The sequence below is a fragment of the Leclercia sp. W6 genome (genome assembly GCF_003336345.1).
Classification (GTDB): domain Bacteria; phylum Pseudomonadota; class Gammaproteobacteria; order Enterobacterales; family Enterobacteriaceae; genus Enterobacter.
The window spans coordinates 2,738,625-2,796,295 of the sequence record NZ_CP031104.1 but is presented as its reverse complement, the minus strand read 5'-3'; the positions used below and the strand labels follow the sequence as shown (position 1 = coordinate 2,796,295).

Here is a 57,671-nt window from a genome sequence, read left to right as displayed (position 1 = left end):
TTCAGCGTCTCACCGGTAACCCGATGGCGAGTCCGGAAGTGCTGGGGATCAGCTCCGGTGCGGCGTTCGGCGTGGTGCTGATGCTCTTCTTTGTGCCGGGTAATGCCTTCGGCTGGCTGATGCCTGCGGGTAGCCTTGGTGCCGCAGCGACGCTGTTGATTATCCTGGTCTCCGCCGGGCGCGGCGGCTTCTCGCCGCACCGGATGCTGCTGGCGGGGATGGCGCTGAGTACCGCCTTCACCATGCTGCTGATGATGCTGCAGGCCAGCGGCGATCCGCGTATGGCGCAGATCCTGACCTGGATTTCCGGCTCAACCTATAATGCGACGACCGAACAGGTCATGAGCACCGGGATGGCAATGATCGTCCTGCTGGCGCTGGTGCCGCTCTGCCGTCGCTGGCTGACGGTGCTGCCGCTGGGGGGCGACACGGCGCGTTCGGTGGGCATGGCGTTGAACCGCTCGCGAATCGGCCTGCTGCTGCTGGCGGCAGCGCTGACGGCGACGGCGACCCTGACGATTGGCCCGCTGAGTTTTATCGGGCTGATGGCGCCGCACATCGCGCGGATGATGGGCTTCCGCCGGACGATGCCGCACATTGTGATGTCGGCGTTAATCGGAGGGATAGTGCTGGTGTTCGCCGACTGGTGCGGCCGGATGGTGCTGTTCCCGTATCAGATCCCGGCGGGGCTGCTCTCCACCTTTATCGGCGCGCCGTACTTTATCTATCTGCTGAGGAAGCAGAGCAGGTAAAAAAATGCCGGGTGGCGGCTTCGCCTTACCCGGCCTACGGTTCGAGGGTTTTGTAGGCCGGGTAAGCGTTAGCGCCACCCGGCAAACAACATCATCAGAGCTTCGCAAACACCCGGCGCGCCGCCTCGATGGTTTTGTTGATGTCCTCTTCGCTGTGCGCAACCGACATAAAGCCCGCCTCAAACGCCGACGGCGCCAGATAAACGCCCTCGTCCAGCATCAGATGGAAGAAGCGCTTGAAGCGCTCAACATCGCACTGCACCACATCCTGATAGCAGGAGACGGTTTTAGCCGTGGTGAAGAAGAGGCCGAACATGCCGCCCACGTGGTTTACCACCAGCGGAATACCCGCATCTTCCGCCGCTTCCAGCAGACCGTTTGCCAGCTGGGTGGTGCGATCGGTCAGGGTGGTGTGGATCCCCGGCTGCGCCACTTCGGTCAGGCAGGCGAAACCGGCGGCCATGGCAATTGGGTTCCCGGAGAGGGTGCCCGCCTGGTAGACCGGACCGGTTGGGGCCAGCGCATCCATCACCTCTTTGCGGCCGCCAAAAGCGCCCACCGGCATGCCGCCGCCGATGATTTTGCCCAGACAGGTGAGATCCGGCACCACGTCGTAATAAGACTGGGCGCCCGCCAGCGCCACGCGGAAGCCGGTCATGACTTCGTCGATAATCAGCAGCGCGCCGAACTCATCGCACAGCGCACGCAGGCCCTGCAGGAAGCCCGGCTGCGGTGGAATGCAGTTCATGTTGCCCGCCACCGGCTCAACGATGATGCAGGCGATCTCCTGCGGATACTGCTCAAAGGCGGCACGCACCGAATCGAGATCGTTATAGGTACAGGTCAGGGTATGCTTCGCGAAATCTGCCGGCACGCCCGGAGAGTTCGGCTGGCCGAGGGTCAGGGCGCCGGAACCGGCTTTCACCAGCAGGCAGTCGGCATGACCGTGGTAGCAACCTTCAAATTTGATGATCTTGTCACGGCCGGTAAAGCCACGGGCCAGACGGATGGCGCTCATGGTCGCTTCGGTACCGGAGTTCACCATGCGCACCATATCCATGGTCGGGACCAGTTCAGTCACCAGCTCCGCCATTTTGACTTCCATCTCGGTTGGTGCGCCAAAACTTAAACCGCGCTCCGCCGCTTCGATGACCGCGTTACGGATAGCCGGGTGGTTATGTCCCAGTACCATCGGGCCCCATGAGCCGACATAGTCGATATAGGCTTTGCCATCCACATCATACAGATAGGCGCCATCGGCACGTTCAATAAACAGCGGTGTACCGCCCACGCCGGTAAAGGCACGGACCGGGGAGTTAACACCGCCAGGGATTAGCTCGCGGGCAGCGCTGTAAAGCGTTTCAGACTTACTCATGGCGTGATTCCTGGCTCGTATAAAATGGTTAAGCGCACTATTCTAAGTGATTCGTGGAAGGTTATGAAATTTTTACCCTGGTAATGCATTAACAATTGTTAAGCAATTTTCAGAAGACGGCTGGACGGTCTCTGGTAAAATCCCTGCGGCGATTTGTATGACGAAAATTAACAGGCAATGAAATCAGACTCCCCCTCATTTGAAGAACAACAATTTGCGCGCGCGCAATACCGTATCAGCATCCGTCGGCTGCTCAACCGTGACAAGACGCCGCTGGCAATTTTGCTGGGTGCAGCCGTTGTCGGCACGCTGGCCGGGCTGGTGGGCGTCGCGTTCGAAAGGGCCGTCAATGGCGTACTGAACTGGCGCATTGGCACCGTTGCGGGTTATGCCGATCGTGAAGGGGTAGTCTGGATTTTGGCGTTCGGCTTATCTGCCCTGCTTGCGATGGTCGGTTATTTTCTGGTGCGTAAATTCGCCCCGGAAGCGGGCGGCTCGGGGATCCCTGAGATAGAAGGGGCGCTCGAAGAGCTGCGTCCGGTTCGCTGGTGGCGTGTACTGCCCGTTAAGTTTATCGGCGGAATGGGGACGCTTGGCGCGGGGATGGTGCTCGGACGGGAAGGGCCGACCGTACAGCTGGGCGGTAATGTTGGCCGTATGGTCAGCGATCTGTTCAGAATGCGCAGCGCTGAAGCACGCCATACTTTGCTGGCAACCGGTGCCGCCGCGGGGCTTTCCGCTGCGTTTAATGCCCCGCTGGCGGGGATCCTCTTTATCATTGAAGAGATGCGCGCCCAGTTTCGCTATAACCTGATCTCGATTAAAGCGGTCTTTACCGGCGTGATTATGTCGAGCATTGTCTTTCGGCTTTTCAATGGCGAAGGGGCGGTCATTGAGGTCGGTAAGTTGACCAACGCCCCGGTCAATACGCTGTGGCTCTATCTGATCCTCGGCATGATTTTTGGCATTGTTGGCCCGCTGTTTAATGCCCTTATTATTCGCGCTCAGGATATGTTCCAGCGGATCCACGGCGGCAATACAACCCGATGGGTGCTGTTGGGTGGCCTGCTGGGGGGCGTGTGCGGCGTGCTGGGCTTTATCGAACCCAACGCGGCTGGCGGTGGCTTTGGGCTGATCCCCATTGCGGCTGCGGGTAACTTCAGCATTGGCCTGCTGCTGTTTATGTTTATCTCGCGGGTCATCACCACCGTACTCTGCTTCTCTTCCGGCGCCCCTGGCGGCATTTTTGCCCCGATGCTGGCGTTGGGGACGTTGCTGGGTACGGCCTTTGGCATGGCCGCCGCCGCAGGCTTCCCGGCGTATCATCTTGAGGCCGGTACCTTTGCCATCGCCGGAATGGGGGCCCTGCTGGCGGCTTCGTTGCGCGCGCCGCTGACCGGCATTGTGCTGGTGCTGGAGATGACCGACAATTACCAGCTCATTTTGCCAATGATCATTACCTGCCTGGGGGCCACACTATTAGCCCAGTTCCTCGGCGGACAACCGCTATACTCCACCATTCTTGCCCGTACCCTGGCGAAGCAGAATACTTGAATGAATTACCAGGGTATTAGATAATGACAACAAGAATTGGGTGATTTTTACCCACTAGCAGTATTCATGGGAGCATAAGATGAGTGATGACGTAGCGCTGCCGTTGCAGTTTACCGAAGCAGCAGCCAAAAAAGTGAAAGACCTGATTTCCGATGAAGACAACCCGGAGCTGAAATTGCGTGTATACATTACCGGCGGCGGCTGCAGCGGCTTCCAGTATGGATTCACCTTTGACGATCAGGTTAACGATGGCGACATGACCATTGAGAAGCAGGGCGTCGCGCTGGTTGTTGACCCGATGAGCCTGCAGTATCTGGTCGGTGGTTCTGTTGACTATACCGAAGGTCTGGAAGGTTCACGCTTTGTGGTAACCAACCCGAATGCAACCAGCACCTGCGGGTGTGGTTCTTCGTTCAGCATCTGACGGTAATGCCCGGTGGCGCTTCGCTTACCGGGCCTACTCGTTATCTTCCATTATCATCCAGCGCAAAGGTTGGCAGCTTGAGGTGCCAGCGGATTGCCGCCAGTCTGATTGCCAGCGTCACCACCATTCCCAGCATCGCCGCCTGTTCCAGCGGAACATGAAAAGTATACCAGGCCGTGGCGTGAACGATCCCGCCCAGAATACAGGCCGTAGCGTAGATTTCCGTTCGCAGGATCATCGGCACTTCGCGCGCCAGAATATCGCGGATAATCCCGCCGCCCACGCCGGTCACCACCCCCATACAGATAGCCACCATCGGGCCGGTGCCCGCCATAAAGGCTTTGTTTACGCCAATGCCGACGAACACCGCGAGGCCCACCGCATCCAGCACCGGCAGCAGCCATTTCGGCAGGCGACGCGGCTGGCGGACAAGAATGATGGTTAACAGGCAGGTGACCATGGCCACCACCAGGTCGGTGGGATCCTTGACCCAGAATACCGGGCCATGATCCAGCGCCATGTCGCGGATCGTTCCGCCGCCGACGGCCGTGACCACACCCAACACCAGCACGCCAAACGGATCCATACGTAACTTACCGGCCAGCAGAACGCCGGAAATCGCAAAAACGGCTGTGCCAAGAATATCCAGCCAGTAAACGAGCATCGTAATCCTCGAGAAATTAGTGGCTCTGCGATAGCGCAGAGCAGAGTTGTTTTGCGGCGAGGATAATACGCGGGCTCGCGCGCTCAAACCAGTCACTGTTCAGCGGAATCACGGGTATTTTTAGCTGACCTTGCCAGTACTGTTCTATTTTAGGAATATCGCCCGCCGAACCGCCCACCACAATCGCCTGAGGCTGGCGCGCCAGTACCTGCTCACGGCTCACCTGGGGCCAGGGAACCCGGCTGGCCGCGAAGATATTTTCCCCGCCACACAGCTCAACAACCTGATGTTGCAGGGAGCCCTGGCTGGTAGTGAACAGCGGTTGTTGCCCGAACTGGATAAATACCCGCTTTTTCGGCAGGGCGCTGTAGGTGGCCTTGAGGGCGGCAAAATCAGCCATCATCTGCTGCGCGGCCTGTTGCGCCTGCCCCGGTGTCGGGCTCCAGGAGGCGAGATCGCGCAGGGCCTGGGCAATCTGTTCTATGCGGGTGGCATCGATCCACTGCACTTTTATGCCAAGCGAGGTGAGCTGGTTGACCTGACGCTCGGCATTGCCGCCGCGCCAGGCCAGCACTAGATCGGGCTTCAGCGCGACGATGCGTTCGACATTAATGCCTTGCCAGGTGGCGACCTGTTCAATGTTAGCAGCTTCGGGAGGATAGTCGGAATAACTGCTGACCCCGACGGGGGTGATCCCGGCGGCAAATGCCAGTTCGGTATTGGCAGGGGAGAGGGTAATTACACGCGGCGCGGCCAGAAGCCACGCCGGTGTCAGCAGAAGCAGCGCAAGCAGCGCCCTTTTGAGCGGCTTAGCCACGCGCCAGTTTCTGCACCAGCGTCTCAACCATCAGGCTGGACTGTTTGGCAGCAACCACGAGGAACTCGTCGAAGCTCAGGTGAGACTGCTGATCGGCAACGTCGGAGATGGCGCGAACCACGACGAACGGCACGCTGAAGTTATGGCAAACGTGCGCGATGGCGGTCGCTTCCATTTCCACGGCGATCGCCTGCGGGAAGTTGTGGCGGATTTTTGCCAGGTTCACGGAGCCGTTGATAAAGGCATCGCCGCTGACAATCAGGCCGCGCACGGCGTTCAGGTTCAGCTCCGCGATGCAATTTTCCGCAGCGGCCACCAGTTTTTCATCAGCCTTAAAGCCTGCCGGGCAGCCCGGAAGCTGGCCATACTCGTAACCAAAGGCGGTCACATCGGCGTCGTGGTAGCGCGCTTCGTCAGAGACCACGATGTCGCCCACTTTCAGGGTTGGCGCAAGACCGCCCGCAGAGCCGGTGTTGATGATCACGTCTGGCTTGCAGCGCTCCAGCAGCAGGGTGGCGCCCAGCGCGGCGGAAACTTTACCGATACCCGATTTCAGCAGAGCAACTTCAGTTCCGTTCAGCGTGCCAGTGTAAATTTCGCAACCGCCCAGGGAGAGGGTCTGACGGTTCTCAATTTTGTCACGCAGCAGCGTAACTTCTTCTTCCATTGCTCCAATAATACCGATTTTCATAGATTTACTCGCGATGTGCCTTGTTAAGATGCATAGTCTATCATGCGGTTAAGGGGAAACGCATTCTCACGCGGGGGAGCACATGGCACCAATCGATTTTCGCACCAAGATTAACTGGCAGCGTCGCTACCGCTCTCCGCAGGGGAACAAGAGCGAACACGAGATCCTGCGCATCTTCGAAAGCGATCGCGGGCGCATCATTAACTCACCGGCGATCCGTCGGTTACAGCAAAAAACGCAGGTCTTCCCGCTCGAACGCAACGCCGCTGTGCGTACCCGGCTCACCCACTCGCTGGAGGTTCAGCAGGTGGGGCGCTATATCGCCAAAGAGATCCTGAGCCGCCTCAAAGAGCAGCGCCTGCTGGCAACCTACGGCCTGGACGAGCTGACGGGGCCGTTCGAAAGCATCGTTGAGATGGCGTGCCTGATGCACGATATCGGTAATCCCCCCTTTGGTCATTTTGGCGAAGCGGCGATCAATGACTGGTTCCGCCAGCGTCTGTACCCTGCCGATGCCGCAAGCCAGCCGCTGAGCGACGATCGCTGTGTGGTGCAGGATCTGCGGCTGCGTGAAGGCGAGGAGGCGCTGAACGCGCTTCGTCGTAAGGTGCGCCAGGATTTGTGTCACTTTGAGGGAAATGCGCAGGGCATCCGGATGGTGCACTCCCTGATGCGCATGAACCTTACCTGGGCACAGGTGGGATGCATTCTGAAATATCCCCGTCCCGCCTGGTGGCAGGGCGATCCCCCCGAGACGCACAATTATTTGATGAAAAAGCCGGGCTATTATTTCTCTGAAGAGACGTATATAGAGCGGCTGCGTCAGGAGCTCTCCCTTCCGCAGTATGGCCGTTTCCCATTAACCTGGATTATGGAAGCGGCAGACGATATCTCCTATTGCGTTGCCGATCTGGAAGATGCTGTCGAAAAAAGAATATTCACCGTCGAGGGGCTTTATCAGCATCTTTATGATGCCTGGGGTAACCATGAAAAAGGTTCATTGTTTTCGCAGGTTGTCGAAAACGCCTGGGAGAAGTCACGTTCGAACACCCTCAGCCGCAGCACCGAAGATCAGTTCTTTATGTATTTACGCGTCAATACCCTTAATAAACTGGTGCCCTATGCGGCTGAGCGTTTTATAGACAATATTGAGCAGATTTACCGCGGGGAATTTAACCATGCGCTGCTTGAGGATGACAGTGGATTTAGTCAACTCCTTGAGCTCTATAAGAATGTGGCGATGCGGCACGTGTTCAGCCATCCGGATGTCGAGCAGCTGGAATTACAGGGCTATCGCGTGATAACCGGCCTGCTGGAGATCTATCGCCCGCTGCTGCAATTATCGGTGGACGACTTTAGTGAGCTGGTTGAAAAGGAACGGGTACGCCGTTTTCCGATTGAGACCCGGCTATTTCATAAACTTTCGACGCGCCATCGGCTGGCATATGTGGAATCTATTGGTAAATTAAATCGCCAGCAGGCGGACTGGCCGGTGCTGGAGTTTTATTATCGCTGCCGGCTGATCCAGGACTATATTAGCGGAATGACGGACTTGTATGCATGGGATGAATACCGCAAGTTGATGGCGGTGGAATAAAGAGGAGTTTTGTAAAGACGGACAATAAATTTTTACTTTTTCCAGAAACTTAATACCGGAACTAAGCCCAGCAAAACGAATCTGATGTACACAGCAATTGTGCGTGACCTGTAAATCGAGATTAAGAAACATGAAAAAAACCACTTTAGCAATGAGTGCACTGGCTCTGAGTTTAGGATTAGCGTTGTCTCCACTGTCTGCTAGCGCAGCGGAGACCGTATCGTCGGCCGCCACTGCACAGCAGATGCCAAGCCTGGCGCCGATGCTGGAAAAAGTGATGCCATCGGTGGTCAGTATCAATGTCGAGGGCAGCACCACCGTCAACACGCCACGCATGCCACGTAACTTCCAGCAGTTCTTCGGCGATAACTCGCCGTTCTGCCAGGACGGTTCACCGTTCCAGAGCTCTCCATTCTGTCAGGGCGATGGCGGCGGTAACGGCGGCGGCCAGCAGCAGAAGTTTATGGCGCTGGGCTCTGGTGTCATCATCGATGCCGCCAAAGGCTACGTCGTTACCAACAACCATGTGGTGGATAACGCCACCAGCATTAAGGTTCAACTGAGCGACGGGCGTAAGCTCGACGCCAAAATCGTCGGGAAAGATCCTCGCTCTGATATCGCCCTGATTCAGATTCAGGATCCAAAAAACCTGACCGCGATTAAGCTCGCCGACTCTGACGCGCTGCGCGTGGGGGATTACACCGTGGCTATCGGTAACCCGTTCGGTCTGGGTGAGACGGTCACCTCTGGTATCGTTTCTGCCCTTGGCCGTAGCGGTCTGAACGCAGAAAACTACGAAAACTTTATCCAGACGGATGCGGCGATTAACCGCGGTAACTCCGGTGGTGCGCTGGTCAACCTGAACGGTGAGCTGATCGGGATTAACACCGCGATCCTCGCCCCGGACGGCGGCAACATCGGGATTGGCTTCGCTATCCCAAGTAACATGGTGAAAAACCTGACGGCGCAAATGGTTGAGTTTGGTCAGGTTAAGCGCGGTGAACTGGGTATTCTGGGCACCGAGCTGAACTCCGAGCTGGCGAAAGCCATGAAGGTTGATGCCCAGCGCGGTGCCTTTGTCAGCCAGGTCATGCCAAACTCCTCCGCAGCGAAAGCGGGGATCAAGGCCGGGGATGTCATCACCACCCTGAACGGCAAACCGGTAAGCAGCTTCGCGGCACTACGTGCGGAAGTAGGCTCCATGCCGGTAGGCAGCAAAGTGACCCTGGGTCTGCTGCGTGAAGGTAAACCGGTTAATGTGAATCTGGAACTGCAGCAGAGCAGCCAGAATCAGGTGGATGCCGGCACCATCTTCAGCGGCATCGAAGGTGCGGACATGAGCAACAAAGGCCAGGATAAAGGCGTGTCGGTGGACAACGTTAAAGCCAACAGTCCGGCGGCCCGTATCGGCCTGAAGAAAGGGGATGTGATTATCGGCGCCAACCAGCAGCCGGTTAAGAACATCGCTGAACTGCGCAAAATCCTCGACAGCAAACCGTCGGTACTGGCGCTGAATATCCAGCGTGGCGACACCTCTCTCTATCTGCTGATGCAGTAATCCGTTCAGCCCCTGTTTCCGCCCGGAAACAGGGGCTTTTTTCTGCCGTTCTGTGAACCCTTCCACAAGTCCATACTTCTCCCTGTGAGTTTGTGCATCTGCACAATGCAGCACTGATTAATCTTCCTTATGCTTGAGCTCTGCTCAGAGGAGGGCGACATGGCTGGCTGGCATCTTGATACCAAAATGGCGCAGGATATTGTGGCGCGAACAATGCGCATCATCGACACCAATATCAACGTGATGGACGCACGTGGCCGGATCATCGGCAGTGGCGACCGCGAGCGTATTGGAGAATTGCACGAAGGCGCACTGCTGGTGCTCTCCCAGGGGCGCGTGGTGGACATTGATGACGCGGTGGCGCGACATCTGCACGGTGTGCGGCAGGGGATCAACCTGCCGCTGCGCCTTGAGGGCGAAATTGTCGGGGTTATCGGGCTTACCGGTGAGCCGGAATCTTTGCGCAAATATGGCGAGCTGGTCTGTATGACGGCGGAGATGATGCTGGAGCAATCCCGCCTGATGCACCTGCTGGCGCAGGACAGCCGCCTGCGTGAAGAGCTGGTCATGAACCTGATCCAGGCGGAAGAGCATACCCCGGCATTAACAGAATGGGCTCAACGCCTGGGTATCGACCTTAACCAGCCCCGCGTTGTAGCGGTCATTGAGGTCGATAGCGGCCAGCTGGGCGTCGATAGCGCCATGGTGGAGCTGCAACAGCTGCAGAACGCGCTGGCCACGCCGGAGCGCAATAACCTGGTGGCGATCGTCTCGTTAACGGAAATGGTGGTGCTGAAACCGGCGTTAAACCAGTTTGGCCGCTGGGATGCAGAAGATCATCGTCGCCGCGTGGAGCAGCTGATTGCGCGGATGAAAGAGAACGGGCAGCTGCGTTTTCGCGTGGCATTAGGTAACTATTTTACCGGCCCGGGAAGCATCGCCCGCTCCTGGCGTACGGCCCGAACCACGATGATGGTCGGCAAGCAGCGTATGCCGGAAAGCCGCAGCTATTTTTACCAGGATTTGATGTTGCCGGTGCTGCTCGACAGCCTGCGCGGCGGCTGGCAGGCCAACGAACTGGCGCGTCCGCTGGTGCGTCTGAAAGCGATGGATAACAACGGCTTGCTGCGGCGCACCTTACAGGCGTGGTTCCGTCATAACGTGCAGCCACTGGCGACCTCAAAGGCGCTTTTTATTCATCGTAATACGCTGGAGTACCGCCTGAACCGGATATCGGAGTTAACGGGGCTGGATCTGGGGAATTTTGACGACCGTCTGTTGCTGTATGTGGCCTTGCAGTTGGACGAACAGCGGTGATTTTTGCCCGGTGGCGCTGCGCTTACCGGGCCTGCAAAACCCGGGAGTAGGCCGGGTAAGGCGAAGCCGCCACCCGGCACACAGGAACGGCTTATTTGTTACGGGTCAGCTTCTCAAGATCCGCTTCGATTTCCGTGATCTTGTGGGCAACCACGCTTTCCAGATGACGCAGGTCATCCAGGATCTTACGCTTCAGGTCCACTTCAGTGCGATCGCGCTGGCAAATCTGATCCAGTTCATCGATCACATAGCGCAGATTTGGGCTGATCTCCTGCACCTCTTTGTAACCCTGGCCGATGCCATCGGCAACGACAGTTTTACGCTGACGCGGGTACTTGAACTTTACACTTTTGGCGAAGAACTCGCCCTTATCCTTGTGAAAATAGATTTTCAGGATATCGTTATTGGCTTCCTGACGGAGGCTGTAACGGTCAATTTCATCAGGATTAGTAATGCCCAGACTTTTCAGATTATCGTACATAGCGGTACCCTTGATCTCAACATAACCCATGAATAATTCACGAAAAAATCTATTTTCGCCACCCTCAGATATAAAAAAAGCGGGGTCGCCCCCGCTTTTTGTTATACCCGATTAATCGATGGTGCGCAGTAGTTCGTTGATACCAACTTTGCCGCGGGTTTTCGCATCGACTTTTTTAACGATCACCGCACAGTACAGGCTGTATTTGCCATCTTTAGAAGGCAGGTTGCCGGATACCACCACGGAGCCCGCCGGAACGCGACCGTAATGCACTTCACCGGTTTCACGATCGTAAATACGGGTGCTCTGGCCGATGTAGACGCCCATGGAGATCACCGAACCTTCTTCTACGATCACGCCTTCAACCACTTCGGAGCGTGCGCCGATGAAGCAGTTGTCTTCGATAATGGTCGGGTTAGCCTGCAGCGGCTCAAGAACCCCACCGATACCCACGCCGCCAGAGAGGTGGACGTTTTTACCGATCTGCGCACAGGAGCCAACGGTCGCCCAGGTATCCACCATGGTGCCTTCGTCAACGTAAGCACCGATGTTTACGTAGGATGGCATCAGCACGGTGTTGCGGGCAATGAATGCACCCTGACGAACGGCTGCCGGTGGCACCACGCGGAAGCCTTCTTTCTGGAAACGCGCTTCGTCGTAATCGGCGAATTTCATCGGGACTTTATCGAAGTAGCGGCTTTCCGCACCGTCGATAACCTGGTTATCGTTAATACGGAAAGAGAGCAGTACCGCTTTCTTCAGCCACTGGTGAGTGACCCACTGACCGTCGATCTTTTCGGCTACACGCAGCGCGCCGGAATCAAGCAGAGAAATAACCTGATTAACCGCCTCGCGGGTCACGGTATCCACATTTGCCGGAGTAATTTCGGCGCGACGCTCAAAAGCGGACTCAATAACGTTCTGTAACTGCTGCATAGTTCAACTCTTTCCAGGTAAAAAAAACATCACCCTTTATCGTTTGGATTGAGGGCTGCTGTCAACCGTTGTTGCACTTCCTGTTGCAGGGCATTATTAAGCCCACGACGGTCGGCGGTGGCGATTATAAATAAATCTTCTACTCGCTCGCCAATGGTTGTAATTCTGGCGCCATGCAGCGAAATTCCCAGATCCGCAAAAACCTGCCCGACCCGGGCCAGCAGCCCCGGCTGGTCGAGGGCGATCAGCTCGAGAAACGATTTCCGGTCGGTATGCGTCGGCAGGAAATTGACCTCCGTATCGACGGTAAAGTGGCGCAGTTTGGCCGGTTGCCGACGCGGCTGCGGTGGCTGCCAGCTATGCTGGGTAATCGCCTGCTCCAGCCCGAAGCGGATCGGCTCGTGACGATCCGCCGACAGCGGACTGCCGTCCGGCTCCAGCACAATAAAGGTATCCATCGCCATGCCGTCGCGGGTGGTGAAAATCTGCGCGTCGTGCACGCTGAGGTTACGCCTGTCGAGCTCGGCGCAGACCGCGGCAAACAGGTAAGCGCGGTCGGGGCTCCAGATGAAGATCTCTGTTCCCCCACGGGTCGCCTGCGGGCTCAGCAGGATCAGCGGTTTCGTCAGATCGTGCTGCAACAGATGGCGCGCATGCCAGGCCAGCTGGTTTGGGCTGTGGCGCACAAAATAGTTGGCGCGACAGCGGGCCCAAATCTGATGCAGTGCCTCTTCATTGATATTCTCCATCCGCAGCAGCGCCAGGGCCTGCATCTGGTGATGACGCACGCGTTCGCGCATGTCCGGGGTGCTCTGCATGCCCCGGCGCAGCTGTTTCTCGGTGGCGAAATAGAGCTCGCGCAGCAGGCTCTGCTTCCAGCTGTTCCACAGCGTTTCGTTGGTTGCGCAAATATCGGCCACCGTCAGACAGACCAGGAAACGCAGGCGGTTTTCCGTCTGTACCTCTTCGGCAAACTGTTTGATCACCTCGGGATCCTGAATATCGCGTCGCTGGGCGGTGACCGACATCAGCAGATGATGACGGACCAGCCAGGCGACCAACTGGGTTTCACGCGAATTAAGCCCGTGCAGCTCGGCGAATTTCAGCACATCTTCTGCACCGAGGATCGAGTGGTCGCCGCCGCGCCCTTTGGCGATATCGTGGAACAGGGCGGCAATCAGGATCAGCTCCGGGTTGGTGAGGCGCGGCCAGAGTTCAACGCAGAGTGGGTGACGGCTGCGCACCTCCTCCTGGGCGAAGCTCTCCAGCTTCAGCATCACGCGGATAGTGTGTTCATCAACGGTGTAGGCATGGAACAGGTCAAACTGCATCTGGCCGACGATATGCGACCACTGCGGCATATAGGCCCAGAGCACACTGTGACGGTGCATCGGCAGCAGCCCGCGGCTTACCGCGCCCGGATGACGCAACATGCTCAGAAACAGCGACCGCGCTTGGGGGATATAGCACAAAGGCTGCGTCAGATGACGGCGGGCATGGCGCAGGTGGCGCAGGGTGGTGGAGTAGATCCCGGTGATGGTGCTGTTACGCACCATGGCGTAAAACATCCGCAGGATCGCTTCCGGCTTGCGGATAAACAGCGTCTCGTCACGCAGGTCGATCAGCGTGCCCCGCAGCTGAAACTCATCGTCGATCGGACGCGGTTTTTCATCGGCGGTCAGGGCGAGGATCGCCTCATCAAACAGCTGCAATAGCATCTGGTTGAGTTCGCCGACCCGGCGGGTGACGCGGAAGAAGTCCTTCATCATCTGCTCGACCGGCTCGTTGCCTTCGCCGCTGTAGTGCAGTCGCTGGGCGACGCTTAACTGACGATCGAACAGCAGGCGGTTGTCGTAGCGGGTCACTTCGAGATGCAGAGCAAAACGGATGCGCCACAGCAGGTGCAGGCACTCATTCAGCTCGTTACGTTCCGCTTCGGTAAGAAAACCAAAACCGACCATCTCATCGAGCGAAGTGGCGCCGAAATGGCGACGGGCCACCCACTGCAGGGTGTGGATATCGCGCAGGCCGCCCGGGCTGCTTTTGATGTCCGGCTCCAGGTTGTAGCTGGTGCCGTGGTAGCGCTGGTGGCGCACCTGCTGCTCATCGACCTTAGCGGCAAAGAACTTCTCTGACGGCCAGAAGCCGTCGCTGAATATGTGCTTTTGCAGCTCCAGAAACAGCGCCACGTCGCCAATCAGCAGACGCGATTCAATCAGGTTGGTGGCGACGGTGAGATCGGATAATCCTTCCAGCAGACACTCTTCCAGGGTACGTACGCTGTGGCCGACTTCCAGCTTGACGTCCCACAGCAGGGTCAACAGCTCGCCCACTTTTTGCGCCTGTTCGTCAGGCAGCTTTTTGCGGCTCAGGATCAGCAGATCGATATCCGACAGCGGGTGCAGCTCGCCACGGCCATAGCCGCCGACCGCCACCAGCGCGACGTCGGCCAGCTGGCCAAAACCGTAATCAATCCACAAACGCTGCAGGAGCTGATCGATAAATTCCGTGCGCGCCTCAATCAGCGCTTCGGCGGAGATCCCGCTGTCAAAGGCCTCGCCCAGCCAGCGCTGGAAAGTGTCGATATGCGCTTTAATACCCGCGCACGTCAGCTCGGCCGTGGGCCAGACGCCGGGGTTATCCGGCTGACCAGGAAGGGTGGGGAGTGCCGTATTGGCATACTGTTCGGGTAAAAGGTTACTCATTGCGCGCCACCCATAAGAAAAAACGATAGCCATTAAAAAAGCCGGCATTTGCCGGCTTCTTATCATGCGTCTTGCGAGAGTATCGCCGGGATGGTGTCATCCTTGCGTAACGTCAGAATTTCGCAGCCGTTGTCTGTCACCACAATAGTATGCTCGTACTGGGCAGACAAGCTCCGGTCTTTGGTTTTCACCGTCCAGCCATCCTTCATGGTACGAATGCGGTAATCGCCGGAGTTGACCATCGGCTCGATGGTGAAGGTCATGCCCGCCTGCAGCACCACGCCGCCGTCATCAGCATCATAGTGCAGAACCTGCGGCTCTTCATGGAAGACCCGGCCAATACCGTGACCGCAGTATTCGCGCACCACAGAGAAACCCTGGGCTTCAACGAATTTCTGAATCGCCGCACCGAGAGTACGCAGGCGAATGCCCGGCTTAACCATCTTCAGCGCCAGGTAGAGGCTCTCCTGGGTCACCTTGCACAGGCGCTCACCCAGAATGGTGGGTTTGCCGACGATGAACATCTTAGAGGTGTCACCGTGGTAGTCATCTTTAATGACGGTCACGTCGATGTTAACGATGTCGCCATCTTTCAGCAGTTTTTCGTCATCCGGAATGCCGTGGCACACCACTTCATTAATAGAGATGCAGACGGATTTCGGGAAGCCGTGATAGCCGAGGCAGGCGGAGACCGCGTGCTGCTCGTTCACGATATAGTCGTTACAGATGCGATCCAGTTCGCCCGTGCTAACGCCCGGCTTAACGAACGGCTCGATCATTTCCAGCACTTCAGCGGCCAGACGACCGGCGACGCGCATCTTTTCAATTTCTTCAGGTGTCTTAATAGAGATAGCCATGTAATCTGTCCATCAGTGTCGTTTTTTTCGACAATACTAGTCTAAGTGTTGTCAATGGTAACAGTCAGGCGCACATGCTGCCAAACTGAGATTCCTTTACCGCACACACCGCTAACAATTGTTGGTTTCGGGTAGCGATTTGTGATATAAAGCGCGCCGGACTTCCGATCCATTTCAGATACACAGGATGGACGGGAGCGACAAATCTCACTTTGTGTAACAACACACACGTATCGGCACATATTCCGGGGTGCCCTTTGGGGTCGGTAATATGGGATACGTGGAGGCATAACCCCAACTTTTAAATAGAGGTTTTAAAACATGGCAACTGTTTCCATGCGCGACATGCTCAAGGCTGGTGTTCACTTCGGTCACCAGACCCGTTACTGGAACCCGAAAATGAAGCCTTTCATCTTCGGCGCACGTAACAAAGTTCACATCATCAACCTTGAGAAAACTGTACCAATGTTCAACGAAGCCCTGGCTGAGCTGAACAAGATCTCTTCCCGTAAAGGTAAGATTCTGTTCGTTGGTACTAAGCGCGCTGCAAGCGAAGCTGTGAAAGAAGCTGCTAACAGCTGCGACCAGTTCTTCGTGAACCATCGCTGGCTGGGCGGTATGCTGACTAACTGGAAAACCGTTCGTCAGTCCATCAAGCGCCTGAAAGATCTGGAAACCCAGTCTCAGGACGGTACTTTCGAAAAGCTGACCAAAAAAGAAGCGCTGATGCGCACTCGTGAGCTGGACAAGCTGGAAAACAGCCTGGGCGGTATCAAAGACATGGGCGGCCTGCCGGACGCACTGTTCGTTATCGATGCTGACCACGAGCACATCGCAATCAAAGAAGCTAACAACCTGGGTATCCCAGTATTCGCAATCGTTGATACCAACTCCGATCCGGACGGTGTTGACTTCGTTATCCCGGGTAACGACGATGCAATCCGTGCTGTTAGCCTGTACCTGAGCGCTGTAGCTACTACCGTTCGTGAAGGCCGTTCCCAGGATCTGGCTTCTCAGGCGGAAGAAAGCTTCGTAGAAGCTGAATAATAAGGTTCTACCCCTTATTAGTACCGTGTATGAATAGGGGCCCATTACCGGCCCCTTTTTTCAATTTATACTGTTTGGCCGCAGGCCGGGCAGTTCACATCTCCCGAGGATTTTAGAATGGCTGAAATTACCGCATCCCTGGTAAAAGAGCTGCGTGAACGTACTAGCGCAGGCATGATGGAGTGTAAGAAAGCGCTGGTTGAAGCTAACGGCGACATCGAGCTGGCTATCGAAAACATGCGTAAATCCGGTGCGATCAAAGCAGCTAAGAAAGCAGGCAACGTTGCTGCTGACGGCGTGATCAAAACCAAAATCGAAGGCAACTTCGGCGTGATTCTGGAAGTTAACTGCCAGACTGACTTCGTTGCTAAAGATGGTGGTTTCCAGGCATTCGCTGACAAAGTACTGGACGCAGCTGTTGCAGGTAAAGTGACTGATGTTGAAGTCCTGAAAGCACAGTTCGAAGAAGAGCGCGTTGCGCTGGTAGCGAAAATCGGTGAGAACATCAACATCCGCCGTGTTGCTATCCTCGAAGGTGACGTACTGAATAGCTACCAGCACGGTGCACGTATCGGTGTTCTGGTTGCGGCTAAAGGCGCTGACGAAGAGCTGGTTAAACAGCTGGCAATGCACGTTGCTGCAAGCAAGCCAGAATTCGTTAAGCCAGAAGACGTCTCTGCTGAAGTGGTAGAAAAAGAGTACCAGGTTCAGCTGGACATCGCCATGCAGTCTGGCAAGCCAAAAGAGATCGCAGAGAAAATGGTTGAAGGCCGCATGAAGAAATTCACCGGCGAAGTTTCTCTGACTGGTCAGCCATTCGTTATGGATCCAAGCAAATCTGTTGCGCAGCTGCTGAAAGAGCACAATGCTGACGTAACTGGCTTCATCCGCTTCGAAGTGGGCGAAGGCATCGAGAAAGTTGAGACTGACTTCGCAGCAGAAGTTGCTGCAATGTCCAAGCAGTCTTAATCAGCGAAAAGAAGCCGCCTGAGGGCGGCTTCTTTTTGTGTACGGCAGTGTAATTCAGCCAGACGCCTATAGAGTCTGTGTTGAGATGCGATATATCATGTCGCCAGAATTAACCTCATCTTAATCGTTGACAGTCCCAGGAAAGAAATATGGCTACCAATGCAAAACCTGTTTACAAACGTATTCTGCTTAAGCTGAGTGGCGAAGCGCTGCAGGGGTCGGAAGGCTTCGGTATTGACGCAAGCATCCTTGACCGCATGGCGCAGGAGATCAAAGAACTGGTTGAACTGGGCATCCAGGTTGGCGTAGTCATTGGCGGTGGTAACCTTTTCCGTGGTGCAGGGCTGGCAAAAGCTGGCATGAACCGCGTTGTGGGCGATCACATGGGTATGTTGGCAACGGTCATGAATGGCCTGGCAATGCGTGATGCCCTGCATCGTGCCTATGTGAATGCGCGCCTGATGTCCGCTATTCCTTTGAATGGCGTCTGTGATAACTACAGCTGGGCCGAAGCGATCAGCCTGCTGCGCAATAACCGCGTGGTGATCCTCTCCGCCGGTACGGGTAATCCGTTCTTTACGACCGATTCCGCAGCCTGTCTGCGCGGTATCGAAATCGAAGCCGATGTGGTGCTGAAAGCCACCAAAGTGGATGGCGTGTTTACTGCCGATCCGGCAAAAGATCCTGCGGCAACCATGTACGATCAGCTGACCTATAGCGAAGTACTGGATAAAGAGCTGAAAGTGATGGATCTTGCCGCCTTCACGCTGGCTCGTGACCATAAATTGCCGATTCGTGTCTTCAACATGAATAAGCCTGGCGCGCTGCGTCGCGTTGTAATGGGCGAAAAAGAAGGCACTTTGATCACGGAATAATTTCCGTCGACGATAAATACAGGTAAGATTCCGCTCTACTTTCTATGGGTTTCTTACCTGGACACGCCCCGGGCGTTGTCATGAATTAAACGGGACTATACTTAGCACATCATTAACGGTGGTGCTGGCGGATAGTCTGCCTGAGACAAGTTTTCAAGGATTCGTAACGTGATTAACGACATCAGAAAAGATGCTGAAGTACGCATGGATAAATGCGTCGAAGCGTTCAAAAACCAAATCAGCAAAATTCGTACAGGCCGTGCTTCCCCAAGCCTGCTGGACGGCATCGTGGTGGAGTACTACGGTACGCCAACGCCACTGCGTCAGCTGGCTAACGTGACGGTCGAAGATACCCGTACGCTGAAAATCAACGTGTTTGACCGCTCTATGGGCCCGGCCGTTGAGAAAGCGATCATGGCCTCCGATCTGGGTCTGAACCCAAGCTCAGCCGGTACCGACATTCGCGTTCCACTGCCACCGCTGACTGAAGAGCGTCGTAAAGACCTGATCAAAGTGGTTCGTGGCGAAGCCGAGCAGGGCCGTGTCTCCGTACGTAACGTTCGCCGTGACGCGAACGATAAAGTGAAGGCGCTGCTGAAAGAGAAAGAGATCAGCGAAGACGACGATCGCCGTTCCCAGGACGACGTTCAGAAACTGACTGACGCCGCTATCAAGAAAATTGACGCGGCGCTGGCAGAAAAAGAAGCAGAGCTGATGCAGTTCTGATTTCTGTCGTAATCTGATAAAACGCCGTACAGAAGGCCTTTGGGCTTTGCTGGCGGCGTTTTGCTTTTCTGGTTCACTTTTCCGGGCATCTCATGAAGCAATTAACTCTCCTTGGCTCGACCGGCTCAATCGGTTGCAGCACTCTCGATGTTGTTCGCCATAATCCAGACCACTACGCGGTGGCCGCCCTTGTCGCAGGCAAAAACGTTCATCGTATGGTGGAACAGTGCCTGGAGTTCACCCCGCGCTACGCGGTGATGGATGATGAAGCGAGCGCCCGGCAGGTTAAGGCGTTGCTGGCGGAGAAGGGCAGCCGTACCGAGGTGCTGAGCGGGCCAGAGGCCGCCTGTGAAATGGCCGCGCTGGACGACGTCGACCAGGTCATGGGCGCTATCGTCGGCGCGGCGGGGTTACTGCCTACGCTTGCCGCGATCGATGCCGGAAAATCCGTTTTGCTGGCCAATAAAGAGTCGCTGGTAACCTGTGGCCGCCTGTTTATGGACGCCGTGAAGCGCAATGGCGCGCGCCTTTTGCCGGTAGATAGCGAACATAACGCGATTTTTCAGAGTTTACCGCAACCCTTTCAGGAAAACCTGGGGTACGCTGATCTCGAGCAGAATGGCGTCTCTTCTATCCTGCTTACCGGGTCTGGTGGCCCGTTCCGTGACACGCCGCTGTCTGAACTGGTTTCAATGACCCCGGATCAGGCATGCCGTCACCCGAACTGGTCGATGGGGCGTAAAATCTCCGTTGATTCGGCCACCATGATGAATAAAGGTCTGGAATATATTGAAGCCCGCTGGTTATTCAACGCCTCGGCAGCGCAGATGGAAGTGTTGATTCATCCCCAGTCGGTGATCCACTCCATGGTGCGTTATCGTGATGGCAGCGTGATGGCGCAGTTAGGTGAACCTGATATGCGCACGCCTATCGCCCATACGATGGCCTGGCCAAACCGCGTAAGCTCAGGCGTTAAGCCACTCGATTTTTGCAAGCTGAGTGCGCTGACGTTTAGCGCGCCTGATTATCAGCGTTATCCGTGTCTGAAGCTGGCGATGGAGGCCTTCGAGCAGGGGCAAGCGGCGACGACCGCACTTAACGCGGCGAATGAAATCGCTGTCGCCGCCTTCCTCGAAAAGCAGATCCGCTTTACGGATATCGCTGCGCTGAACCTGTCTGTGCTTGAGGCGATGGATCTACGCGAACCGCAAAGTGTGGATGACGTATTGACCGTCGACGCAAAAGCGAGGCTCACGGCGCAAAAAGCGGTGACGCACCTCGCAAGCTGGTGATAATCCACCCGCAGGTGGTCTTGCTATTTGTTAGCGTTGGGCTTCAGTGATATAGTCTGCGCCACCTGATTACGGGTAGTTGACGTTCTGTGGTCAGGTAAGCCGTGGTATGACACGGCTTTTTTACGTAAAGGCTTCAGTATTCCTGAGTACCGTTAAATCCTTTCAGGGACCAAAAACGCGTTATGTTGTCTGCGAACCAACCAATAAGCGAAAACTTGCCGGCTCATGGCTGTCGTCATGTAGCAATCATCATGGATGGCAATGGCCGCTGGGCGAAAAGACAAGGGAAGATCCGAGCCTTTGGGCATAAAGCTGGGGCGAAATCTGTGCGCCGCGCGGTTTCTTTTGCCGCCAATAACGGCATTGACGCGTTAACGCTCTATGCTTTCAGCAGTGAAAACTGGAATCGACCTGCGCAGGAAGTTAGCGCGTTGATGGAATTGTTTGTGTGGGCGCTAGACAGCGAAGTAAAAAGCCTGCACCGCCACAACGTTCGCCTGCGTATTATCGGCGATACCAGTCGTTTTAACTCACGTCTGCAGGAACGCATTCGTAAAGCGGAGGCGTTGACCGGGCAAAATACCGGCTTAACGCTCAATATCGCTGCGAATTATGGCGGACGTTGGGATATTGTCCAGGGTGTGCGGCATTTGGCTGAACAGGTTCAGGAAGGGCTCTTAAGGCCGGACCAGATTGATGAAGAGGCGCTGAGCAAGCAAATCTGCATGAGTGAACTGACACCCGTGGATTTAGTAATTAGGACAGGGGGAGAACATCGCATCAGTAACTTTTTGCTGTGGCAAATTGCCTATGCCGAACTTTACTTTACAGATGTTCTTTGGCCCGATTTTGATGAACAAGACTTTGAAGGTGCGCTGCATGCCTTTGCCAATCGAGAGCGTCGTTTCGGTGGTACCGAGCCTGGTGGCGAAAACGCCTGATGGGGGTAGCTTTTGCTGAAGTATCGCCTGATTTCTGCGTTTGTTTTAATACCTGTTGTCATCGCGGCGCTGTTTTTACTGCCTCCGGTGGGATTTGCGATTGTCACACTGGTCGTTTGCATGCTGGCGGCGTGGGAATGGGGACAGCTTAGCGGCTTTACCTCTCGTTCCCAGCGGGTATGGCTGGCGGTGCTGTGCGGCCTGATGCTGGCGCTGATGCTCTTCATGCTGCCAGAGTACCATCACAATATCCATCAACCGATCATTGCAGGTTCGCTCTGGCTTTCGCTGGGATGGTGGCTGGCAGCGTTGCTGCTGGTGCTCTTCTATCCGGGCTCTGCCTCGCTGTGGCGTAACTCGAAAGTGCTGCGCCTCTGCTTTGGGCTATTTACCATCGTTCCTTTCTTCTGGGGAATGCTTGCCCTCCGCACCTGGCACTACGACGATAACCCATACAGCGGCGCGTTATGGCTGCTTTATGTCATGATTCTCGTCTGGGGGGCTGACTCTGGCGCCTATATGTTTGGTAAACTGTTTGGCAAACATAAGCTGGCCCCGAAAGTCTCTCCGGGTAAAACCTGGCAGGGCTTTATCGGCGGTCTGTTTACGGCGGCGATTATCTCCTGGGGTTACGGCGTATGGGCCAACCTCGAGGTCGCACCGGCAACATTATTGGTCTGTTCAATTGTCGCAGCGCTGGCTTCCGTGCTGGGTGATTTGACCGAGAGTATGTTTAAGCGTGAAGCAGGGATCAAAGACAGTGGCAATCTCATTCCAGGGCACGGTGGTATCCTGGATCGCATAGACAGCCTGACGGCGGCAGTACCCGTGTTTGCCTGCCTGTTTTTGCTGGTGTTTGGGACGATTTAACGGAAGGTTTTATGCTTAGCATTCTCTGGAATCTGGCGGCATTCATTGTTGCACTGGGTGTACTTATCACGGTGCATGAATTTGGCCATTTCTGGGTTGCTCGGCGCTGTGGCGTGCGTGTTGAGCGCTTTTCCATTGGCTTTGGTAAAGCGCTCTGGCGTCGTACCGATCGCCACGGCACAGAATTTGTTATTGCCCTCATCCCTTTAGGCGGCTACGTCAAGATGCTGGATGAACGCGTAGAGTCGGTTGCCCCTGAAATGCGCCACTACGCGTTCAACAACAAAACTGTTGGTCAGCGCGCCGCTATCATTGCTGCCGGTCCGGTTGCAAATTTCATCTTTGCTGTCTTTGCTTACTGGCTGGTGTTTATCATCGGTGTCCCTGGCGTTCGTCCGGTTGTTGGTGAAATTACACCCAACTCCATCGCGGCAAGCGCGCAAATTAATCCGGGGATGGAACTTAAAGCAATTGATGGCATCGAAACCCCTGACTGGGATGCCGTTCGGTTGCAACTGGTCGCCAAAATTGGTGATGAGAGAACCACCGTTAGTGTGTCATCTTTCGGTTCAGAGCAGCGTCAGAATAAAATTCTGGATTTGCGCCACTGGACCTTTGAGCCGGATAAAGAAGATCCTGTTGCGGCATTAGGTATCCGGCCGCGCAGCGCGCAGATTGAACCGGTACTGGCTGAAGTCCAGACTGATTCAGCAGCGCGTAAAGCAGGTTTGCAAGCTGGCGACAGGATCGTTAAAGTCGATGGTCAGCCTTTAACGCAATGGATGACCTTTGTTACTCTGGTGCGTGATAATCCAGGAACGCCGCTGGCGCTGGAGATAGAAAGGCAGGGGAGTCCGCTCTCCTTAACGTTGATTCCGGATACCAAGCCGGGCGGCGGAAAGGCTGAAGGGTTCGCAGGCGTGGTGCCTAAAGTGATCCCGCTGCCTGATGAGTACAAGACAATACGCCAGTATGGGCCGTTCAGCGCCATCCTTGAAGCCACGGATAAAACATGGCAACTGATGAAGCTGACCGTGCAGATGCTGGGGAAATTGATTACCGGTGATGTAAAACTGAACAACCTCAGTGGGCCGATCTCGATCGCTCAGGGGGCTGGGATGTCAGCAGAGTTCGGGGTGATTTACTATCTGATGTTTCTTGCGCTCATCAGCGTGAACCTCGGGATAATCAACCTGTTCCCACTTCCCGTTTTAGACGGGGGCCATCTGCTGTTTTTAGCGATAGAGAAGCTAAAAGGCGGGCCGGTATCCGAGCGAGTTCAAGACTTTAGTTATCGCATTGGTTCGATTTTACTGGTGCTGTTAATGGGGCTTGCACTTTTCAATGATTTCTCTCGGTTGTAAGAGAGTGTTAGGAAGAACGCATAATAACGATGGCGATGAAAAAGTTGCTCATAGCGTCGCTGCTGTTTAGCAGCGCGACCGTATACGGTGCTGACGGGTTCGTAGTGAGAGATATTCATTTCGAAGGCCTTCAGCGAGTCGCCGTTGGTGCGGCCCTCCTCAGTATGCCAGTGCGCCCAGGCGACACGGTTAATGATGAAGACATTAGTAATACCATTCGCGCCCTGTTTGCCACTGGCAACTTTGAGGACGTTCGCGTTCTGCGCGATGGTGATACGCTACTGGTTCAGGTGAAAGAGCGCCCGACAATTGCGAGCATCACCTTCTCCGGCAACAAGTCGGTGAAAGACGATATGCTCAAGCAGAACCTTGAGGCCTCTGGCGTTCGCGTTGGCGAATCCCTGGATCGCACCACCCTTTCTGATATCGAGAAAGGGCTGGAAGATTTCTACTACAGCGTCGGTAAATACAGCGCCAGCGTGAAAGCGGTTGTTACGCCGCTGCCGCGTAACCGTGTCGATCTGAAACTGGTCTTCCAGGAAGGTGTTTCCGCGAAGATTCAGCAGATCAACATCGTTGGTAACCATGCATTCAGCACCGATGAACTGATCTCAACGTTCCAGCTGCGTGATGAAGTGCCGTGGTGGAACGTTGTCGGCGATCGCAAATACCAGAAACAGAAACTGGCGGGTGACCTCGAAACCCTGCGCAGCTACTATCTGGATCGCGGTTACGCCCGTTTCAACATTGACTCGACTCAGGTCAGTCTGACTCCGGACAAGAAAGGCATCTACATTACCGTTAACATCACTGAAGGCGATAAATATACGCTTTCGGGCGTTGAAGTAAGCGGTAACCTCGCGGGCCATTCTGCGGAGATTGAGAGCCTGACCAAACTGCAGCCGGGTGAACTCTATAGCGGTTCCAAAGTCACCAAAATGGAAGACGGCATTAAAAAGCTGCTCGGCCGTTATGGTTACGCTTACCCGCGCGTTCAGACCCAGCCTGAAATCAACGATACGGATAAAACCGTTAAGCTACACGTAAACGTCGATGCGGGTAACCGTTTCTACGTGCGTAAGATCCGCTTTGAGGGTAACGATACCTCCAAAGATTCTGTCCTGCGCCGCGAAATGCGCCAGATGGAAGGGGCGTGGCTGGGCAGCGACCTGGTTGATCAGGGTAAAGAGCGTCTGAACCGTCTGGGTTACTTCGAAACGGTGGATACCGACACCCAGCGTGTGCCAGGTAAACCGGATCAGGTCGACGTGGTCTATAAGGTGAAAGAGCGTAACACCGGTAGCTTTAACTTTGGTGTCGGTTACGGCACAGAGAGTGGCGTTAGCTTCCAGGTGGGTGTACAGCAGGATAACTGGTTAGGTACGGGCTACTCCGTGGGTATCAACGGTACCAAGAACGACTACCAGACTTACTCTGAGCTCTCCGTGACTAACCCTTACTTCACCGTGGATGGTGTGAGTCTGGGCGGTCGTATCTTCTATAACGACTTTAAAGCGGATGATGCGGACCTGTCTTCGTATACCAACAAAAGCTACGGCGTTGATGGTACGCTCGGCTTCCCGGTTAACGAATATAACACCCTGCGTGCGGGCTTAGGTTACGTCCATAACGACCTGTCCAACATGCAACCGCAGGTGGCAATGTGGCGTTATCTGGACTCTATCGGGCAGTCGGCGAGCAAGTCCGGTGATGACAACGGCTTTGCTGCCGATGACTTCACCTTTAACTATGGCTGGACGTACAACCGTCTCGACCGTGGTTTCTTCCCGACCGAAGGTTCGCGCGTCAACCTGAACGGTAAAGTGACCATTCCGGGCTCGGATAACGAGTTCTACAAGGTTACGCTGGATACCGCGTCCTACTTCCCGATCGATGAAGACCATAAATGGGTGGTTCTGGGCCGTACGCGTTGGGGTTATGGCGATGGTTTAGGTGGCAAAGAGCTGCCATTCTATGAAAACTTCTACGCCGGTGGCTCAAGTACCGTACGTGGCTTCCAGTCCAACAACATTGGTCCGAAAGCAGCTTACTACGGCGGTAACGACGAAGATAACTGCGACAAACCAGCCACAGATGGTTCTGGCAATACAAACGTTTGTAGCTCTGATGATGCAGTTGGTGGTAACGCCATGGGTGTTGCCAGCCTGGAGTTTATTACCCCTACGCCGTTTATCAGCGATAAGTATGCCAACTCCGTTCGTACCTCCTTCTTCCTGGATGCGGGTACCGTATGGGATACTAACTGGGAAAATACCAGTGCGACCAGGGCTGCAGGTATTCCGGACTACAGCGATCCGAGCAATATTCGTATGTCTGCGGGTCTCGCACTACAATGGATGTCACCGCTGGGGCCGTTGGTCTTCTCTTACGCCCAGCCGTTTAAGAAATATGATGGAGACAAGGCGGAGCAGTTCCAGTTTAACATTGGTAAAACCTGGTAATTGTCCGTCGCAAAGGAATGCGTTGGCAGTGTAGCGCTGACAACTGGCGATCGCAGGATCGCCTTGCCACGCAAAGAACGGTACCTTCGGGTGCCAATGGGATGGTAAGGAGTTAATTGTGAAAAAGTGGTTATTAGCTGCAGGTCTCGGTTTAGCGATGGCAACTTCTGCTCAGGCAGCGGACAAAATTGCAATCGTCAATATGGGTAACTTGTTCCAGCAGGTTGCGCAGAAAACAGGTGTTTCTGCCAAGCTGGAGAGCGAGTTCAAAGGCCGTGCAAGCGAACTGCAGGGTATGGAAAACGATCTGCAATCCAAAATGCAGCGTCTGCAGCGCGATGGTTCTACCATGAAAGCGAGCGAACGTAGCAAACTGGAAAAAGACGTAATGGCTCAGCGTCAGACTTTCTCTCAGAAAGCGCAAGCTTTTGAGCAGGATCGTCAACGTCGTTCTAACGAAGAGCGCGGCAAGCTGGTTACCCGTATCCAGTCCGCTGTGAAAGCTGTAGCTGCCGATCAGAGCATCGATCTGGTTGTTGATGCCAACGCCGTTGCATTCAACAGCAGCGATGTTAAAGACATCACCGCTGATGTCCTGAAACAGGTTAAATAAGTAATGCCTTCAATTCGACTCGCTGATTTAGCTCAGCAGTTGGATGCAGAATTACACGGTGATGGCGATATCGTCATCACCGCTGTTGCGTCCATGCAATCTGCTAAAGCAGGCAATATCACCTTCATGGTAAGCCCTAAGTACCGTGAACATCTGGCGCTTTGCCAGGCGTCTGCTGTCGTCATGACGCAGGACGATTTGCCGTTTGCCGCAGGTGCTGCGCTGGTAGTGAAAAACCCCTACCTGACGTATGCCCGTATGGCACAAATTCTGGATACCACGCCGCAGCCGGCGCAAAACATCGCACCCAGTGCGGTGATTGACCCGACGGCGCAGCTGGGTAACAACGTATCAATTGGTGCAAATGCGGTTATCGAATCAGACGTCGTGCTGGGCGATAACGTGGTCATCGGTGCCGGTTGCTTCGTCGGTAAAAAAACAAAAATTGGTGCAGGCTCTCGCCTGTGGGCCAATGTCTCTGTTTATCATGAGATCGAAATTGGCGAAAACTGCCTGATCCAGTCCAGTACCGTTATCGGTTCGGATGGTTTCGGTTATGCCAACGATCGTGGTAACTGGGTTAAGATCCCGCAGCTTGGCCGGGTGATCATCGGCGATCGCGTCGAAATCGGTGCATGCACGACTATTGACCGTGGTGCGCTTGATGACACGATTATCGGTAATGGTGTTATCATCGATAACCAGTGCCAGATTGCACATAACGTTGTGATTGGCGACAATACTGCGGTTGCCGGTGGCGTTATTATGGCGGGCAGCCTGAAGATTGGCCGTTACTGTATGATTGGCGGCGCCAGCGTCATTAACGGGCATATGGAAATATGCGATAAGGTTACGGTTACCGGTATGGGCATGGTTATGCGTCCAATCACCGAACCGGGCGTCTACTCTTCAGGCATTCCGTTGCAGCCTAACAAGGTGTGGCGTAAGACTGCAGCCCTGGTGATGAATATTGATGATATGAGCAAGCGCCTCAAGGCCATTGAGCGCAAAATCGATCAACAAGACTAAGCGTTCATCCGTTTAACGCACACTTCCCGGCCTGTCGGCTTTCTTATAAACCGGCAGGCCGTGTTATTATTGCCATTCAGATATTTTGACAGGAAGAGTATTTTGACTACTGACACTCATACTCTGCATATTGAAGAGATTTTAGAACTTCTGCCGCACCGCTACCCGTTTTTGTTGGTAGACCGTGTGCTGGATTTTGAAGAAGGTCGTTTTCTGCGCGCAGTGAAAAATGTTTCTGTAAACGAGCCATTCTTCCAGGGGCATTTCCCTGGGAAGCCTATCTTCCCGGGCGTATTGATCCTGGAAGCGATGGCTCAGGCTACCGGTATTCTGGCGTTTAAAAGCGTTGGTAAACTGGAGCCGGGTGAGCTCTATTACTTCGCAGGTATCGACGAAGCGCGCTTCAAGCGCCCGGTTGTGCCTGGTGATCAGATGATCATGGAAGTGACTTTTGAAAAAACGCGTCGCGGCCTGACTCGCTTCAAAGGCGTAGCTCTGGTTGACGGCAAGGTTGTTTGCGAAGCTACCATGATGTGTGCGCGTAGCCGGGAGGCCTGATACGTGATTGATAAAACCGCCTTTATTCATCCAACCGCCATTGTGGAAGAGGGTGCCGTTATCGGTGCTAACGTCCACATTGGTCCATTCTGTATTGTTGGACCCCATGTCGAAATTGGTGAGGGTACCGTACTGAAATCTCACGTCGTTGTGAATGGTCATACGACTATTGGCCGCGATAACGTGATCTATCAGTTCGCCTCCATCGGTGAAGTTAACCAGGATCTGAAATATGCTGGCGAACCAACCCGTGTGGAAATTGGCGATCGTAACCGCATTCGCGAAAGCGTCACCATTCATCGTGGCACAGTACAGGGCGGTGAGTTGACGAAGGTGGGCAGCGATAACCTGTTTATGGTCAACGCGCATATCGCGCATGACTGTACCGTGGGTGACCGCTGCATTCTCGCCAACAATGCAACGCTGGCGGGGCACGTATCAGTTGATGATTTTGCAATCATTGGCGGCATGACCGCTGTCCATCAGTTCTGCATCATTGGTGCGCACGTGATGGTTGGCGGCTGCTCCGGCGTGGCGCAGGACGTTCCGCCGTATGTGATTGCGCAGGGTAACCATGCGACGCCGTTTGGCGTCAACATCGAAGGCCTTAAGCGTCGCGGTTTTAGCCGTGAAGCGATTATGGCTATCCGCAACGCTTACAAGCAGTTGTACCGTAACGGTAAAACGCTGGAAGAGGCTAAGCCGGAAATTGCCGAACTGGCGAAGCAGTATCCTGAGGTGAACGCGTTTGTGGAGTTCTTCGCACGCTCAACCCGTGGTCTGATTCGTTAATGGTCGATAGTCGCCCGCTTACGATCGCCCTCGTCGCCGGAGAAACCTCCGGCGATATTCTTGGTGCAGGTCTGATTCGAGCGCTCAAAGCGCGCGTTCCCAACGCGCGCTTTGTCGGCGTTGCTGGCCCATTGATGCAGGCTGAAGGCTGCGAAGCCTGGTACGAAATGGAAGAGCTGGCGGTGATGGGCATCGTCGAGGTACTGGGTCGCCTGCGCCGGTTGCTGCATATTCGCGCCGATCTGACGCGTCGTTTTACCGAACTTAAGCCCGATGTATTCGTGGGCATTGATGCGCCTGACTTCAACATTACCCTTGAAGGTAATCTGAAAAAACAGGGGATCAAAACCATCCATTACGTCAGTCCGTCCGTCTGGGCGTGGCGACAGAAACGCGTTTTCAAAATAGGCAGATCGACGAATCTGGTATTAGCCTTCCTGCCTTTCGAAAAAGCGTTTTACGATAAATTCAACGTTCCGTGCCGCTTTATCGGCCATACCATGGCCGACGCCATGCCGCTGGATCCCGATAAAAATGGTGCACGTGACCTGCTGGGTATTTCACATGATGCCCACTGCCTGGCGCTGTTGCCGGGGAGCCGCGGCGCAGAAGTCGAAATGCTCAGCGCTGATTTTCTGAAAACTGCGCAAATTCTGCGTCAGACTTACCCTGACCTGGAAGTGGTCGTGCCGCTGGTGAATGCCAAACGCCGGGAGCAGTTCGAGCGTATTAAGGCGGAAGTCGCCCCCGATCTGCATGTCCATCTGTTGGATGGCAAAGGCCGTGAGGCGATGGTCGCCAGCGATGCCGCGTTGCTGGCATCAGGTACCGCTGCGCTGGAGTGCATGCTGGCGAAATGCCCGATGGTGGTGGGTTATCGTATGAAGCCGTTCACCTTCTGGCTGGCGAAACGGCTGGTGAAAACGGATTACGTCTCCCTGCCGAACCTGCTTGCCCGACGCGAGCTGGTGAAAGAGTTGCTGCAGGATGAGTGCCAGCCGCAGGCATTAGCCGCTGCGCTGCTGCCGCTGCTGGCTAACGGTAAAACCAGCCATGAAATGCATGACACCTTCCGGGAACTGCATCAGCAAATCCGCTGTAATGCCGATGAGCAGGCGGCTGACGCGGTGCTGGAGCTAGCTAAATGATGGAATTTGTTTACCCTCACGCCCATCTGGTGGCGGGGGTGGATGAAGTAGGGCGTGGGCCGCTGGTGGGCGCAGTGGTGACTGCCGCGGTGATCCTCGATCCTGCTCGTCCAATTATCGGTCTGAATGACTCGAAGAAATTATCCGAGAAGCGCCGCCTGGCGCTGTACGATGAAATTAAAGAGAAAGCGCTGGCCTGGAGTGTCGGACGGGCGGAACCGCATGAGATCGACGAGCTAAATATTCTGCATGCCACCATGCTGGCGATGCAGCGTGCCGTCGCCGGGCTGAGCGTGGTGCCAGAGTATGTGCTGATCGACGGTAATCGTTGTCCTGCGCTGCCCATGCCGTCGCTGGCGGTAGTAAAAGGCGACAGCCGGGTAGCGGAAATTAGCGCCGCTTCGATCATTGCTAAAGTCACGCGCGATGCTGAAATGGCCGCGCTGGATCTCACATTTCCCCAGTATGGTTTTGCCCAGCATAAGGGGTATCCTACCGCTTTCCATCTGGAAAGACTGGCTGAACACGGCGCAACTGAACATCATCGCCGCAGTTTTGGACCGGTGAAACGCGCACTGGGACTAATGTCCTGAATCAAGACGCCAATAAGTAACGCGGAATCTGAAGATGGCTGAACCACGTTTCGTACACCTGCGGGTGCACAGCGACTATTCCATGATTGATGGGCTGGCGAAGACCGGGCCGCTGGTGAAAAAGGCGGCCTCGCTTGGCATGCCTGCGCTGGCGATCACCGACTTCACTAACCTGTGCGGTCTGGTGAAGTTCTACGGAACGGCGCACGGTGCCGGGATGAAGCCGGTAATTGGTGCTGATTTTCACGTACAGAGCGAGCTTCTCGCCGATGAAATGACGCAAATTACCGTCCTGGCGCTGAACAATACCGGCTATCAAAACCTGACGCTGCTCATCTCCCGTGCCTATCAGCGCGGCTACGGCCCGCAGGGCCCGTGGATCGATCGCGCGTGGCTGGCGGAGCTGAATGAGGGGCTGCTGCTGATCTCCGGCGGGCGTATGGGCGACGTAGGCCGATGCCTGCTGCGCGGCAACACCGCCCTGGTGGAGCAGTGCGTCGATTTTTATAAAGAGTATTTCCCGGATCGCTTCTACCTGGAGCTGATCCGCACCGGTCGTCCTGATGAAGAGAGCTATCTGCACGCCGCGGTCGCCCTGGCGGAAGAGCAGGGCCTGCCGGTGGTTGCCACCAACGATGTGCGCTTCATCAACGCTGATGATTTTGACGCCCATGAAATTCGCGTTGCCATTCACGATGGTTTTACCCTCGACGATCCCAAACGCCCGCGTAACTATTCGCCGCAGCAGTACATGCGCAGCGAAGAGGAGATGTGCGAGCTGTTTTCCGATATCCCGGAAGCGCTGGAGAATAGCGTAGAAATCGCCAAGCGCTGTAACGTCACCGTCCGTCTGGGTGAATACTTCCTGCCGCAGTTCCCGACCGGCGACATGACCACCGAAGACTTCCTGGTCATGAAATCGAAAGAAGGTCTGGAAGAGCGACTTGAGTTTCTGTTCCCGGATCCGGCCGTTCGCGCCGAGAAGCGCCCGGAGTATGACGAGCGTCTGGACGTTGAGCTCCAGGTGATTAACCAGATGGGGTTCCCCGGCTACTTCCTGATCGTTATGGAGTTTATCCAGTGGTCGAAAGACAACGGCGTACCGGTAGGGCCGGGCCGTGGTTCGGGTGCCGGATCGCTGGTGGCCTATGCGCTGAAAATTACCGATCTCGATCCGCTGGAATTTGATCTGCTGTTCGAACGCTTCCTCAACCCGGAACGTGTCTCGATGCCTGACTTTGACGTCGATTTCTGCATGGAGAAACGCGACCAGGTCATTGAACACGTGGCAGACATGTACGGTCGTGACGCGGTATCGCAGATCATTACCTTCGGTACCATGGCGGCAAAAGCAGTTATCCGCGACGTGGGCCGCGTACTGGGGCATCCGTACGGCTTTGTTGACCGCATCTCGAAGCTGGTACCGCCTGACCCGGGCATGACCCTGGCGAAAGCGTTCGAAGCGGAGCCGCAGCTGCCGGAAATCTATGAGGCGGATGAAGAGGTTAAAGCGCTGATCGACATGGCGCGTAAGCTGGAAGGGGTCACCCGAAACGCCGGTAAACACGCCGGTGGGGTGGTCATTGCCCCGACCAAAATTACCGACTTTGCGCCGCTCTACTGCGATGAATCGGGCCTGCATCCGGTCACCCAGTTTGACAAGAATGACGTGGAATACGCCGGGCTGGTGAAGTTTGACTTCCTCGGCTTGCGTACGCTTACCATCATCGACTGGGCGTTGAAGATGATCAACCCGCGCCGGGCCAAGCAGGGCCTGGAGCCGATTGATATCGCCGCGATCCCGCTCGATGACAAGAAAAGTTTCGACATGCTGCAACGCTCGGAGACCACGGCGGTCTTCCAGCTTGAATCCCGCGGCATGAAAGATCTGATCAAACGTCTGCAGCCTGACTGCTTCGAGGACATGATCGCGCTGGTGGCGCTGTTCCGTCCGGGGCCGCTGCAGTCCGGGATGGTAGATAACTTTATCGACCGTAAGCATGGCCGCGAGGAGCTCTCCTATCCGGATGTTCAGTGGCAGCATGAAAGCCTGAAGCCGGTGCTGGAGCCAACCTACGGCATCATCCTGTATCAGGAACAGGTCATGCAGATCGCCCAGGTGCTCTCCGGCTACACCCTCGGCGGCGCGGATATGCTGCGTCGTGCGATGGGTAAGAAAAAGCCGGAAGAGATGGCCAAGCAGCGCTCTATATTTGAAGATGGGGCGAAGAAAAACGGCATCGACGGCGAACTGGCGATGAAGATCTTCGATCTGGTAGAGAAATTTGCCGGATACGGATTTAACAAATCGCACTCTGCGGCCTACGCGCTGGTCTCCTATCAGACGCTGTGGCTGAAGGCGCACTACCCGGCCGAGTTTATGGCCGCGGTAATGACCGCCGATATGGACAACACCGAGAAGGTAGTCGGGCTGGTGGATGAGTGCTGGCGCATGGGGCTGAAAATCCTGCCGCCTGACATCAACTCCGGTCAGTACCACTTCCACGTCAATGACGACGGGGAGATTGTCTACGGCATCGGCGCGATCAAAGGAGTGGGTGAAGGCCCGATCGAAGCGATCATCGAAGCTCGTAACCAGGGCGGCTACTTCCGCGAGCTGTTTGACCTCTGTGCGCGTACCGATATTAAAAAGCTCAACCGCCGGGTGCTGGAAAAGCTGATTATGTCCGGGGCGTTCGATCGTCTCGGGCCGCATCGCGCGGCGCTGATGAACTCGCTGGGGGACGCCCTGAAGGCCGCCGACCAGCACTCAAAAGCCGAGGCCATTGGCCAGGCGGATATGTTCGGCGTGCTGGCAGAAGAGCCGGAGCAGATTGAACAATCCTATGCCAGCTGTCAGCCGTGGCCGGAACAGACCGTGCTGGATGGTGAGCGCGAGACGTTAGGCCTGTATCTGACCGGGCATCCGATCAATCAGTATATTAAAGAAATTGAGCGCTATGTCGGAGGCTACCGGCTGAAAGACATGCATCCGACAGAACGTGGTAAGATTACTACGGCTGCGGGGCTCGTCATTGCTGCGAGGGTTATGGTCACCAAACGCGGCAATCGTATCGGCATCTGTACGCTGGATGACCGTTCCGGGCGGCTGGAGGTGATGTTATTCACCGACGCGCTGGATAAATACCAGCAGCTGCTGGAAAAAGACCGCATACTTATCGTCAGCGGACAGGTCAGCTTTGATGACTTCAGCGGGGGACTTAAAATGACCGCCCGCGAAGTGATGGACATTGACGAAGCCCGGGAAAAATATGCTCGCGGGCTTGCTATCTCGCTGACGGACAGGCAAATTGATGACCAGCTTTTAAACCGACTCCGTCAGTCTCTGGAACCCCACCGCTCGGGGACCATTCCAGTACATCTCTACTATCAGAGGGCGGATGCGCGTGCACGGTTGCGCTTTGGTGCGTCGTGGCGTGTCTCTCCGAGCGATCGTTTACTGAACGATCTACGTGGCCTCATTGGTTCGGAGCAGGTGGAACTGGAGTTTGACTAATACAGGAATACTATGAGTCTGAATTTCCTTGATTTCGAACAGCCGATTGCAGAGCTGGAAGCGAAAATCGATTCTCTGACTGCCGTGGGCCGTCAGGATGAAAAACTGGATATTAACATCGACGAAGAAGTGCATCGTCTGCGTGAAAAAAGCGTAGAACTGACGCGTAAAATCTTTGCCGATCTCGGCGCATGGCAGGTTGCTCAACTGGCTCGCCATCCTCAGCGTCCGTACACCCTGGATTATGTCCGCCTGGCGTTTGATGAATTCGACGAACTGGCTGGTGACCGTGCATACGCTGACGATAAAGCTATCGTTGGCGGGATTGCGCGTCTTGACGGCCGTCCGGTGATGATTATTGGCCACCAGAAAGGGCGCGAAACCAAAGAAAAAATTCGCCGCAATTTCGGGATGCCAGCACCAGAAGGTTATCGTAAAGCCCTGCGTCTGATGGAGATGGCCGAGCGTTTTAACATGCCGATCATCACCTTCATCGACACCCCAGGAGCCTATCCTGGTGTGGGCGCGGAAGAGCGTGGTCAGTCTGAAGCGATTGCCCGTAACCTGCGTGAAATGTCACGCCTGAGCGTGCCGGTTATCTGTACCGTTATCGGTGAAGGCGGCTCCGGTGGCGCGCTGGCCATTGGTGTGGGCGATAAAGTGAATATGCTGCAGTACAGCACCTATTCCGTTATCTCCCCGGAAGGGTGTGCCTCCATTCTGTGGAAAAGCGCCGATAAAGCCCCGATGGCTGCGGAAGCGATGGGCATTATCGCTCCTCGCCTGAAAGAGCTGAAGCTGATCGATACCGTTATCCCGGAACCATTGGGTGGCGCGCATCGTAAGCCAGAAGTGATGGCCGCCTCCCTGAAGGCGCAGCTGCTGGCTGACCTCGCTGATCTCGACGTGCTGAGCAAAGAAGATCTGCTGAACCGTCGTTACCAGCGTCTGATGAGCTACGGCTACGCGTAAGCTACGCAATAATCTTAAAAGCCGCACCCTGTTGCGGCTTTTTTTATGTCCATGGTTTACCTCAACTATGCTTAGCTAATGTTTTTTAAGGAGGTAAACCGTGAACATCATTGCCATTATGGGGCCGCACGGCGTCTTTTATAAAGACGAACCCATCAAGGAGCTGGAGCAGGCGCTGGCATCGCGCGGGTTTCAACTTATCTGGCCGCAAAACAGCGCCGATCTACTGAAGTTTATTGAACATAACCCCCGTATCTGCGGCGTCATCTTCGACTGGGACGAGTACGATATGGAGTTGTGCAGCGACATCAACCAACTCAATGAATACCTGCCGCTTTACGCCTTTATCAATACTCACTCCACGATGGATATTAGCGCCCAGGATATGCGCATGGCACTGTGGTTCTTCGAGTACTCACTGGGCGTGGCCGAGGATATTGCGACCCGCATTCAGCAATATACCGGTGAGTACCTTGATACCATTACCCCGCCGTTTACCCGCGCCCTTTTCACCTACGTAAAAGAGGGGAAGTACACCTTCTGTACCCCCGGTCATATGGCGGGAACCGCGTATCAGAAAAGCCCGGTGGGCTGTCTGTTCTATGACTTCTTTGGCGGGAACACCCTGAAGGCGGATGTGTCGATCTCGGTGACGGAGCTGGGATCGCTGTTGGATCATACCGGCCCACATCTCGAAGCCGAAGAGTATATCGCCCGCACTTTTGGTGCCGAGCAGAGCTATATGGTGACCAACGGTACCTCGACGTCGAACAAGATCGTTGGCATGTACGCCGCGCCGGGCGGCAGCACTTTACTGATCGACCGCAACTGCCATAAATCTCTGGCGCACCTGCTGATGATGAGTGACGTGGTGCCGCTCTGGCTGTCACCGACCCGCAATGCGCTGGGCATTCTGGGCGGGATCCCGCGCCGGGAATTTTCTCATGCGGCAATAGAGCGCAAAGTGGCAGCCGTGCCGGGCGCAAGCTGGCCGGTTCACGCGGTGATCACCAACTCCACCTACGACGGCTTGCTGTACAACACCAACTGGGTGAAACAGACTCTCGATGTGCCTTCCATCCATTTTGATTCTGCCTGGGTCCCTTATACCAATTTCCATCCGATCTATGCCGGAAAGAGCGGGATGAGCGGTGAACGCCTGCCGGGTAAAGTGTTCTTCGAAACCCAGTCCACGCACAAAATGCTGGCTGCGTTTTCTCAGGCCTCGCTGATCCACATTAAGGGCGAGTACGATGAAGATACCTTCAACGAAGCCTTTATGATGCACACCACCACCTCGCCCAGCTATCCGCTGGTGGCCTCGATTGAAACTGCGGCGGCGATGCTGCGCGGTAATCCCGGTAAGCGCCTGATCAACCGCTCCGTTGAGCGCGCCCTGCATTTTCGCAAAGAGGTTCAGCGCCTTAAAGATGAAGCCGACGGCTGGTTCTTCGATATCTGGCAGCCGGATGACATTGACGAAGCTGAATGCTGGCCGGTGGCGCCGGGCGAGAGCTGGCATGGTTTCCGCGATGCCGATGAGGATCATATGTTCCTTGATCCGGTCAAAGTCACCATTCTCACGCCGGGTATGGACGAGCAGGGAGTGATGAGTGAAGAGGGGATCCCCGCGGCGCTGGTGGCGAAATTCCTTGATGAGCGCGGCGTGGTGGTCGAAAAAACCGGGCCGTACAATCTGCTTTTCCTGTTCAGTATCGGTATCGACAAAACCCGGGCGATGGGTTTGCTGCGCGGGTTGATGGAGTTTAAGCGCGCCTACGATCTGAATTTGCGGGTCAAGAACATGCTGCCGGATCTCTATGCTGAAGATCCCGATTTCTACCGCAACATGCGTATTCAGGATCTGGCCCAGGGGATCCACAAGCTTATCCGCCAGCACGATCTGCCGCGTCTGATGCTGCAGGCTTTCGACGTTCTGCCGGAAATGAAGCTCACCCCGCACCATGCCTGGCAGCGCCAGGTGAAAGGGGAGGTAGAAACGGTCGATCTGGAAGATCTGGTCGGGCGGATCTCAGCCAACATGATCCTGCCCTATCCGCCGGGGGTGCCGCTGTTGATGCCCGGGGAGATGATCACCGAGCAGAGCAGGGCGGTGCTCGATTTTCTGCTTATGCTCTGCTCGATTGGTCGTCACTATCCAGGGTTCGAAACCGACATTCACGGGGCCAAACGGGATGAAAACGGCATCTACCGGGTACGGGTCTTAAAAGCGCAGTGACCTCTTGCACGGCACGGGGGTTCGGATATAACGTTCAGGCACATTAAAAAGGAGAGACTATGCTGGGCTTAAAGCAGGTTCATCATATTGCCATTATTGCCACCGACTACGCCGTCAGTAAGGCGTTTTATTGCGATACGCTGGGGTTTACTCTGCAAAGTGAGTTTTACCGCGAAGAGCGCGACTCATGGAAGGGCGATCTGGCGCTGAACGGCCAGTACGTCATTGAACTGTTTTCCTTCCCCTTCCCGCCGGCGCGCCCGTCCAGACCGGAAGCCTGCGGTTTGCGTCACCTGGCCTTTAGCGTGGATGACATCGACCAGGCCGTGGAGCATCTCGACGCGCATGGTGTAAAGTGTGAAGCCATTCGTGTCGACCCCTTCACCGGAAAACGCTTCACCTTCTTCAACGATCCTGATGGCCTGCCGCTGGAGCTGTATCAGCAGTAACGCTTGCCTCTATGAGCATTGCCCGGTAACGTGCCGGGCATCTTCCTGCATAAATAACGACGATGACCACAGCCGATCTTCAGCACGCCCTCCAACCATACCGCCGACTGCTGGTGGGATTTAGCGGTGGCCTGGATTCCACGGTTTTGCTGCATCAGTTGATTCGCTGGCGTGAACAGGATCCCGGTCTCGAACTGCGCGCTATCCATATTCATCATGGTTTGAGTCCATATGCCGACAGCTGGGCTGCGCACTGCGAAAGACTTTGCCACGAATGGGCTATCCCGCTTGTCGTGACGCGGGTGAGGCTGGCGGAAGAGGGGCTGGGGCTGGAAGCGCAGGCTCGTAAGGCGCGTTATGCCGCTTTTCGCGAGGCGCTGCTGCCCGGAGAAGCGCTGGTCACGGCGCAACACCTGGACGATCAGTGTGAAACCTTTTTGCTGGCGTTGAAGCGAGGCAGCGGTCCGGCAGGGTTGTCTGCCATGCCTATGCGGGCGCGTTTTGCTGGTACCGAACAGATTCGTCCTCTGCTCGGTGAGACGCGTGAATCCCTCCTGTGCTGGGCGCAGAATCACGGGTTGCGCTGGATTGAAGATGAAAGTAACCAGGACGACAGCTATGACCGAAACTTTCTACGTCTGCGCGTAGTGCCCCTGCTGGCACAACGCTGGCCGCATTTCGCGCAGGCTACCTCCCGAAGCGCCATGCTGTGCGCGGAGCAGGAGCAGTTGCTTGATGAGCTGCTGGCTGACGAGCTGTCGACCCTGGTTTCCGAAGACGGAGCACTGGCTATTGCGCCGCTGGAGGCGATGAGCGCGGTGCGTCGGGCGGCGCTTCTGCGAAGATGGCTGGCGGCGCATGGGGCATTAATGCCGTCGCGCGCCATGCTCACCCGGCTCTGGGAGGAGGTGGCGCTTGCCCGGGAAGATGCAACACCGCAACTGCGTTCCGGCGAGGGCGAGATCAGGCGTTTTAAGGGGCAGCTCTGGTGGGTGAAAAGCCACGCACCGCTGGCCGATCGGGTTATCGACTGGCCCTCTCCGGATCGCCCCCTGCTGCTGCCGGAAGGGCTGGGTGTTCTGCGTCTCACCGCGAAAGGTAATTTGCGTCTGCCGCAGCCCGGTGAGCCGGTGACGGTACGCTTTCAGGCCAGTGGAACACTGCACATCGTCGGGCGAAACGGGGGACGTAAGATCAAAAAAATCTGGCAGGAGCTTAATGTTGCCCCCTGGCGTCGGGATGCCACACCGCTGCTGTTTTACGGCGAAACGCTGGTGGCGGCTGCGGGCGTGTTTGTCACGCGGGAAGGTGCGGCGGATACGGAGACGGGCGTAAAGCTGGAGTGGAAAGCGTAACGGGCAGCCTGCTGCCCGTTACACAGGATCAGGACTCGCTCACCACGACGGTGCCGATTTCGGGATGACTGAAGCTGGCAATTTTATCGAGACGGAGTTCACGCGTTGCGCCGCCGTCCTCAACCACTAGGTACTCCACATTTTTACGGGAGACCAGATCGTTCGCCTTTGCCTTCAGGACTTCGCCATCTTTTAACGTCAGCGTCAGGACTAAATGATGCTGGCAGGCGAGTTCGAGGTTGTCATAGTCATCGCAATTGATGGGTTGATACGTTTCATTCATTGACATAATCGCTCACCAGTAAATTCGCAGCAGCATACGCTGCTTTTTCTCTGACCGATTCTGAAAGCGTGTCATCCGACGCTATTTCATTCAGAACTTTCAATACACAGCCCAACGCATCGGGGATATACCCCAGATCGCCGCTGGCAATCTCCGCATACCGTTTGCGAATTAGCTCACAATAATTTTCCACATCCCCTCCTGCCAGCGCACTGACTTTACTGTGAGATACCATTAAGCCTACGAAGATAAACTCGGTTTAGCAAGGTGACTATACCATACTCATTTAAGCAATATCAGCAGGTTGATGTCGCAGACATTCTCAAGCCTGTAACAGCCTTTTGGCGGAGATTTCGCTACAATGCGCACCTGATTCGAAAGGAGTTCTCTCATGGCGCTTAAAGCGACAATTTACAAAGCCGCGGTCAATGTGGCGGATTTAGACCGCAATCAGTTTCTGGATGCGACCTTGACGCTGGCGCGTCATCCCTCCGAAACGCAAGAGCGCATGATGCTGCGCCTGCTGGCATGGATTAAGTACGCCAATGAGCGCCTGCAATTTACCCGCGGGTTAAGTGCGGAAGACGAGCCGGAAGCCTGGCTGCTCAACGATCATCTCGGTATCGATCTTTGGATTGAGCTGGGCCTGCCGGATGAGCGTCGCATTAAGAAAGCCTGCACGCAATCTGCTGAAGTGGCGCTCTTTACCTACAACAGCCGCGCAGCGGAGATCTGGTGGCAGCAGAACAAGAATAAGTGCGCCCAGTTTGCCAACCTGTCTGTCTGGTATCTGGATGATGATCAACTGGCTAAGCTGAGCGCATTTGCCGGTCGAACCATGATTCTGCAGGCAACCATTCAGGATGGTGCTATCTGGCTGTCGGATGCTGAGAATAATCTGGAAATTCATCCGGAAGCCTGGCAGTCCCGTTCATGATCGTAGTGTCCCGAACCGTCGCCCTGCCCGATCATGAAGTGGAGATCACCGCGATCCGCGCCCAGGGAGCAGGGGGCCAGCATGTGAACAAAACCTCAACGGCTATTCATCTGCGCTTTGACATTCGGGCATCCAGCCTGCCAGAGTATTATAAAGAGCGCCTGCTCGCCGCCAGCCATCATCTGATCACCTCTGACGGCATCATTATTATCAAGGCGCAGGAGTACCGCAGCCAGGAGATGAACCGGGAAGCCGCGCTTGCCCGGCTGGTGGCGGTAATACAAGAGTTAACGGCAGTGCAAAAAAGCCGGCGAGCAACCCGCCCGACACGCGCATCGAAAGAGCGCCGTCTGGCTTCTAAATCACAAAAATCGACCGTCAAAGCACTGCGTGGCAAAGTTCGAGGCCCCCAGGATTAACGGGGAGCAAGCGGGTTGAGAAAAGGAATCTGATGTGAAAACAGCAATATTTTCAGTGGTGGCTGCAGGTGCGCTGGTCATCCTGATGGGATGTCATAATCGGGCAGAGGCGCTGGAGCCAGCCCATGAAGAGGCGCTAAAACCGATGCAGCAGAGCTGGCGGGGGGTTTTACCCTGCGCCGATTGCGAAGGTATCGAAACCTCACTGTTTCTGGAAAAAGATGGCACCTGGGTAATGAATCAACATTATCAGGGGGCAAAAGCGCCTTCCTCTTTCGCCAGCTACGGCAGCTGGGCGCGAACAGCGGATAAGCTGGTGCTGACGGATACGCAGGGCGAAAAGCACTATTTCCGGGCGAAAGGCGAAGGGCTGGAGATGCTCGATCGGGAAGGAAATCCGATTGAGTCGCAGTTTAACTACACCCTGGCACCCGTTAACGCTTCCCTGCCATCAACGCCAATGGCGATGCGCGGCATGTATTTCTATATGGCCGATGCGGCGAGCTTCACCGACTGTGCCACAGGCAAAAAGGTGAGCGTGGCGAATAACGCGCAGCTGGAGCGGGATTACGCGGCGGCGCGCGGAAATGATACTAAACCGGTGCTGCTTACCGTGAACGGGCATTTTACTCTTGAGGCCAACCCGGACAGTGGTGAAAAAGTCAAAATGCTGGTACCGGACAGAGACGCCCGCTTTGAAGCGGACAAAAACTGCGGCAGCAGATAGCGACAATAAAAAACCCCGCATCAGCGGGGTTTTTTTATGGCTTACGCCTTGATGGCTTTCACCAGATAATCAAGCACGTCACCGGTTTTAATCATCTGCTTCTCACCGTTACGACGATACTTATACTCGATCTCGTCATTATCGAGGTTACGATCGCCGATCACGATGGTGTGCGGAATGCCGATCAGTTCCATATCCGCAAACATCACGCCTGGGCGCTCTTTACGATCGTCCATCAGCACTTCGATACCCTGCGCACGCAGCTCGCTGTAGAGTTTTTCCGCCAGCTCCTGCACACGGTAGGACTTATGCATGTTCATCGGCAGGATCGCCACCTGGAACGGAGCGATGTTGTCCGGCCAGACGATGCCACGCTCGTCGTAGTTCTGCTCAATAGCGGCAGCAACCACACGCGTCACCCCAATACCGTAGCAGCCCATGGTCAGGATCTGGTTACGGCCATCTTCACCCTGAACGGCGGCGTTCAGTGCGCGGGAGTATTTATCACCCAACTGGAAGATATGCCCGACTTCGATACCGCGTTTGATCATCAGGGTGCCGTTGCCGTCCGGGCTTGGATCGCCTGCCACCACGTTACGAATATCCGCCACTTCTGGCGTCGCGACGTCGCGATCCCAGTTAATGCCGAAATAGTGTTTGCCGTCGATGTTCGCGCCAGCAGAGAAGTCGCTCATCGCGGCAACCGTGCGGTCAACCACAACAGGAACAGGCATATTTACCGGACCCAGGGAACCCGGGCCAGCGTTCACGACGGCGCGGATTTCCGCTTCCGTTGCGAAGGTTAACGGGCTTGCAACCTGTGGCAGCTTCTCGGCTTTCACTTCGTTCAACTCGTGATCGCCACGGACCAGCAGAGCAACCAGCGGATAGGCGCTGCCTTCGGTAGATTTCACCAGCAGGGTTTTAACCGTTTTTTCGATCGGCAGATTAAACTGCTCAACCAACTCGGCGATGGTTTTCGCGTTTGGTGTATCAACCAGCTTCATCTCTTCGGTTGCCGCAGCACGTGGTGCTTTTGGCGCCAGCGCTTCTGCAAACTCAATGTTCGCGGCGTAATCAGAGGAGTCAGAGAAGATCACATCGTCTTCACCGCTCTGTGCCAGTACCTGGAACTCATGGGATGCGCTACCGCCGATAGAACCGGTATCAGCCTGAACGGCGCGGAAATCCAGACCCATGCGGGAGAAGATTTTGCTGTACGCTTCGTACATCTTGTCATAGGTCTCCTGCAGCGATTCCTGAGAAGTGTGGAAAGAGTAAGCATCTTTCATCAGGAATTCGCGAGAGCGCATGACGCCAAAACGTGGACGCACTTCATCACGGAATTTGGTCTGGATCTGGAAGAAGTTCAGCGGCAGCTGCTTGTATGAGCTCAGCTCGTTGCGGATCAGATCGGTAATGACCTCTTCATGCGTTGGACCGAGAACGAATGGACGATCGCCACGATCGGCAATACGCAGCAGTTCCGGACCATACTGCTCCCAGCGACCACTCTCCTGCCACAGTTCAGAGGGCTGAACTACCGGCATTAACACCTCGATAGCACCGGCGTTATTCATCTCTTCACGCACGATGTTTTCGACTTTTTTCAGGACGCGCACGCCGGTCGGCAACCAGGTGTATAACCCGGAGGCCAGCTTGCGGATCATCCCGGCGCGCAGCATCAGTTGGTGGCTGATCACCTCGGCGTCGGCAGGTGTCTCCTTCAGAGTGGAGAGCAGATATTGGCTAGTACGCATGTTGTTACGGTTCCATTTCGAAGAGTGGAACAGGCTGACCGGCAGCCTGACACAAAAAAAGTGGTTTAGTTTACCAGTGTGGCAAAGATGCCAAAAGAGAAGAGGATAAAATTACTGAGGCTCGAGGGCAAACACTTCAAAGCCGGCCGCGGTAACGCGCCAGCGAACGTTAAAATCCAGCAGCAGGACGGCGTAGGTTTTCCCGGCCTCTTCCTCTTTGCGATAGGCCGGACGGGGATCCTGGGCCAGCACGTCGATGATAAATTCCCGCAGACGAGGATAGCGCTTCTCCAACTGGAGCAACTGGGGGGTGAGCGCATCGGTAAACCAGACCGGCGTATCTGCCTGGGGGGCCTGCTGGGCGTAGCTGGCACGCGCATCCGGCAAGGCTTCGGCAAAGGGCAGATAAGGTTTGATATCCACTACGGGCGTACCGTCCACCAGATCCAGGCTGCCAAGCTCCAGAATCACCTGATCCTTCTGGCAGCGAATGCCTTTCAGTTCGATGAGCGACATACCGACAGGGTTTGGACGAAAGGTCGAGCGCGTGGCAAACACTCCCATCCGGGCGTTACCGCCGAGACGAGGTGGGCGCACGGTAGGGCGCCAGCCGCCAGCCATGGTCTGATGAAAGATAAACAGCACCCACAGGTGGCTGAACGCTTCCAGCCCGCGCACGGCATCGGCCTGATTATAGGGCGCGAGCAAGTGAAGTTCGCCGCTACAGCTTTTCACCAGACCAGGCTGGCGTGGCACGGCAAACTTCTCTTTATAGGGTGAGCGAATAACGCCTATCTGCTCGAACTGGAATGCACTCATTTCGCCGAGACGTTAAGGGCAGAACCTACGCAAACGGCCTGACGATAGCAGCCAGGTGTGCCGCTGGTGACTTCGCAGCTGTGCAGCAGAACCGCATTGGCCTTCATTTTAGAGGCATTGATCTGCATGCGTTTACGCGCAGTAGGGATATTTGGAGGAGAATCCTGGTTGGTAGCCTGGCAAGATTCGCCGGAGACTTCACCCAGATCGCGGAACGGTTTACCCACTAAATCTTCAGCCTTGGTATAGATTCTGACCGGCGCAGGACGTGGTGCTTTTGGCTTTTCAGGCTCCACTTTCGGCGGGGTTGCTGTGCTTTTAACAGGTTCAACAGGAGATCTGCTTAGCATAGAACAACCGCTCAGCATCAGTGCTAAAAGACAGATCGGTAAAGCACGCATATTATTTCCTCAATGAATAATCAAATCGTCAGATATTGAATCAGTTGCCTGCATAAATGACAAGACGGGCTTACGCCCGTCCTGAATGATATTACACAAAGGTAAGATTACCAGCCTTTAACTGCACCACCGTTAAAGACTTTGTTTGCTTCCTGGTAAACTTCATCAGACTGGTAAGCCTGTACGAACTTCTTCACGTTTTCCGCATCTTTGTTATCTTCGCGGGTAACGATCAGGTTAACGTACGGAGAGTCTTTGTCTTCCACGAAGATACCGTCTTTCGCTGGCGTCAGGTTAATCTGGCTGGCGTAAGTGGTGTTGATAACCGCCAGGGCGATCTGCGCATCATCCAGAGAACGTGGCAGCTGTGGCGCTTCCAGTTCAACAATTTTCAGGTTTTTTGGGTTCTCGGTCACGTCCAGAACAGTCGGCAGCAGGCCAACACCATCTTTCAGTTTAATCAGACCTACTTTCTGCAGCAGCAGCAGGGAACGACCAAGGTTGGTTGGATCGTTAGGCACTGCTACCTGAGAACCGTCCTGCAGTTCTTCTAATGATTTGATTTTTTTGGAGTAGCCCGCGATTGGGTAAACGAAAGTATTGCCTACCGCAACCAGCTTGTAGCCACGATCTTTGATCTGCTGGTCCAGGTACGGTTTGTGCTGGAAGGCGTTAGCATCGATATCGCCTTTGCTCAGCGCTTCGTTAGGCAGAACATAATCGTTGAAAGTCACCAGCTCCACGTCCAGGCCATACTTCTCTTTCGCCACTTTCGCTGCCGTCTCTGCCACCTGCTGCTCCGCACCGACGATAACGCCCACTTTGATGTGGTTTGGATCTTTTTCGTCCTGGCCACAACCTACCATTGCCAGAGAGCCGATCAGCGCGCCTACCGCAGCAAAGGTCTTAAATTTAAACGCCATGTTTTTATCCTTAACTCGTCGAGTTTGTGTTGTGTAACGTTATTTGTGCGTAACAGCCCGGACGATGCGATCGCCAGAGAATTGAATGAGATAAACCAGTACAACCAGCAGAACCAGCACGGTATTCATAACGGTAGCATTGTAGCCAATGTAACCATACTGATAGCCGATCTGACCCAGACCACCGGCGCCTACCGCACCACCCATCGCTGAGTAACCCACCAGAGTAATCAGCGTGATGGTGGCCGCGTTGACCAGACCTGGCAGGGCTTCTGGCAGTAAGACTTTGCGTACAATCTGCATCGGCGTCGCACCCATCGCGCGGGACGCTTCAATCAGCCCCGACGGGATCTCTAATAGCGCGTTCTCAACCATACGGGCGATAAACGGCGCAGCACCCACGGTCAGGGGGACGATGGCAGCCTGCAGGCCGATGGATGTGCCCACAATAACGCGGGTGAAGGGGATCATCCATACCAACAGAATGATGAAGGGAATGGAACGGAAGATGTTCACCAGCGCGGAGAGCGTGCGGTAAAGTTTTGCGTTCTCAATAATCTGACCCGGACGGGTGACGTACAGCAGCACGCCCACCGGCAGGCCAATGACAAAACCGAAGAAGCCGGATACGAAGGTCATCGCCAGCGTTTCCCAAACGCCGCGTGCCAGCAACCACATCATTGCCTCAGACATAACCCAGTACCTCAACTTTTACATGATGCTCTTGCAGCCAGGCGATCGCCGCCTGCGTATCTTCTTGCGTACCGTGCATTTCAGTCAGCATGATGCCGAACTTCACGCCACCGGCGTAATCCATCTGCGCGCTAATAATGTTGTTATTCACATTGAAGCGGCGGGCGGTTTCAGACAGCAGCGGGGCATCCACTGACTTGCCGGTAAACTCCATCCGCAGCATCGGAACACTGTTTGCTTCTGGTTGCGCCTTTAAACGTGCCAGATAGTCTTCCGGAATATCCAGATGCAGCGTGGCCTGAATAAACTGCTGCGCCAGTGGGGTTTTCGGATGCGAGAACACTTCGCTGACGGTGTCTTGTTCAATCAGTTCACCCTGGCTTATCACCGCCACACAGTCGCAGATGCGCTTAACCACATCCATCTCATGCGTAATAAGGAGAATGGTCAGCCCCAGGCGACGGTTAATGTCTTTTAACAGCTCCAGAATCGAGCGGGTTGTTGCCGGATCCAGGGCGCTGGTGGCTTCGTCACAGAGCAATACTTTTGGGTTGCTGGCCAGCGCACGCGCAATCGCCACGCGCTGCTTCTGTCCGCCGGACAAGTTGGCCGGGAAGGTGTCGTGCTTCTCGCTCAGACCGACCAGATCCAACAGTTCGGTAACGCGACGTTTAATTTCGTCTTTGGGCGTGTTATCCAGCTCCAGCGGCAGGGCAACGTTGCCAAACACGGTGCGCGAAGAGAGCAGGTTAAAGTGCTGGAAGATCATGCCAATCTGGCGGCGGGCTTTAGTCAGTTCTGCTTCTGAAAGCGTAGTCAGTTCCGTACCATCAACCTGAACGTGACCTTCGGTCGGGCGTTCAAGCAAGTTAACGCAACGAATGAGCGTACTTTTACCTGCACCTGAGGCGCCAATGACGCCATAAATCTGTCCAGCCGGAACATGCAGGCTAACGTTGTTCAACGCCTGAATGGTACGGTTCCCTTGCTGGAACACTTTGGTGATATTCGAAAGTTTAATCATTAGATTATTTTTATCGTATGTAAGTTAGCCGTGGCATTTTCTGCTGCCTGATACGGGCGATGACCGTCAACAAAACGGATGTTAAGGCATCCAGACGTCTAAATCAATCCAACTCTGCACGATGAGCACTTTCTTGCGCAGTGAAACATGAGATACTACGCAGACATCCCTATTCAGGAGCAAACCGGTGGCAAAATCAGTACCCGCAATTTTTCTCGATCGTGACGGCACAATTAATGTCGATCATGGTTATGTGCATGAGATAGACGAATTTGAATTCATCGATGGCGTTATTGAAGCCATGCGTGAATTAAAAGAGATGGGATTTGCGCTGGTGGTGGTCACCAACCAGTCAGGTATCGCGCGCGGTAAATTCACCGAAGCACAGTTTGAGACCTTAACGGAATGGATGGACTGGTCACTGGCGGATCGCGGCGTTGATCTGGACGGTATCTATTATTGTCCGCATCACCCACAGGGAACCGTAGATGAGTATCGCCAGACCTGTGATTGCCGAAAACCACACCCGGGTATGCTCACTTCCGCACAAGAGTTCCTTCATATAGATATGAGCGCTTCATATATGGTGGGCGATAAACTGGAAGATATGCAGGCAGCTGCCGCGGCAGGCGTGGGTCATAAAATTCTGGTGCGTACTGGCAAGCCTGTCACGCCTGAAGCGGAAAATGCAGCGGATTGGGTGATTAACAGCCTGGCAGCGCTGCCGGAAACCATTAAAAAGCAGCAAAAATAGGCATTGTGGCGAAAAGGTGAGCGGTTGAAATAAAATTGTCGTTTTCCGCTTGTCAGCGCCGGAGAACTCCCTATAATGCGCCTCCATCGACACGGCGGATGTGAATCACTTCACACTAACAGCCGGGCCGGTTGAAGAGAAAAGCGAAAATAATCGCTTGACTCTGAAAGAGGAAGGCGTAATATACGCCACCTCGCAACGGTGAGCGAAAGCCGCGTTGCACTGCTCTTTAACAATTTATCAGACAATCTGTGTGGGCACTCAAAGTGACATGGATTCTTAACGTCCTCGGACAATAAATGAATACCAAGTCTCTGAGTGAACACGTAATTCATTACGAAGTTTAATTCACGAGCATCAAACTTAAATTGAAGAGTTTGATCATGGCTCAGATTGAACGCTGGCGGCAGGCCTAACACATGCAAGTCGAACGGTAGCACAGAGAGCTTGCTCTCGGGTGACGAGTGGCGGACGGGTGAGTAATGTCTGGGAAACTGCCTGATGGAGGGGGATAACTACTGGAAACGGTAGCTAATACCGCATAATGTCGCAAGACCAAAGAGGGGGACCTTCGGGCCTCTTGCCATCGGATGTGCCCAGATGGGATTAGCTAGTAGGTGGGGTAATGGCTCACCTAGGCGACGATCCCTAGCTGGTCTGAGAGGATGACCAGCCACACTGGAACTGAGACACGGTCCAGACTCCTACGGGAGGCAGCAGTGGGGAATATTGCACAATGGGCGCAAGCCTGATGCAGCCATGCCGCGTGTATGAAGAAGGCCTTCGGGTTGTAAAGTACTTTCAGCGAGGAGGAAGGCATTGCGGCTAATAACCGCAGTGATTGACGTTACTCGCAGAAGAAGCACCGGCTAACTCCGTGCCAGCAGCCGCGGTAATACGGAGGGTGCAAGCGTTAATCGGAATTACTGGGCGTAAAGCGCACGCAGGCGGTCTGTTAAGTCAGATGTGAAATCCCCGGGCTCAACCTGGGAACTGCATTTGAAACTGGCAGGCTTGAGTCTTGTAGAGGGGGGTAGAATTCCAGGTGTAGCGGTGAAATGCGTAGAGATCTGGAGGAATACCGGTGGCGAAGGCGGCCCCCTGGACAAAGACTGACGCTCAGGTGCGAAAGCGTGGGGAGCAAACAGGATTAGATACCCTGGTAGTCCACGCCGTAAACGATGTCGACTTGGAGGTTGTGCCCTTGAGGCGTGGCTTCCGGAGCTAACGCGTTAAGTCGACCGCCTGGGGAGTACGGCCGCAAGGTTAAAACTCAAATGAATTGACGGGGGCCCGCACAAGCGGTGGAGCATGTGGTTTAATTCGATGCAACGCGAAGAACCTTACCTACTCTTGACATCCAGAGAACTTGCCAGAGATGGCTTGGTGCCTTCGGGAACTCTGAGACAGGTGCTGCATGGCTGTCGTCAGCTCGTGTTGTGAAATGTTGGGTTAAGTCCCGCAACGAGCGCAACCCTTATCCTTTGTTGCCAGCGGTCCGGCCGGGAACTCAAAGGAGACTGCCAGTGATAAACTGGAGGAAGGTGGGGATGACGTCAAGTCATCATGGCCCTTACGAGTAGGGCTACACACGTGCTACAATGGCGCATACAAAGAGAAGCGACCTCGCGAGAGCAAGCGGACCTCATAAAGTGCGTCGTAGTCCGGATTGGAGTCTGCAACTCGACTCCATGAAGTCGGAATCGCTAGTAATCGTAGATCAGAATGCTACGGTGAATACGTTCCCGGGCCTTGTACACACCGCCCGTCACACCATGGGAGTGGGTTGCAAAAGAAGTAGGTAGCTTAACCTTCGGGAGGGCGCTTACCACTTTGTGATTCATGACTGGGGTGAAGTCGTAACAAGGTAACCGTAGGGAACCTGCGGTTGGATCACCTCCTTACCTTAAAGAACCTGCCTTTGCAGTGCTCACACAGATTGTCTGATGAAAATTAGCAGTAAAAAATCTCTGCAGGCTTGTAGCTCAGGTGGTTAGAGCGCACCCCTGATAAGGGTGAGGTCGGTGGTTCAAGTCCACTCAGGCCTACCAAATTTGCAACGCAAATTTGAAGAGATTAACTACGATGGGGCTATAGCTCAGCTGGGAGAGCGCCTGCCTTGCACGCAGGAGGTCTGCGGTTCGATCCCGCATAGCTCCACCATCTTTACTGCACAACCTGAAAACTTCAGAGTGTACCTGCGAAGGTGCGCTGCGAAGTTTTGCTCTTTAAAAATCTGGATCAAGCTGAAAATTGAAACGACACACGTTAAGTGTGTTCGAGTCTCTCAAATTTTCACAACGCGAAGTGAAACAGCTTCGGGTTGTGAGGTTAAGCGACTAAGCGTACACGGTGGATGCCCTGGCAGTCAGAGGCGATGAAGGACGTGCTAATCTGCGAAAAGCGCCGGCGAGGTGATATGAACCCTTGACCCGGCGATGTCCGAATGGGGAAACCCAGTGTGTTCCGACACACTATCGTTAGCTGAATACATAGGCTAACGAGGCGAACCGGGGGAACTGAAACATCTAAGTACCCCGAGGAAAAGAAATCAACCGAGATTCCCCCAGTAGCGGCGAGCGAACGGGGAGCAGCCCGGAGTCTGAATCAGCTTGTGTGTTAGTGGAAGCGTCTGGAAAGTCGCAGGGTACAGGGTGATACTCCCGTACACGAAAACACACTTGCTGTGAACTCGAAGAGTAGGGCGGGACACGTGGTATCCTGTCTGAATATGGGGGACCATCCTCCAAGGCTAAATACTCCTGACTGACCGATAGTGAACCAGTACCGTGAGGGAAAGGCGAAAAGAACCCCGGCGAGGGGAGTGAAAAAGAACCTGAAACCGTGTACGTACAAGCAGTGGGAGCACCTTCGGGTGTGACTGCGTACCTTTTGTATAATGGGTCAGCGACTTATATTCTGTAGCAAGGTTAACCGTATAGGGGAGCCGAAGGGAAACCGAGTCTTAACTGGGCGTTAAGTTGCAGGGTATAGACCCGAAACCCGGTGATCTAGCCATGGGCAGGTTGAAGGTTGGGTAACACTAACTGGAGGACCGAACCGACTAATGTTGAAAAATTAGCGGATGACCTGTGGCTGGGGGTGAAAGGCCAATCAAACCGGGAGATAGCTGGTTCTCCCCGAAAGCTATTTAGGTAGCGCCTCGTGAACTCATCCTCGGGGTAGAGCACTGTTTCGGCTAGGGGGCCATCCCGGCTTACCAACCCGATGCAAACTGCGAATACCGAGGAATGTTATCACGGGAGACACACGGCGGGTGCTAACGTCCGTCGTGAAGAGGGAAACAACCCAGACCGCCAGCTAAGGTCCCAAAGTCATGGTTAAGTGGGAAACGATGTGGGAAGGCACAGACAGCCAGGATGTTGGCTTAGAAGCAGCCATCATTTAAAGAAAGCGTAATAGCTCACTGGTCGAGTCGGCCTGCGCGGAAGATGTAACGGGGCTAAACCATGCACCGAAGCTGCGGCAGCGACACTATGTGTTGTTGGGTAGGGGAGCGTTCTGTAAGCCTGCGAAGGTGTGCTGTGAGGCATGCTGGAGGTATCAGAAGTGCGAATGCTGACATAAGTAACGATAAAGCGGGTGAAAAGCCCGCTCGCCGGAAGACCAAGGGTTCCTGTCCAACGTTAATCGGGGCAGGGTGAGTCGACCCCTAAGGCGAGGCCGAAAGGCGTAGTCGATGGGAAACAGGTTAATATTCCTGTACTCGGTGTTACTGCGAAGGGGGACGGAGAAGGCTATGTTGGCCGGGCGACGGTTGTCCCGGTTTAAGCATGTAGGCGGAGGTTCCAGGTAAATCCGGTACCTTTTAACGCTGAGGTGTGATGACGAGGCACTACGGTGCTGAAGCAACAAATGCCCTGCTTCCAGGAAAAGCCTCTAAGCATCAGGTAACATCAAATCGTACCCCAAACCGACACAGGTGGTCAGGTAGAGAATACCAAGGCGCTTGAGAGAACTCGGGTGAAGGAACTAGGCAAAATGGTGCCGTAACTTCGGGAGAAGGCACGCTGATATGTAGGTGAAGCCCCTGCGGGTGGAGCTGAAATCAGTCGAAGATACCAGCTGGCTGCAACTGTTTATTAAAAACACAGCACTGTGCAAACACGAAAGTGGACGTATACGGTGTGACGCCTGCCCGGTGCCGGAAGGTTAATTGATGGGGTTAGCGGCAACGCGAAGCTCTTGATCGAAGCCCCGGTAAACGGCGGCCGTAACTATAACGGTCCTAAGGTAGCGAAATTCCTTGTCGGGTAAGTTCCGACCTGCACGAATGGCGTAATGATGGCCAGGCTGTCTCCACCCGAGACTCAGTGAAATTGAAATCGCTGTGAAGATGCAGTGTACCCGCGGCAAGACGGAAAGACCCCGTGAACCTTTACTATAGCTTGACACTGAACACTGGTCCTTGATGTGTAGGATAGGTGGGAGGCTTTGAAGTGTGGACGCCAGTCTGCATGGAGCCGTCCTTGAAATACCACCCTTTAATGGCTGGTGTTCTAACGTGGACCCGTGATCCGGGTTGCGGACAGTGTCTGGTGGGTAGTTTGACTGGGGCGGTCTCCTCCTAAAGAGTAACGGAGGAGCACGAAGGTCAGCTAATCCTGGTCGGACATCAGGAGGTTAGTGCAATGGCATAAGCTGGCTTGACTGCGAGAGTGACGGCTCGAGCAGGTGCGAAAGCAGGTCATAGTGATCCGGTGGTTCTGTATGGAAGGGCCATCGCTCAACGGATAAAAGGTACTCCGGGGATAACAGGCTGATACCGCCCAAGAGTTCATATCGACGGCGGTGTTTGGCACCTCGATGTCGGCTCATCACATCCTGGGCTGAAGTAGGTCCCAAGGGTATGGCTGTTCGCCATTTAAAGTGGTACGCGAGCTGGGTTTAGAACGTCGTGAGACAGTTCGGTCCCTATCTGCCGTGGGCGCTGGAGAATTGAGGGGGCTGCTCCTAGTACGAGAGGACCGGAGTGGACGCATCACTGGTGTTCGGGTTGTCATGCCAATGGCACTGCCCGGTAGCTAAATGCGGAAGAGATAAGTGCTGAAAGCATCTAAGCACGAAACTTGCCCCGAGATGAGTTCTCCCTGACCCTTCGAGGGTCCTGAAGGAACGTTGAAGACGACGACGTTGATAGGCCGGGTGTGTAAGCGCAGCGATGCGTTGAGCTAACCGGTACTAATGAACCGTGAGGCTTAACCTTACAACGCCGAAGCTGTTTCGGTGGGTTTGAGAAGATTTTCAGCTGATACAGATTACAGAATTTGCCTGGCGGCTGTAGCGCGGTGGTCCCACCTGACCCCATGCCGAACTCAGAAGTGAAACGCCGTAGCGCCGATGGTAGTGTGGGGTCTCCCCATGCGAGAGTAGGGAACTGCCAGGCATCAAATTACGTAGTAAACCGGGGCAATAAACCGGTAGTTACAGAAGTATTCGGTGGAGCGGTAGTTCAGTCGGTTAGAATACCTGCCTGTCACGCAGGGGGTCGCGGGTTCGAGTCCCGTCCGTTCCGCCACTTATTAAGAAGCCCTGAGCTCACGCTCAGGGCTTTTTTCTTGCCTGCTGTTTAATTATTGCTGTAAACGCAAAAATCCTCTGCTTAATACGATCTTTTTTCACATATCCCCGCCAGAGATAATCCTCTTCATTAACAAACATGATGAAGAAAAGAGGAATTTCATGTCTATCCCTGCATTCGGTCTTGGCACTTTCCGCCTGAAAGACGACGTTGTTATCGCATCCGTTAAAACTGCCCTCGAACTGGGCTATCGCACGATTGATACCGCCCAAATCTACGACAACGAAGCCGCTGTGGGTCAGGCGATTGCAGAGAGCGGCGTACCACGCGACGCGCTTTTTATTACCACCAAGATCTGGATTGAGAACCTCAGCAAAGAGAAATTAATCCCAAGCCTGAAAGAGAGCCTGAAAAAGCTGCGCACCGATTATGTCGATCTGACCCTGATCCACTGGCCATCACCAAACGACGCCGTGTCAGTTGAAGAGTTTATGCAGGCATTACTGGAAGCCAAAGCCCAGGGGCTGACGCGTGAAATTGGCATTTCTAACTTCACTATCCCGTTGATGGAAAGAGCAATTGCCGCAGTTGGCGCAGAAAATATCGCCACCAATCAGATCGAACTATCCCCTTATCTGCAAAACCGGCAGGTAGTGGAATGGGCGCAGCAGCACGGCATCCATATTACCTCTTACATGACGCTGGCTTACGGTAAGGCGCTGAAAGACGAAACCATTCTGCGCATTGCTGCCAAACATAATGCCACCGCAGCACAAGTTATTCTGGCGTGGGCGATGGGGGAGGGTTATGCAGTGATCCCGTCTTCAACCAAGCGTGAAAACCTGGCGAGCAATCTGCTGGCACAGGATCTGGTGCTGGATCAGGACGACAAAAAAGCGATCGCTGCACTGGATTGCAACGATCGTCTGGTTAGCCCGGAAGGACTGGCGCCGAAGTGGGACTAATCTAGCCCGCCCTCTGTACCCTGAACCCTCTCACAGCTCCTTCGGGAGCTGTTTTACATGCTCGCTCAGAAAATCAATAAAGGCCCGGATGCGGGTGCTTACCGCTCTGTCACTGTAGTAAACCGCGCTGAAAGGCATCTCTACCGGCAGGCGCTTGTCTGCCATCAGCTCGACTAACTCCCCCCGCGCAATTTCTTTATCAATCATATAATCCGACAGGCAGGCAATCCCATTTCCTTCAAGGCATAACTGTTTGAGCGTCTCGCCACTGTTTGATGATAAACCGCAAACCACTTCATGCAGCTGGCCGTCATGGCAGGCGAGAGGCCATGTATTAAGGGAAACCGGCTCCGTAAAGCCCAGGCAGAGATGCTGCTTCAGTTCCTCTATCGTCTCAGGCCTGCCGAAACGGGCAATATAGGCCGGGGAGGCGATGATTTTGCGATAACTGGTGAACAGCGGGCGTGCCCGCAGGCTGGAATCGGTCAGCGTCCCCGCGCGGATCGCCACATCCACCTTGCGCTCAATCAGGTTGATAAACGTTTCTGAAGAGACCAGAGAGAGCGTCATTTCCGGATAACGTTCGCGGAAAGGTTTAATTAAAGGCATCAGGAAATGCAGCACCACGGGCGTCGCCGCATCGATACGCAGAAGCCCGCGTGGCGTGCTGCGCGTCTCCATGATCTCTGTTTCTGCGGCGGCCATCTCCTGCAGAATAGACTGCACGCGGCGAAAATAGCGTTCGCCTTCTTCGGTCAGGCTCAGTTGCCGGGTCGTCCGGTTAAGCAGGCTGACGCCCAGCTTCATCTCCAGCTTTTTTACCGATCGGCTGACAGCTGAATTAGCCTGTCCCAGCTGTTCCGCGGCACGGCTAAAACTGCCGCTCTCAACGACGGCGACAAATATCGCCAGCTCCTCAGACGTTGCTTTCATTATTGCTTTATCCGCAAAATTATATTGATACTTTGAGCATTTTTGTTATTTAAACACTGGCGCATACTCCGTGTCATCTTAATCCTGATGAGACGGAGTTATTTATGCCTCTGGCGCTACTTGCCCTGACGATCAGTGCCTTTGCAATAGGCACGACTGAATTTGTTATTGTAGGTCTGGTTCCTACGATTGCTGACCAACTTGCCATCTCGCTGCCTTCGGCGGGTTTACTGGTTTCTATCTATGCCCTCGGTGTGGCTATCGGCGCACCGGTACTGACCGCACTCACAGGCCGTCTGCCGCGTAAACAGCTGCTGATGGCGTTGATGGTGCAGTTTACCGCAGGCAATATCCTTGCCTGGCAGGCCCCTGATTATACAACCCTGGTCATAGCCCGCCTGCTGACGGGGCTGGCTCATGGCGTCTTCTTCTCCATCGGCTCGACAATTGCGACGAGCCTGGTGCCGAAAGAGAAAGCGGCCTCTGCTATTGCCATTATGTTTGGCGGTTTAACCGTAGCCCTGGTGACGGGGGTACCGCTGGGCACCTTTATTGGGCAACATTTTGGCTGGCGTGAAACCTTCCTGGCGGTCTCTCTGCTGGGCGTGATTGCGCTGATTAGCAGTCTGGTGCTGATCCCGTCCACTATTCCGGGACGCGCGGCAGCGACACTGCGCGACCAGCTGAAAGTGCTGACTCATCCTCGTTTGCTGATGATCTATGCCATTACGGCGCTGGGCTATGGCGGCGTGTTTACCGCATTTACCTTCCTGGCGCCAATGATGCAGGATCTGGCAGGCTTCTCACCGAGCGCAGTAAGCTGGATCCTGTTGGGCTATGGCGTTTCGGTGGCGATCGGCAATATCTGGGGCGGAAAGCTGGCCGATAAGCATGGCGCAGTCCCGGCGCTGAAAATTATCTTTGCTGCCCTGGTAGTGCTTTTACTGGTCTTCCAGTTCACCGCTTCCATACAGTATGCCGCGCTGGGTACGGTACTGGTAATGGGGATCTTTGCCTTCGGCAACGTACCGGGTTTGCAGGTCTACGTCGTGCAGAAAGCCGAACTCTATACACCCAACGCCGTGGATGTCGCTTCCGGTCTTAATATCGCCGCGTTTAATGTCGGTATCGCACTGGGTTCCATTATTGGTGGGCAGACGGTTGAGCACTTTGGTCTGTCGCAAACGCCTTGGATTGGAGCAGTCATCGTTCTCGTGGCGTTTCTGTTGATTGGCCTGAGCGGCCGCCTGGATAAGCCCGCGCGCGTTGCTCTCGGATAATTGTATGTAAGTACTTACCGATAAAACAGCTCAGCAGATTCTTAGTTACTCAGTAGTTTCTTAGTAATAGCGTTGAAAGTGTGAGCTGAAAACCCTATAACATTAGAACCCGCACCTGTTTCTGGACGGGTTCAAGTTGATAGGGGTCGTTTCACACCGTGCGAAAAAATACCTATGCCATGCGTTATGTTGCCGGACAGCCAGCGGAGCGAATTTTACCTCCGGGGTCGTTTGCGAGCATTGGCCAGGCATTGCCTGCGGGTGCGCCTTTAAGCAGCGACGAAAAAATTCGGGTGCTGGTATGGAATATCTTTAAACAGCAACGCGCCGAATGGTTATCCGTCCTGCAGAATTTTGGTAAAGATGCTCATCTGGTGCTGCTGCAGGAGGCGCAAACCACACCTGAACTGGTCAGGTTTGCGACCACTAACTATCTCGCTGCTGACCAGGTGCCGGCATTTGTCTTACCCCAGCATCCGTCAGGGGTGATGACGCTCTCTGCCGCTCATCCCGTCTATTGCTGCCCACTGCGCGAACGCGAGCCGCTCCTGCGCCTGGCGAAATCCGCTCTGGTCACCGTCTACCCGCTGCCGGATACCCGGCTACTGATGGTGGTCAATATCCACGCGGTTAACTTCAGCCTTGGCGTCGATGTCTACAGCAAGCAGC

General features: G+C 54.9%; 49 protein-coding genes, 3 tRNA genes, 3 rRNA genes and 1 pseudogene (2 of these 56 cut by a window edge). 39 read left to right on the top strand and 17 right to left on the bottom strand.

The genetic code is table 11. The features are described 5' to 3' along the window. Positions 1-752: the end of a Fe(3+)-hydroxamate ABC transporter permease FhuB gene (fhuB, locus tag DVA43_RS13725; RefSeq protein ID WP_114315862.1), read on the top strand. Its footprint begins 1,231 nt before the window's first position; the window shows 752 of its 1,983 coding nt (coding positions 1,232-1,983); the start codon falls outside the window, past its left edge; it ends in the stop codon at positions 750-752. 94 nt (positions 753-846) lie between these two features. Here fhuB and hemL read toward each other — a convergent pair whose 3' ends face one another. Beyond that, positions 847-2,127 (bottom strand): glutamate-1-semialdehyde 2,1-aminomutase, encoded by a 1,281-nt coding sequence (gene hemL / locus DVA43_RS13720; RefSeq protein ID WP_114315861.1) that lies wholly within the window; start codon positions 2,125-2,127, stop codon positions 847-849. Between the two features lie 177 nt (positions 2,128-2,304). On the opposite strand from hemL, the gene clcA reads away from it, so the two are divergent. Both clcA and erpA read left to right on the top strand, forming a co-directional pair. Next, positions 2,305-3,681 (top strand): H(+)/Cl(-) exchange transporter ClcA, encoded by a 1,377-nt coding sequence (gene clcA / locus DVA43_RS13715; protein ID WP_114315860.1) that lies wholly within the window; start codon positions 2,305-2,307, stop codon positions 3,679-3,681. A 79-nt stretch (positions 3,682-3,760) separates the two neighbouring features. Then, on the top strand, positions 3,761-4,105 hold the full coding sequence (gene erpA, locus DVA43_RS13710) for an iron-sulfur cluster insertion protein ErpA (RefSeq protein WP_039030319.1): 345 nt from the start codon (positions 3,761-3,763) through the stop codon (positions 4,103-4,105). Between the two features lie 40 nt (positions 4,106-4,145). On the opposite strand, the gene DVA43_RS13705 is transcribed toward erpA, so the two are convergent. The 3 genes from DVA43_RS13705 to mtnN are packed head-to-tail and all read right to left on the bottom strand — an operon-like array spanning position 4,146 to position 6,277. Beyond that, the gene (locus DVA43_RS13705) at positions 4,146-4,769 is read right to left on the bottom strand and encodes a TRIC cation channel family protein (RefSeq protein ID WP_103823293.1); all 624 of its coding nucleotides are present in this window, start codon (positions 4,767-4,769) and stop codon (positions 4,146-4,148) included. 16 nt (positions 4,770-4,785) lie between these two features. Continuing rightward, positions 4,786-5,586, bottom strand: coding sequence for a vitamin B12 ABC transporter substrate-binding protein BtuF (gene btuF, locus DVA43_RS13700; RefSeq protein ID WP_114315859.1), 801 nt, complete (start codon positions 5,584-5,586; stop codon positions 4,786-4,788). After that, complete coding sequence (mtnN, locus tag DVA43_RS13695; protein WP_103823295.1) at positions 5,579-6,277, bottom strand: 5'-methylthioadenosine/S-adenosylhomocysteine nucleosidase; 699 nt, start codon at positions 6,275-6,277, stop codon at positions 5,579-5,581. The genes btuF and mtnN overlap by 8 nt, the downstream gene beginning before the upstream one ends. A gap of 82 nt (positions 6,278-6,359) precedes the next feature. Between mtnN and dgt the strand changes: the two genes are divergently transcribed. The 3 genes from dgt (at position 6,360) to cdaR (ending at position 10,749) form a co-directional block, all read left to right on the top strand. Continuing rightward, positions 6,360-7,874 (top strand): dGTPase, encoded by a 1,515-nt coding sequence (dgt, locus tag DVA43_RS13690; RefSeq protein WP_114315858.1) that lies wholly within the window; start codon positions 6,360-6,362, stop codon positions 7,872-7,874. Positions 7,875-8,004: 130 nt separating this feature from the next. Beyond that, entirely contained in the window at positions 8,005-9,432 is a 1,428-nt protein-coding gene (degP, locus tag DVA43_RS13680) for a serine endoprotease DegP (RefSeq protein ID WP_103178329.1), read from the top strand. 159 nt (positions 9,433-9,591) lie between these two features. Further along, positions 9,592-10,749 (top strand): DNA-binding transcriptional regulator CdaR, encoded by a 1,158-nt coding sequence (cdaR, locus tag DVA43_RS13675; protein ID WP_103178330.1) that lies wholly within the window; start codon positions 9,592-9,594, stop codon positions 10,747-10,749. Between the two features lie 91 nt (positions 10,750-10,840). Here cdaR and DVA43_RS13670 read toward each other — a convergent pair whose 3' ends face one another. The 4 genes from DVA43_RS13670 to map form a co-directional block, all read right to left on the bottom strand. Beyond that, the gene (locus DVA43_RS13670) at positions 10,841-11,230 is read right to left on the bottom strand and encodes a DUF3461 family protein (protein WP_032616607.1); all 390 of its coding nucleotides are present in this window, start codon (positions 11,228-11,230) and stop codon (positions 10,841-10,843) included. 111 nt (positions 11,231-11,341) lie between these two features. Continuing rightward, a complete protein-coding gene (gene dapD, locus DVA43_RS13665) occupies positions 11,342-12,166 on the bottom strand; it encodes a 2,3,4,5-tetrahydropyridine-2,6-dicarboxylate N-succinyltransferase (protein WP_008501915.1) in 825 nt (274 codons plus the stop codon). A 29-nt stretch (positions 12,167-12,195) separates the two neighbouring features. Beyond that, the gene (glnD, locus tag DVA43_RS13660) at positions 12,196-14,871 is read right to left on the bottom strand and encodes a bifunctional uridylyltransferase/uridylyl-removing protein GlnD (protein WP_114317145.1); all 2,676 of its coding nucleotides are present in this window, start codon (positions 14,869-14,871) and stop codon (positions 12,196-12,198) included. Positions 14,872-14,933: 62 nt separating this feature from the next. Further along, positions 14,934-15,728 (bottom strand): type I methionyl aminopeptidase, encoded by a 795-nt coding sequence (gene map / locus DVA43_RS13655; protein WP_103178331.1) that lies wholly within the window; start codon positions 15,726-15,728, stop codon positions 14,934-14,936. A 321-nt stretch (positions 15,729-16,049) separates the two neighbouring features. Here map and rpsB point away from each other — a divergent pair, with 321 nt between their 5' ends. The 20 genes from rpsB (at position 16,050) to tilS (ending at position 39,542) form a co-directional block, all read left to right on the top strand. Continuing rightward, positions 16,050-16,775: a 30S ribosomal protein S2 gene (rpsB, locus tag DVA43_RS13650; RefSeq protein WP_103178332.1), complete on the top strand. Its 726-nt coding sequence runs from the start codon at positions 16,050-16,052 to the stop codon at positions 16,773-16,775. 117 nt (positions 16,776-16,892) lie between these two features. Further along, entirely contained in the window at positions 16,893-17,744 is an 852-nt protein-coding gene (tsf, locus tag DVA43_RS13645; RefSeq protein WP_103178333.1) for a translation elongation factor Ts, read from the top strand. A 149-nt stretch (positions 17,745-17,893) separates the two neighbouring features. Next, positions 17,894-18,619: a UMP kinase gene (gene pyrH, locus DVA43_RS13640; RefSeq protein WP_032616613.1), complete on the top strand. Its 726-nt coding sequence runs from the start codon at positions 17,894-17,896 to the stop codon at positions 18,617-18,619. Positions 18,620-18,787: 168 nt separating this feature from the next. Further along, positions 18,788-19,345, top strand: a complete 558-nt coding sequence (frr, locus tag DVA43_RS13635; RefSeq protein WP_103178334.1) for a ribosome recycling factor — start codon at positions 18,788-18,790, stop codon at positions 19,343-19,345. A gap of 92 nt (positions 19,346-19,437) precedes the next feature. Beyond that, entirely contained in the window at positions 19,438-20,637 is a 1,200-nt protein-coding gene (gene ispC, locus DVA43_RS13630; RefSeq protein ID WP_114315857.1) for a 1-deoxy-D-xylulose-5-phosphate reductoisomerase, read from the top strand. Between the two features lie 185 nt (positions 20,638-20,822). Then, a complete protein-coding gene (gene ispU, locus DVA43_RS13625; protein ID WP_103178336.1) occupies positions 20,823-21,581 on the top strand; it encodes a (2E,6E)-farnesyl-diphosphate-specific ditrans,polycis-undecaprenyl-diphosphate synthase in 759 nt (252 codons plus the stop codon). A 12-nt stretch (positions 21,582-21,593) separates the two neighbouring features. Next, positions 21,594-22,451 carry a phosphatidate cytidylyltransferase gene (cdsA, locus tag DVA43_RS13620; RefSeq protein ID WP_039030306.1) on the top strand — a complete coding sequence of 286 codons (858 nt, stop codon included), beginning with the start codon at positions 21,594-21,596 and terminating at the stop codon, positions 22,449-22,451. 11 nt (positions 22,452-22,462) lie between these two features. Beyond that, positions 22,463-23,815, top strand: a complete 1,353-nt coding sequence (rseP, locus tag DVA43_RS13615) for a sigma E protease regulator RseP (RefSeq protein WP_114315856.1) — start codon at positions 22,463-22,465, stop codon at positions 23,813-23,815. 29 nt (positions 23,816-23,844) lie between these two features. Beyond that, positions 23,845-26,277 carry an outer membrane protein assembly factor BamA gene (bamA, locus tag DVA43_RS13610; protein ID WP_114315855.1) on the top strand — a complete coding sequence of 811 codons (2,433 nt, stop codon included), beginning with the start codon at positions 23,845-23,847 and terminating at the stop codon, positions 26,275-26,277. 118 nt (positions 26,278-26,395) lie between these two features. Further along, positions 26,396-26,890, top strand: coding sequence for a molecular chaperone Skp (gene skp, locus DVA43_RS13605; RefSeq protein WP_103178340.1), 495 nt, complete (start codon positions 26,396-26,398; stop codon positions 26,888-26,890). A 3-nt stretch (positions 26,891-26,893) separates the two neighbouring features. After that, positions 26,894-27,919 (top strand): UDP-3-O-(3-hydroxymyristoyl)glucosamine N-acyltransferase, encoded by a 1,026-nt coding sequence (gene lpxD, locus DVA43_RS13600; RefSeq protein ID WP_103823301.1) that lies wholly within the window; start codon positions 26,894-26,896, stop codon positions 27,917-27,919. A gap of 102 nt (positions 27,920-28,021) precedes the next feature. Then, positions 28,022-28,477, top strand: a complete 456-nt coding sequence (fabZ, locus tag DVA43_RS13595; RefSeq protein ID WP_007373234.1) for a 3-hydroxyacyl-ACP dehydratase FabZ — start codon at positions 28,022-28,024, stop codon at positions 28,475-28,477. 3 nt (positions 28,478-28,480) lie between these two features. Next, a complete protein-coding gene (gene lpxA / locus DVA43_RS13590) occupies positions 28,481-29,269 on the top strand; it encodes an acyl-ACP--UDP-N-acetylglucosamine O-acyltransferase (protein WP_114315854.1) in 789 nt (262 codons plus the stop codon). Beyond that, a complete protein-coding gene (lpxB, locus tag DVA43_RS13585) occupies positions 29,269-30,417 on the top strand; it encodes a lipid-A-disaccharide synthase (RefSeq protein WP_103178343.1) in 1,149 nt (382 codons plus the stop codon). Before lpxA ends, lpxB begins: the two co-directional genes overlap by 1 nt. Beyond that, positions 30,414-31,010, top strand: a complete 597-nt coding sequence (rnhB, locus tag DVA43_RS13580) for a ribonuclease HII (RefSeq protein ID WP_103823304.1) — start codon at positions 30,414-30,416, stop codon at positions 31,008-31,010. The genes lpxB and rnhB overlap by 4 nt, the downstream gene beginning before the upstream one ends. Positions 31,011-31,044: 34 nt before the next feature. Further along, complete coding sequence (gene dnaE / locus DVA43_RS13575) at positions 31,045-34,527, top strand: DNA polymerase III subunit alpha (RefSeq protein ID WP_103178345.1); 3,483 nt, start codon at positions 31,045-31,047, stop codon at positions 34,525-34,527. A gap of 12 nt (positions 34,528-34,539) precedes the next feature. After that, positions 34,540-35,499 carry an acetyl-CoA carboxylase carboxyl transferase subunit alpha gene (gene accA, locus DVA43_RS13570; RefSeq protein ID WP_103178346.1) on the top strand — a complete coding sequence of 320 codons (960 nt, stop codon included), beginning with the start codon at positions 34,540-34,542 and terminating at the stop codon, positions 35,497-35,499. Between the two features lie 100 nt (positions 35,500-35,599). Beyond that, on the top strand, positions 35,600-37,738 hold the full coding sequence (locus DVA43_RS13565) for a lysine decarboxylase LdcC (protein WP_114315853.1): 2,139 nt from the start codon (positions 35,600-35,602) through the stop codon (positions 37,736-37,738). Between the two features lie 59 nt (positions 37,739-37,797). Further along, a complete protein-coding gene (locus tag DVA43_RS13560) occupies positions 37,798-38,187 on the top strand; it encodes a VOC family protein (RefSeq protein WP_114315852.1) in 390 nt (129 codons plus the stop codon). A 62-nt stretch (positions 38,188-38,249) separates the two neighbouring features. Next, entirely contained in the window at positions 38,250-39,542 is a 1,293-nt protein-coding gene (tilS, locus tag DVA43_RS13555; protein WP_114315851.1) for a tRNA lysidine(34) synthetase TilS, read from the top strand. Positions 39,543-39,570: 28 nt separating this feature from the next. On the opposite strand, the gene rof is transcribed toward tilS, so the two are convergent. Further along, entirely contained in the window at positions 39,571-39,831 is a 261-nt protein-coding gene (gene rof / locus DVA43_RS13550) for a Rho-binding antiterminator (RefSeq protein ID WP_032616633.1), read from the bottom strand. Continuing rightward, the gene (locus DVA43_RS13545) at positions 39,818-40,018 is read right to left on the bottom strand and encodes a YaeP family protein (RefSeq protein WP_114315850.1); all 201 of its coding nucleotides are present in this window, start codon (positions 40,016-40,018) and stop codon (positions 39,818-39,820) included. The genes rof and DVA43_RS13545 overlap by 14 nt, the downstream gene beginning before the upstream one ends. Before the next feature lie 198 nt (positions 40,019-40,216). Here DVA43_RS13545 and DVA43_RS13540 point away from each other — a divergent pair, with 198 nt between their 5' ends. Genes DVA43_RS13540 through nlpE form a run of 3 tightly spaced genes read left to right on the top strand, consistent with a single transcriptional unit; the run spans position 40,217 to position 41,908 of the window. After that, positions 40,217-40,762: a YaeQ family protein gene (locus tag DVA43_RS13540; RefSeq protein WP_103178352.1), complete on the top strand. Its 546-nt coding sequence runs from the start codon at positions 40,217-40,219 to the stop codon at positions 40,760-40,762. Then, entirely contained in the window at positions 40,759-41,181 is a 423-nt protein-coding gene (gene arfB / locus DVA43_RS13535; protein ID WP_103178353.1) for an alternative ribosome rescue aminoacyl-tRNA hydrolase ArfB, read from the top strand. The genes DVA43_RS13540 and arfB overlap by 4 nt, the downstream gene beginning before the upstream one ends. Positions 41,182-41,215: 34 nt before the next feature. Next, on the top strand, positions 41,216-41,908 hold the full coding sequence (gene nlpE / locus DVA43_RS13530) for an envelope stress response activation lipoprotein NlpE (protein ID WP_114315849.1): 693 nt from the start codon (positions 41,216-41,218) through the stop codon (positions 41,906-41,908). Between the two features lie 41 nt (positions 41,909-41,949). Here nlpE and proS read toward each other — a convergent pair whose 3' ends face one another. The 6 genes from proS to metN form a co-directional block, all read right to left on the bottom strand. Then, on the bottom strand, positions 41,950-43,668 hold the full coding sequence (gene proS / locus DVA43_RS13525) for a proline--tRNA ligase (RefSeq protein ID WP_114315848.1): 1,719 nt from the start codon (positions 43,666-43,668) through the stop codon (positions 41,950-41,952). 111 nt (positions 43,669-43,779) lie between these two features. Next, positions 43,780-44,487 carry a tRNA (N6-threonylcarbamoyladenosine(37)-N6)-methyltransferase TrmO gene (gene tsaA / locus DVA43_RS13520; RefSeq protein WP_114315847.1) on the bottom strand — a complete coding sequence of 236 codons (708 nt, stop codon included), beginning with the start codon at positions 44,485-44,487 and terminating at the stop codon, positions 43,780-43,782. Continuing rightward, positions 44,484-44,888: an Rcs stress response system protein RcsF gene (rcsF, locus tag DVA43_RS13515; RefSeq protein WP_103178358.1), complete on the bottom strand. Its 405-nt coding sequence runs from the start codon at positions 44,886-44,888 to the stop codon at positions 44,484-44,486. The genes tsaA and rcsF overlap by 4 nt, the downstream gene beginning before the upstream one ends. Before the next feature lie 107 nt (positions 44,889-44,995). Next, a complete protein-coding gene (metQ, locus tag DVA43_RS13510) occupies positions 44,996-45,811 on the bottom strand; it encodes a methionine ABC transporter substrate-binding lipoprotein MetQ (protein WP_114315846.1) in 816 nt (271 codons plus the stop codon). Between the two features lie 39 nt (positions 45,812-45,850). After that, positions 45,851-46,504 carry a methionine ABC transporter permease MetI gene (locus DVA43_RS13505; protein WP_039030285.1) on the bottom strand — a complete coding sequence of 218 codons (654 nt, stop codon included), beginning with the start codon at positions 46,502-46,504 and terminating at the stop codon, positions 45,851-45,853. Then, positions 46,497-47,528: a methionine ABC transporter ATP-binding protein MetN gene (metN, locus tag DVA43_RS13500; RefSeq protein WP_103178359.1), complete on the bottom strand. Its 1,032-nt coding sequence runs from the start codon at positions 47,526-47,528 to the stop codon at positions 46,497-46,499. Before metN ends, DVA43_RS13505 begins: the two co-directional genes overlap by 8 nt. A gap of 187 nt (positions 47,529-47,715) precedes the next feature. Between metN and gmhB the strand changes: the two genes are divergently transcribed. The 8 genes from gmhB (at position 47,716) to dkgB (ending at position 54,789) form a co-directional block, all read left to right on the top strand. After that, the gene (gmhB, locus tag DVA43_RS13495) at positions 47,716-48,282 is read left to right on the top strand and encodes a D-glycero-beta-D-manno-heptose 1,7-bisphosphate 7-phosphatase (protein ID WP_114315845.1); all 567 of its coding nucleotides are present in this window, start codon (positions 47,716-47,718) and stop codon (positions 48,280-48,282) included. Between the two features lie 365 nt (positions 48,283-48,647). Beyond that, a 16S ribosomal RNA gene (locus tag DVA43_RS13485) occupies positions 48,648-50,186 on the top strand. A 70-nt stretch (positions 50,187-50,256) separates the two neighbouring features. Further along, positions 50,257-50,333: transfer RNA gene (locus tag DVA43_RS13480), tRNA-Ile, on the top strand. A 36-nt stretch (positions 50,334-50,369) separates the two neighbouring features. Beyond that, positions 50,370-50,445: transfer RNA gene (locus DVA43_RS13475), tRNA-Ala, on the top strand. A 166-nt stretch (positions 50,446-50,611) separates the two neighbouring features. Next, positions 50,612-53,509: ribosomal RNA gene (locus DVA43_RS13470) — 23S ribosomal RNA — on the top strand. 64 nt (positions 53,510-53,573) lie between these two features. Next, a 5S ribosomal RNA gene (rrf, locus tag DVA43_RS13465) occupies positions 53,574-53,689 on the top strand. Together the 16S, 23S and 5S rRNA genes with 3 tRNA genes alongside form the textbook arrangement of a ribosomal RNA operon. A gap of 55 nt (positions 53,690-53,744) precedes the next feature. Further along, positions 53,745-53,821 (top strand) — tRNA-Asp (locus DVA43_RS13460). A gap of 164 nt (positions 53,822-53,985) precedes the next feature. Next, positions 53,986-54,789 (top strand): 2,5-didehydrogluconate reductase DkgB, encoded by an 804-nt coding sequence (gene dkgB, locus DVA43_RS13455; RefSeq protein ID WP_114315844.1) that lies wholly within the window; start codon positions 53,986-53,988, stop codon positions 54,787-54,789. Position 54,790: 1 nt separating this feature from the next. On the opposite strand, the pseudogene yafC reads toward dkgB, so the two are convergent. Then, a pseudogene (gene yafC, locus DVA43_RS13450) lies at positions 54,791-55,722 on the bottom strand (DNA-binding transcriptional regulator YafC). A gap of 104 nt (positions 55,723-55,826) precedes the next feature. Between yafC and DVA43_RS13445 the strand changes: the two are divergent. Both DVA43_RS13445 and DVA43_RS13440 read left to right on the top strand, forming a co-directional pair. Beyond that, positions 55,827-57,002: an MFS transporter gene (locus DVA43_RS13445; protein WP_114315843.1), complete on the top strand. Its 1,176-nt coding sequence runs from the start codon at positions 55,827-55,829 to the stop codon at positions 57,000-57,002. A 158-nt stretch (positions 57,003-57,160) separates the two neighbouring features. Beyond that, positions 57,161-57,671, top strand: the 5' portion of a protein-coding gene (locus DVA43_RS13440; protein WP_039032074.1) for an endonuclease/exonuclease/phosphatase family protein. 290 nt of this gene lie beyond the right edge of the window; only the first 511 of its 801 coding nucleotides appear in the window; its start codon is at positions 57,161-57,163; the stop codon falls past the right edge of the window.

Excerpts from the sequence above, each read along its gene's own strand:
- hemL (WP_114315861.1), bottom strand. The coding sequence starts at position 2,127 with ATGAGTAAGTCTGAAACGCTTTACAGCGCTGCCCGCGAGCTAATCCCT.
- clcA (WP_114315860.1), top strand. The coding sequence starts at position 2,305 with ATGAAATCAGACTCCCCCTCATTTGAAGAACAACAATTTGCGCGCGCG.
- erpA (WP_039030319.1), top strand. The coding sequence starts at position 3,761 with ATGAGTGATGACGTAGCGCTGCCGTTGCAGTTTACCGAAGCAGCAGCC.
- DVA43_RS13705 (WP_103823293.1), bottom strand. The coding sequence starts at position 4,769 with ATGCTCGTTTACTGGCTGGATATTCTTGGCACAGCCGTTTTTGCGATT.
- mtnN (WP_103823295.1), bottom strand. The coding sequence starts at position 6,277 with ATGAAAATCGGTATTATTGGAGCAATGGAAGAAGAAGTTACGCTGCTG.
- dgt (WP_114315858.1), top strand. The coding sequence starts at position 6,360 with ATGGCACCAATCGATTTTCGCACCAAGATTAACTGGCAGCGTCGCTAC.
- degP (WP_103178329.1), top strand. The coding sequence starts at position 8,005 with ATGAAAAAAACCACTTTAGCAATGAGTGCACTGGCTCTGAGTTTAGGA.
- cdaR (WP_103178330.1), top strand. The coding sequence starts at position 9,592 with ATGGCTGGCTGGCATCTTGATACCAAAATGGCGCAGGATATTGTGGCG.
- DVA43_RS13670 (WP_032616607.1), bottom strand. The coding sequence starts at position 11,230 with ATGTACGATAATCTGAAAAGTCTGGGCATTACTAATCCTGATGAAATT.
- dapD (WP_008501915.1), bottom strand. The coding sequence starts at position 12,166 with ATGCAGCAGTTACAGAACGTTATTGAGTCCGCTTTTGAGCGTCGCGCC.
- glnD (WP_114317145.1), bottom strand. The coding sequence starts at position 14,871 with ATGAGTAACCTTTTACCCGAACAGTATGCCAATACGGCACTCCCCACC.
- map (WP_103178331.1), bottom strand. The coding sequence starts at position 15,728 with ATGGCTATCTCTATTAAGACACCTGAAGAAATTGAAAAGATGCGCGTC.
- rpsB (WP_103178332.1), top strand. The coding sequence starts at position 16,050 with ATGGCAACTGTTTCCATGCGCGACATGCTCAAGGCTGGTGTTCACTTC.
- tsf (WP_103178333.1), top strand. The coding sequence starts at position 16,893 with ATGGCTGAAATTACCGCATCCCTGGTAAAAGAGCTGCGTGAACGTACT.
- pyrH (WP_032616613.1), top strand. The coding sequence starts at position 17,894 with ATGGCTACCAATGCAAAACCTGTTTACAAACGTATTCTGCTTAAGCTG.
- ispC (WP_114315857.1), top strand. The coding sequence starts at position 19,438 with ATGAAGCAATTAACTCTCCTTGGCTCGACCGGCTCAATCGGTTGCAGC.
- ispU (WP_103178336.1), top strand. The coding sequence starts at position 20,823 with ATGTTGTCTGCGAACCAACCAATAAGCGAAAACTTGCCGGCTCATGGC.
- rseP (WP_114315856.1), top strand. The coding sequence starts at position 22,463 with ATGCTTAGCATTCTCTGGAATCTGGCGGCATTCATTGTTGCACTGGGT.
- bamA (WP_114315855.1), top strand. The coding sequence starts at position 23,845 with ATGGCGATGAAAAAGTTGCTCATAGCGTCGCTGCTGTTTAGCAGCGCG.
- lpxD (WP_103823301.1), top strand. The coding sequence starts at position 26,894 with ATGCCTTCAATTCGACTCGCTGATTTAGCTCAGCAGTTGGATGCAGAA.
- lpxB (WP_103178343.1), top strand. The coding sequence starts at position 29,269 with ATGGTCGATAGTCGCCCGCTTACGATCGCCCTCGTCGCCGGAGAAACC.
- rnhB (WP_103823304.1), top strand. The coding sequence starts at position 30,414 with ATGATGGAATTTGTTTACCCTCACGCCCATCTGGTGGCGGGGGTGGAT.
- dnaE (WP_103178345.1), top strand. The coding sequence starts at position 31,045 with ATGGCTGAACCACGTTTCGTACACCTGCGGGTGCACAGCGACTATTCC.
- accA (WP_103178346.1), top strand. The coding sequence starts at position 34,540 with ATGAGTCTGAATTTCCTTGATTTCGAACAGCCGATTGCAGAGCTGGAA.
- DVA43_RS13560 (WP_114315852.1), top strand. The coding sequence starts at position 37,798 with ATGCTGGGCTTAAAGCAGGTTCATCATATTGCCATTATTGCCACCGAC.
- tilS (WP_114315851.1), top strand. The coding sequence starts at position 38,250 with ATGACCACAGCCGATCTTCAGCACGCCCTCCAACCATACCGCCGACTG.
- rof (WP_032616633.1), bottom strand. The coding sequence starts at position 39,831 with ATGTCAATGAATGAAACGTATCAACCCATCAATTGCGATGACTATGAC.
- DVA43_RS13540 (WP_103178352.1), top strand. The coding sequence starts at position 40,217 with ATGGCGCTTAAAGCGACAATTTACAAAGCCGCGGTCAATGTGGCGGAT.
- arfB (WP_103178353.1), top strand. The coding sequence starts at position 40,759 with ATGATCGTAGTGTCCCGAACCGTCGCCCTGCCCGATCATGAAGTGGAG.
- proS (WP_114315848.1), bottom strand. The coding sequence starts at position 43,668 with ATGCGTACTAGCCAATATCTGCTCTCCACTCTGAAGGAGACACCTGCC.
- tsaA (WP_114315847.1), bottom strand. The coding sequence starts at position 44,487 with ATGAGTGCATTCCAGTTCGAGCAGATAGGCGTTATTCGCTCACCCTAT.
- rcsF (WP_103178358.1), bottom strand. The coding sequence starts at position 44,888 with ATGCGTGCTTTACCGATCTGTCTTTTAGCACTGATGCTGAGCGGTTGT.
- metQ (WP_114315846.1), bottom strand. The coding sequence starts at position 45,811 with ATGGCGTTTAAATTTAAGACCTTTGCTGCGGTAGGCGCGCTGATCGGC.
- DVA43_RS13505 (WP_039030285.1), bottom strand. The coding sequence starts at position 46,504 with ATGTCTGAGGCAATGATGTGGTTGCTGGCACGCGGCGTTTGGGAAACG.
- metN (WP_103178359.1), bottom strand. The coding sequence starts at position 47,528 with ATGATTAAACTTTCGAATATCACCAAAGTGTTCCAGCAAGGGAACCGT.
- dkgB (WP_114315844.1), top strand. The coding sequence starts at position 53,986 with ATGTCTATCCCTGCATTCGGTCTTGGCACTTTCCGCCTGAAAGACGAC.
- DVA43_RS13445 (WP_114315843.1), top strand. The coding sequence starts at position 55,827 with ATGCCTCTGGCGCTACTTGCCCTGACGATCAGTGCCTTTGCAATAGGC.